Source organism: Kitasatospora sp. Root107, assembly GCF_001424875.1.
In the GTDB taxonomy this organism is placed as follows: domain Bacteria; phylum Actinomycetota; class Actinomycetes; order Streptomycetales; family Streptomycetaceae; genus Kitasatospora.
In genome coordinates, this window is the sequence record NZ_LMCT01000005.1 from 1 (window position 1) to 57,487 (window position 57,487).

The window sequence follows — 57,487 nt, forward strand, 5'->3', positions numbered from 1 at the left end:
CTGGCGTTGACTTTTGGCACGCTGTTGAGTTCTCAAGGAACGGACACTTCCTTCGAGCCGCTTATCAGGCGGACCCTCCGGGCGCTTCGTTCTTTCGTGTTCCGAGCTTATCAGACGTTTTCCGCTCCGTTTTCCGGAGTTTCATTCAGCCGACTCGCTTTTCTTCGCCCCTCTCGGTGCGACTCCGGAACTGTACGGGCATCGCCGCCCCACAAGCAAATCGCCTCCGTCCGGCGTACCGGACGGAGGCGATCGGCCGACGATCCTGCAGGTGTCAGCGGAGTTCGGTGATCTCCGGACCACGTGCGAACGGGTCCAGCGAGGTCTCCGCGAAGCGGGAGCTGCCGGCGTCGACGACGCTGGCGCCGCCGTCGGCGACCATCTGGGCGTCCTCGGGGAGCTTGAGCACGATCGGGTCGCGCGGAGCCATCGGGGTCTCACCGCGGACCACGACGGTCTGCTGGAAGACCTGCTCCAGGATGCCGGCCATCTCGGGCTGGACCGCGGCCTGGCCGGAGATCACGCCACGGAGGAACCAGCGCGGTCCGTCGCACCCGACGAAGCGCACCAGCTGGACACCCTGGGTGCCGTCCGGCAGCTGTACGGGGACCTGGGCCCGGAGGTGCCAGCCCAGCGGGCCCTCCTCCTCCTCGACCAAGCCGCCCTGCTGGGTGATGCCCGAGGCGATCTCCTCGCGGACCTCGCCCCAGATGCCCTCGGACTTGGGGGCCGCAAAGGCCTGGAGCTGGATGGCGCTGTTGCCGAGGACCAGGGTGGCGGCCACGATCGCGTCGCCGGCCACCTCGACCCGCAGTTCCATGCCCTCGACACCAGGGATCAGGAGGCCACCGAGGTCGACTCGGCCCTCCTCGGGGTTCTCCAGTTCGGAGATGTCCCACGGGCCGTCCGGTCGCGGGGCCGGCGGCAGGCCGACCCGGTCCGCGGGGTCGGTGTCGGCGGCGTTCTCGTTCTCGGAGTCGGCGAAGCCTTCGGCGTCATCGGCCGTCTCGTCGGCGCTGGTGGCGTCGTCGGCGAGCTGCTCGACAGCGTCCTCGCTCTTCTGGCGGCGACGGAACACGGTCACTGTCCTTCCCGGTCCAAGACCGATGCGAATACCTGCTCGGCTACTGCGCTGGCGCGGGCATGGTAACCCTGTCGTGACCTCCGGTCGACCCGAACCCGCCTTCGGCACGTGCCGATCCGGGAAGTTCGGCCACCTCGTGGAAACTCGCCTTCTCGACCTGCTGGATCACCAGCTGGGCGATTCGGTCCCCACGGCGGAAGCTGACTCCCTCGCGCGGGTCGAGGTTTACCAGAATCACCTTGATCTCACCACGGTACCCGGCATCGACCGTCCCCGGGGCGTTCACCAGTGCAACTCCGCACCGGGCCGCGAGGCCGGAACGCGGGTGCACGAAGGCGGCGTAGCCGTCCGGCAGGGCGATCCCGACACCGGTCGGCAGCACGGCGCGCTCACCGGGGGCGAGCTCGGCGTCGATGGTGGTGCGCAGGTCGGCTCCGGCGTCGCCGGGGTGCTCGTACGACGGCAGCGGCAGTTCCGGATCGAAACGGGTGATCAGGATGTCGACCGGCGGGCGGGCGGTGGTACTCACGGGTTCACCTCGAAGGCTCGGGCACGCTTGAACAGATCCGGGTCGTCCAGGGCTTTCTTGATGTCCTCGGGACGCCCGTGCGTGGTGAAGTGTTCCAGTTTCACCTGGATGAAGAGTGCCTGCGCCCGGATCGCGACCGGCCCGTCGGGTCCGCCGATCCGGCCCTCGGCCGCGCTGTAGATCTTGCGGCCCTTCACGCCGGTGACCCAGGCGTGGATGTGCAGCGTGGAGTCGACCGGGACCGGGCGGACGAAGTCGCTCTCCAATCGGCCGGTCACAGCGGCCATGTGCAGCAGCCAGTTGAGCGTTCCCAGGGTCTCGTCCATGGCCGTCATCAGCACGCCACCGTGGGCCAGGCCGGGGCCGCCCTGGTGGCCGGGGCGGACGGTGAACTCGGCGGTGACGTTCAGGCCTTCGCCCGCCACGGCGGTCAGCTGGAGGCCCTGCGGGTGCTGTGGGCCGCAGCCGAAGCAGTGGTCGTAGTGCGAGCCGAGCAGGGTGCCGGGGGCGGGTGCCTCGGGCGCCCGGGGCGGCAGTACGGCGTCGGCCGGGGGCGTGGTCGGCGGCAGGGCGGTGGCGCGGGCGACGGGCTCTTCGGAGCCCTGCTGCGCAGGCGGGGAGGCGGCGGGTCCGTTCACAGCGGCGACCTTACCCGCGGGTAGTACGGGCCGCACCGGCTGTCCGCCAGGGAGGCGGGGCCGAAGGCCGGCGGCGGCACACACAATGGGGGCATGTACGACGAACGCCTCACCGTCCCCCGCAGCTGGTGGCTGCTTCCCGTTGCACTCGGCTTCTCGCTGGCGTTGATCATGCTGCGGTTCAGCGCGATCGGTGCCCTGGTCGGCCTGGTCGTCGGCATCGTCGCCGGAGCCGCCGCGCTGAGCAGCTACGGCTCCGCCCGGATCCGCGTGGTGCAGGGCTCCCTGGTGGCCGGCCAGGCCCGGATCCCGGCCGACGTGCTCGGCGCCGCCCACGTGCTGAACCCGGCCGAGACGGTGGCCTGGCGGTCCGTGAAGGCGGACCCGCGCGCCTTCATGCTGCTGCGCAGCTACGTGCCGACCGCCCTCCGGGTCGAGATCACCGACCCGGCCGACCCGACCCCGTACGTCTATCTGTCGACCCGCTCGCCGCAGCGGCTGGCCGACGCGCTGGCCGAGGCCCGCCGGGGCCGGATCAGCTGACCTCGCCCCGCCCGGAAACGGCGGAGGGACGGCTCCGCGCATGTGCACGCGGGACCGTCCCTGTGTTCCGTACTGCGACGCGATCGGCGGGACCGATCGCGCGGTGGAGCGGGCGCGGCCGCCGGGGTGACCGCAGTTGCTGCCTCCGGCCTTGCTGCCCAAGGCCGGGCGGGGCGGTGTGCCGGACCGACGGGGATCCGCCGGGCCGGGCCTTCCCGCCCGGTGCTCAGGCGCCGCAGTCCTGGCAGATGGGCTGCCCGTTCTTCTCGCCGAACAGCTGGCTCCGGTGGTGTACCAGGAAGCAGCTCATGCAGGTGAACTCATCGGCCTGGCGCGGAAGCACCCGGACCGAGAGTTCCTCGTTGGAAAGGTCAGCGCCGGGAAGCTCCAGGCCTTCGGCAGCGTCGAACTCGTCGACGTCGACAGAGCTGGTGCTCTTCTCGTTCCGACGAGCCTTGAGCTCCTCGATGCTGTCCTCGTTGACATCGTCGTCAGTCTTGCGCGGGGTGTCGTAGTCCGTTGCCATTGTTCGCTCTCCCCCTCTGGGTGTGTGCGGTATCTCCAGCGCACGTAACGCATGGGGGGCCGGTCTTGTGCCCGACCCGAGGCGGAGATTTTGCCTTACTTCAAGCCCTGTTACTCAATCGACATCCTCGAACGGCCTCTTCAGGGCCATCCCGGGCGGTCCGAACGGCCTCACGGAGAGCTTCCTCCGGGAGGCCGACCGACCGTTCGGGCCATCACACTCAGTGGTCGAGGTCCGCGCGATCATCGGCCAACTCAGCTGCGCTGACGGCGACTTGATGATGTGTCGACAAATCTCTCCGGCCGAACGACCGTCACCCTCGGCGATCGGATCACCCGAACCGGTGATCACCCTGAGAGATCATCCGAACGTGTGGGGCGACTTCCTGTGAGCTTCCTCACAGTCTGAACTTTTCGGGCAAATCCTGGAAATCCACCCACCCGAAGGCTACTTCTTCGCGGCGTTCGCAGCCCGCCTGGCGAGCAGTGCGGCCTGCCGCTCGTCGAACTTGGTGGCCTGCGCGTCGAGGGCGCCGAGGAAGACACCGAGCTCCTGCTGGGCCTGCAGACCGGCCGGGCCGAGGCCGCCGATCTCCATCACCTTCAGGTGGCGCAGCACCGGCTGCAGCACGTCGTCGTGGTGGATCCGGAGGTTGTAGACCCCGCCGATGGCGAGCTGGGCCGCAGAGCGCTCGAAGCCGGGCATGCCGTGGCCGGGCATCCGGAAGTCGATCACCACGTCCGCGACGGCCCGCATGGCCTGGTCCGGGGCGATCTCCAGGGCGGCCTTGAGCAGGTTCCGGTAGAAGACCATGTGCAGGTTCTCGTCGTTGGCGATCTTCGCGAGCAGCTGGTCGCAGACCGGGTCGCCCGAGAAGTGGCCGGTGTTGCGGTGCGAGATCCGGGTGGCCAGCTCCTGGAAGGCCACGTACGCGACCGAGTGCAGCATGCTGTGCGAGTTGTCCGACTCGAAGCCCTCGGCCATGTGCGTCATCCGGGCCCGCTCCAGCTCCACCGGGTCGACGGCCCGGGTGGCCAGCAGGTAGTCGCGAATGGCTATCCCGTGCCGGCCCTCCTCGGCCGTCCAGCGGTGCACCCAGGTGCCCCAGGCGCCCTCGCGGCCGAACATGGTGGCGATCTCGTGGTGGTAGCTGGGCAGGTTGTCCTCGGTGAGCAGGTTGACCACCAGCGCGATCCGGCCGAGCGGCGTCACCTTGGACTGGTCCAGCGCCCAGGCCTCGCCGCCGAGCACGCCGTCGAAGTCACGGCCCAGGCTCCAGGGCACGTACTCGTGCGGCATCCACTCCTTGGCGACCTTGAGGTGCCGGTTCAGCTCGACCTCCACGACCTCCTCGAGCGCCATGATCAGTCGCGCGTCGGTCCAACCCGCAGTGCTGAGCGAGGCGGCGGAAGGGGCGGCGGCGGTGCGCTGCTCGGGTGCGATGGTCACGGCGGTGCTCCTGAAAGGGCGGGGCAGGGACGACGGGGTCGCGTCTGGCCGGGTGGCTACGACCAACCTTACGGCTCCGTAGGTTACGACACCGTAAGTTGTCCCGACCAAAAATGACAAGCCGCCCCCGCCAGGGCATTTGTCATGGCGACTGGCCTGGCGGGGGCGGCGATCGGGCCCGGGCGGGATGCTCCGCGCACGGAACGAAATCCGGCCTTGAAGGATGCTGGGGTGCCTGCGGCGACCCCTAGGGGCAGTAGGGGCGTCAGGCTCCCGGGATCCGGACCCGGATGGTGAGGCCACCTCCGGTGCGCGGGGTGGCCTCGATCGCCCCGCCGTGCGCGCGGACCACCGAGCGGACGATCGAGAGGCCGAGCCCGACCCCCTTGTCGCTCCGGGTCCGGTCGGCCCCCTTCACCCGCCGGAACGGTTCGAAGATGTGCTCCAGCTCGTAGCCAGGCACCACAGGCCCGGTGTTGCTCACCACCAGTTCCCCGGCACCGCCCGGCGCCGGGGAGGTGGTGATCTCCACCCAGCCACCGGGGGTGTTGTACCGGGTCGCGTTCTGCAGCAGGTTGAGCGCGATCCGCTCCAGCAGCACCCCGTTCCCGCTCACCTGGACCGGCTCCAGCACCGACCGCAGCTCCACCTCCCGGCCGGCCGCCTCCGGGCGGATCTGCTCCAGTGCCCGCACCGCCACCTCGGAGAGCTCGACCGGGCGGCGGTCGGTCAGCTCGTTGTCGCTGCGGGCCAGCAGCAGCAGACCTTCCACCAGCTGTTCGCTGCGCTCGTTGGTGGCCAGCAGGGTCTTGCCGAGCTGCTGCAGGTCGGCCGAGGCCTCCGGGTCGGAGAGCTGGACCTCCAGCAGGGTGCGGTTGATCGCCAGCGGGGTGCGCAGCTCGTGCGAGGCGTTGGCGACGAACCGGCGCTGCGAGTCGAAGGCCCGGTGCAGCCGTTCCAGCATCTCGTCGAAGGTGTCGGCCAGCTCCTTGAGCTCGTCGTCGGGACCGTCCATGTCGATCCGCCGGTGCAGGTCGGAACCGGCCACCTCGCGCGCGGTCCTGGTGATCCGGTTGAGCGGGCGCAGCACCCGGCCGGCCAGGGCGTACCCAAGGATGAAGGCGATCACCGCGAGGCAGACCAGCACGGTGAGCGACTTGCGCAGCAGCGTGGTCAGCGCGGCCTCGGCCTGCACGCTCTGGAAGTGCCGCAGCCACTGCTCGAAGTTGGCGGCCGTGATCACGGTGCCGTCCTCGGTCTGGATCTGCACCCCGGAGCCCAGCCGCAGCGGTGGCAGCGAGGCGTCGTAGAAGGCCTGCCGGACGAAGAAGTACATCAGCATCAGCAGCACCACCCCGGCCATCAGGAACATCCCGCCGTACAGCAGGGTGAGCCTGATCCGGATGGTCGGGCGCAGCGGCAACCAGCTGAACAGGCCCTCGCCGTGCACCACTTGGGGCGTCGGCTGGGCCGTCGCGACGGTCGGGGGCTGGTGCGGGCGCGGCGGCACCGGGGCGCCGCCGGGCGCGCCGGAGGCCCCGCCGGTGGGGGGCGGGGTGGTCATGGCTGTCCTCTCGGGTGCGGTCCGGGTACGGGTGGGGGGCTCGGTTCAGATCCGGTAGCCGGAGCCCGGCACGGTGACGATCACGGCGGGGTCGCCGAGCTTGCGGCGCAGGGTCATCACGGTGACCCGGACCACGTTGGTGAACGGGTCGGTGTGCTCGTCCCAGGCCTTCTCCAGCAGCTGCTCGGCCGAGACCACCGCGCCACCGGCCCGCATCAGGACCTCCAGCACGGCGAACTCCTTGGGCGCGAGCTGGACCGGCTTCTCGTCCCGGAGCACCTCGCGGCGGCCCGGGTCCAGCGAGATCCCGGCCCGCTCCAGCACCGGCGGCAGCGGTACGGTCGCGCGGCGGCCGAGCGCCCGGACCCGGGCGACCAGCTCGCTGAACGCGAAGGGCTTGGGCAGGTAGTCGTCGGCGCCGATCTCCAGGCCCTCGACCCGGTCACTGATGTCGCCGGAGGCGGTCAGCATGATCACCCGGGTCGCCAGGCTCTGCTCCACGATGCTGCGGCAGACGTCGTCGCCGTGCACCAGTGGGAGGTCGCGGTCCAGCACCACCACGTCGTAGTCGTTGACCGAGATCCGCTGCAGCGCGGCCTCGCCGTCGTAGACCACGTCGACGGCCATCGCCTCGCGGCGCAGCCCGGTGGCAACGGCTTCGGCGAGCAGCTGCTCGTCCTCCACAACGAGAACCCGCACGGTGGTTGTCCCTTCTGCAGCAGTGGCCGAGGTCGGGCACCCCAGTCCGACGGTGGTTACATCCTGCCTGGTGGACCGGTAAAGCACCGGTAAGCGGTGGGTCGAGGGGGTTCGGTTCCGCGAACGGACTGTGACGCGGGCAACTTTCTCGGTTAGTCAGGTTTCCCGCCGCCGGGGGCGGGGAGGACAGGTTCACACCGGCGATCGGGCCGAAGCGCCGATCGCAGTCACCACCCGCCGTGCGTTCATCCGCACCGGCCCGGGTCTCGGAGTCCATCGGACGGTCTCAGGCCGTCACCGCACCAGCTGGGGAGAGCACCACCGGCTGGGGTATTTCCGTTGGCACCGAAGCCCGTCCCGGGGAACGCCGGACCGCCCGTCCGACACAGCAAGGGGGCCAGAATGGACGCCTTCACCGCCGGCATCATTCAGCGCATAAGGAACGCCGAAGCAGATCTGCACCGCGCTCTCGAGTCCGGTGACGAGTTCCTCGCCGAGGTCGAACAGTCCGAACTGGACGATCTCCGTAGGCTCGCCGCCGAACACGGCATCGACCCCGTGCGCGAGATGCACCGCGCCGCCGCCTGATCCTGCAGCACGCACCACCAAGCCCTGGCACCCCCGTGCCAGGGCTTCTGCGTGGGCAGGTCCGGAGACGAAAGTGCCTGACCGCCTACGCACGGATCACCTTTTACGAGGCTGGCGTCGCAGTTCCCCGAGCCCCTGGTGGCTGATGCCCGGAGGGGCCTAGGCGCCGAGGGCCGTGAGACGGGTCAGGAGGTGTTCGAAGGTGCCCGGCGGGGCGGTGCAGGTCATGCCGTCGGTGCCGCCGGTGCGGGCGCCGGCCTCGGCGGCGATCAGGGCGCCGGCTGCGCGGTCCCAGGGCTGGAGGCCGCGTTCGTAGAAGGCGTCCAGGCGGCCGGCCGCGACGTCGCAGAGGTCGACCGCGGCGGCGCCGGCCCGGCGGATGTCGCGGACCTCGTGCATCAGGGCGAGCAGCACCTCCGCCTGGCGGACCCGCACGGACTGCACGTAGTTGAAGCCGGTGCCGACCAGTGCCTGGCCCCAGGGCGGGGCCGGGCGGCAGCGGATCGGCGCCCCGTCCAGGTAGGCCCCGCGGCCGAGCACCGCATGGAAGAGTTCGCCCATGGCCGGGACGGCGACCACGCCGACCACGGCCCGGCCGTCCAGTTCGGCGGCCACGCTGACGCCCCAGGAGGGCAGCCCGTACAGGTAGTTGACGGTGCCGTCGAGCGGGTCCACCACCCAGCGGACGCCGCTGCTGCCGGAGTGGTCGGCGCCCTCCTCGCCGAGGTAGCCGTCCTCGGGGCGGCGGGTGGTGATCAGCTCCAGGATCAGCTTCTCGGAGGCGAGGTCCATCTCGGTGACCACGTCGACCGGGCTGCTCTTGGTGGCGGCCACGCCGAGGTCAGCAGGGCGGCCGTCGCGGAGCAGGGTGCCGGCCTGGCCGGCGGCCTCCAGGGCGACGTCGAGGAGTTCGTCCAGCAGTGCGTCGGGCGGGGCGAGGTCGGGCACAGGGGTTTCCTTCCGGCGGGCGAGCGGATGGTGACGGAGTGTCAGAGCTGGGCGGCGGCGGGACGGGGTGCGCGCGGGTTGGGGCAGCAGGCCACCGCGCACACGTCGTGGCTCGGGCCGAGTGCCCCCAGCGCGCAGCGCTCGACGGACGCCCCTCGCTCGGTCGCCGCCCGCTCCAGCACCAGCTCGCGGACCGCCGCGGTGAACCGGGGGTCCGCGCCGACGGTGGCGGCCCGGCTGACCGGCAGACCGAGTTCGGCCGCCTTGGCGGTGGCCTCGGTGTCGAGGTCGTACTTGACCTCCATGTGGTCGGAGACGAAGCCGATCGGCACCATCACCGCGGCCTGCGCCCCGGCCTCCTTCAGCGACTCCAGGTGGTCGCAGATGTCCGGCTCCAGCCACGGGATGTGCGGGGCACCGCTGCGGCTCTGGAAGACCAGCTCCCAGGGCCGGTCGGCCACCCCGGTGGCGGCGGCGACGGCCTCCGCGACCAGCCGGGCCACCTCCAGGTGCTGGGCGACGTACGCGCCGCCGGGAGTACCCCGGGCCGGATCGTCGGGGGCGCCGGAGGTCTCGGCCATCGCGTCCGGGATGGAGTGGGTGGTGAAGGCGAGCTGCGCGCCGTCGCGTACCCCGGCGGGCAGTTCGGCGAGCGCCGCCAGAGTGGCGTCGATCATCGGGCCGACGAAGCCGGGGTGGTTGTAGAAGTGCCGGAGCTTGGCGACCTCCAGGGTCGGCAGCCCCTCCTCGGCCAGCGTGGCCAGCGCGTCGGCCAGGTTCTCCCGGTACTGCCGGCAGCCGGAGTACCCCGCGTACGCGCTGGTGGCCAGCACCAGCACCCGGCGGTGGCCGTCGGTGGCGATCTCGCGCAGGGTGTCGGTCAGGTACGGCGCCCAGTTCCGGTTGCCCCAGTAGACCGGCAGGTCGAGGCCGTGCCCGGCGAAGTCCTTGCGCAGCGCGGCGAGCAGTTCACGGTTCTGCTCGTTGATCGGGCTGACCCCGCCGAACAGGAAGTAGTGCTTGCCGACCTCGGCCAGCCGTTCCTTCGGGATGCCCCGGCCCCGGGTGACGTTCTCCAGGAACGGCACCACGTCCTCGGGGGCCTCGGGACCACCGAAGGAGAGCAGCAGGAGGGCGTCGAAGGGCGCCGGGTCCGCAGGGGCGGCAGGGTGGGTGAGGGTGTACGAGTCGGACATGGCTCCGATCCTGCCACCAACGGCACCCGACTCCGGGTCAAGTCCGGGAGACGGAAACCCCGTTGCTCGAGTACGTAAGCTGTGTATGCGACCGATGTTCCTTACCTGTACCCAGCGGAGCCCCCTTGCTGTCCAGCTACCGCCAGATCTTCGCCGCCTCCGGCAGCCTGGCCTTCTCGCTCTCCGGCTTCATTGCCCGGATGCCGATCTCGATGACCGGCATCGGCATCGTGACCATGCTGTCCCAGCTCCGGGGCTCGTACGGTCTGGCGGCCTGGGTGTCGGGCACCATGGCGGGCGCGGCGGCGGTGCTCGGCCCGGCGGTCTCCTGGCTGGTGGACCGGCACGGGCAGCGCCGGGTGACGCTGCCCGCGACCGCGATCACCGTGCTGGCGGCGGTCGGGCTGCTGCTCTGCGCCCGGTCCGGCGCACCGACCTGGACGCTGTTCGTCTGCGCCTTCGGGATGGGCGTGATGCCGAGCACCGGTTCGATGGTCCGGGCCCGCTGGGCGTACCTGTACAACTCCTCGCCGCCGAAGCTGCACACCGCGTACTCCTTCGAGGCGGTGGTGGACGAGGTCTGCTTCATCATCGGCCCGATCCTCTCCATCACGCTGGCCACCAGCGTCTTCCCCGAGGCCGGGATCATGCTGGCCGGGGTGTTCCTGACCGTGGGCGTGCTGCTGTTCACCGCCCAGCGGCGGACCGAGCCGCCGGTGCACCCCGCCGAGCACCACACCGGCGGTCCGGCCATCCTGTCGGGCGGCCTGCAGGTGCTGGTGGTGACCTTCGTGGCGACCGGCGCGGTGTTCGGCTCGGTCGAGGTGGTCACCCTGGCGTTCGCCGAGGAGCAGGGGCACAAGAGCTGGACCGGTCTGGTCCTGGCGGTCTACGCGCTCGGCTCCTGCCTGGCCGGGGTGATCTTCGGGACGCTCAAGCTCAAGGGCTCGATGGCGACCCGGTTCCCGGTCGGGGCGGCGGTGATGGCGGCCAGCATGGTGCCGCTGCTGCTGGTCGGCGAACTGGTGCACGGCGTCGGCGGGCTGCTCGCGATCAGTGCGGCGCTGTTCGTCGCCGGGTTCTCCATCTCGCCGACCCTGATCACCGCGATGGCGCTGGTCGAGCGGCTGATCCCGGCCGCGAAGCTCACCGAGGGGATGACCTGGACCACCACCGGGCTGGCCCTCGGGGTGGCGCTCGGCTCGTCGGCGGCGGGGCTGGTGGTGGATGCGCAGGGGGCTCCGGCTGGGTACTGGGTGCCGCTCTCCGCAGCGGCGTTCGGGATGGTGGTGGCGTTCGCGGGGCTGCCGCGTCTGCGGAGTGGTCTGGCGACGGCCGAGGCTGAGCTGGTTCGTACCTGAGGGTGCCTGCCCGAGCCGGTGGACCGTAGACCTGTGGGGATCGAGTGGCTACGCTCCCCCTACTCACCGGTACATACGGGTGCCGTCGGCCCCGGAGCAGGAGGCACCCCCATGCCCCAGGGCACATCGGTCGACTGGCGGAACTGGGCCGGCAACCAGAGCGCCCGGCCCAGCCGGACGGTTGCGCCGGCCTCGGCCGAGCAGCTCGGCGAGGTGCTCAGGCAGGCGGCCGAGCAGGGGCGGACGGTGAAGGCGGTCGGCTCCGGGCACTCGTTCACCTCGATCGCGTCCGCCGGTGACGGGGTGCTGGTCCGGCCCGACGGGCTGACCGCCGTCCGGGAGCTGGACCGCGAGGGCGGCACGGTGACGGTGGAGTCCGGGCTGCCGCTGTGGAAGCTGAACCGGCTGCTGGAGGCGGCCGGGCTGTCGCTGACCAACATGGGCGACATCGAGGTGCAGACCGTCGCCGGGGCCACCAGCACCGGTACGCACGGCACCGGCCGGGACTCCGGCTCGCTGGCCGCGCAGATCCGGGCGGTCGAGATCGTGCTCGCCGACGGCAGTGTCAGGCGCTGCTCCCCCACCGAGAACCCCGAGCTGTTCCAGGGCGCCCGGCTCGGGCTCGGTGCGCTCGGCGTGGTCACCGCGCTGACCTTCGGGGTGGAGCCCGCCTTCCTGCTGACGGCGCATGAGCGGCCGATGGGCTTCGGGGAGGTGCTGTCCGCCTTCGACGACCTGGCGGCGGTGAACGAGCACTTCGAGTTCTACTGGTTCCCGCACACCGACCGCTGCTCGGTGAAGCGGAACAACCGGAGCCAGGGCCCGGCCGCGCCGCTGCCGAGGTTCAAGTCCTGGCTGGACGACGACTTCCTCTCCAACACGGTCTGGGAGGGTGCCTGCCAGGTCGGCCGGCGGTTCCCGGCCGCCATTCCGACGATCGCTCAGCTGGCCAGCCGGGCCTGGTCGGAGCGGACGTTCACCGACACCGCGTACAAGGTGTTCACCAGCCCGCGCAAGGTGCGCTTCATCGAGATGGAGTACGCCGTGCCGCGCGCGGCGGCCACCACCGTGCTGCGTGAGCTCAAGGCGCTGGTGGAGCGATCGAACTGGCGGATCAGCTTCCCGGTGGAGGTCAGGCTGGCGCCGGCCGACGACCTCTGGCTCTCCACCGCGAGCGGCCGGGACAGCGTCTACATCGCCGTGCACCTCTACCGGGGCACCGCCGAGCAGGGCTACTTCACCGAGGTGGAGAAGCTGATGACCGCTCACCAGGGCCGCCCGCACTGGGGGAAGCTGCACACCAGGGACGCGGAGTACCTGGCCTCGGTCTACCCGCACTTCGAGGACTTCACCGCGCTGCGCGACAAGGTGGACCCGGGCCGGCTGTTCGCCAACGACTACCTGCGCCGGGTGCTCGGCGACTGACCGGCCGTCAGGGCGACGGCGTACCGCTGGGCGTCGCCGCGGCGCCGGCACCCGAGGTCGTGGCCGAGTCGGTCGGCGTGCTCGACGGCGTGGAGGACGGTGAACCCGAAGGCGTACCGGAGGGGGTCGAGGACGGCGATCCCGAAGGTGAACCCAGTGGCGTCCCGGACGGCGTGGAGCTCGGCGTGCTGCCGGACGGGGTCGAACTCGACGGGCCCGAAGAGCCCAGCGAGGACGGCGGCGGCGCGGCCGGCTTCTGCTCCACCGATCCGCCCAGCGAGGTCCCCGAGCCGCTGTCCCCCTTCACGGTGGCGGACACCGGCTGACCCGTCATCAGCTCGAAGGCCAGGATCGGCCCCATCGCCAGCGCGAAGACCAGCCCGGAGACGGCCAGGCAGGTCTTCCAGGTCCACCGCCGCTTGGCCCGGACGGTCTGTGGCGCGTTCCATTCGGAGGAGAGTTCGGTGTTCTCCGGCGGTTGCGGCTTCCTGTCGGTGCGGTCGACCGCCTGCCGGAGTTGCTCGCCACCACGCCGGAACAGGTGCTGGAGGACCGCACTGCCGGTGGTGGCGCCGATACTGACCACCGCCGCGCCGATGATCGTGCCGTAGACGCCGAGTTCGGAGGCGAGCAGCGCGCCGACAATGGTTGCCAGGGCACTCGCCGCCACCTGAGCCACACTCAGGTCGATCCGCTTCCGCTCGCTCTCGGACCGCTCGGCGACATCCTGCGGTGCGCGCTGCTGGGGCATCAACATCCCTCGGTCGGTACGGCTCGGAGTGGGAAAAGTCCCTCCATCTTGCACAAAGAAGGACACAACGGGCGAAAATCTGGTTCTTGGCGGTCGATATATGTGAAGATGATCACCGCGCACTGATCGACGGTCGGCCATTGGAGTGCCCACCCTTGAGATTCCCGTGAATCGCGGGAGACTTGAGCGGCGAGCCGCCCCTGTGGATGCCACGAATGGAGTACTGTTCGTGAAGCCTGAGCCTTCGGTCATCAGTGCCGACTGTCCATCAGACGGCGGCCGGGGCATCCCGGGCGCAGCGTCGACCGACGACGTGGCAAACAGGCAACCGTGCCACAACGGCAGGGCCGGGCGAAAGCCCGACACGCCGAGTAACTCTGCAAGGTTGTGGCCAGTCGTGAGTGGGCAGGCCACACTCAGTACGGGAGCAGCGACGCAGGTGACGTCGGCAGGCACCACCCGGGAGGTAACCGTGCCCGAACTGCGCGTCGTGGCCGTCAGCAACGACGGCACACGGCTGGTGCTCAAAGCTGCCGACAGCACGGAGTACACCCTTCCCATCGACGAGCGCCTGCGCGCCGCGATCCGGGGTGACCGTCCGCGCCTCGGACAGATCGAGATCGAGGTGGAGAGCCACCTCCGCCCCCGCGACATCCAGGCTCGGATACGAGCCGGTGCCTCCGCTGAGGAGGTCGCGCAGGCGGCGGGTATCTCGGTGGACCGGGTCCGTCGGTTCGAGGGTCCGGTGCTGGCCGAGCGGGCCTTCATGGCCGAGCGGGCGCGGAAGACCGCGATCCGCCGGCACGGCGAGTCCACCGGCCCCCAGCTCGGCGAGGCGGTCGCGGAGCGGCTGGCCCTGCGGGGTGCCGAGAAGGACGCCGAGAACTGGGACTCCTGGCGCCGGGACGACGGCACCTGGGAGATCTTCCTCTCCTACCGCGCGGACGGCGAGAACCGCACCGCGACGTGGACGTACGACCCGCCCCGCCGCCTGGTCCAGCCGAACGACGACGAGGCCCGCGCGCTGATCGGCGAGAACGTCGAGCGCGAGGAGGAGCAGGTCTTCCCGTTCATCCCGCGGATCGCCCGGCTCCCCCAGGACCGGCCGGCCCGCCCGATGATCGAGCGGCCCGCCCTGCCCGACCGGATCATGGCGCGCGAGGCCAGGGAGGCACGCGAGGTCAGGGAGGTCCGGGAGGCCACGGCCGAGAACCGGGACTCGCTCACCAGCCTGCTCGACGTGGTGCCCGCCTACCGCGGCGACCTCTCCGTCCCCGTGGCGGAGCCGGTGGTCGCCGAGGAGCCGGTGGAGCCCGAGGAGCAGGCCGCCCCGGCGGCCAGCGTCGGCGCCGGCTCGGCGTACGCGGACATCCTGATGCCCCGTGCGGTCTCGCCGCACCGGGAGCGGCTGGTCGGCACCACCGACCGGCAGGCCGAGGCGGACGGTGTCCGGCCCGGCCGGCGCGCCACGGTGCCCAGCTGGGACGAGATCGTCTTCGGCAGCCGCCGCAAGAAGCAGGAGTGAACGGGCGGGTCAGGCAGTGCCTGACCCGCCGTCACCAGTTTTAGGCGTAGGTCAGGCGCCGGTCGCCACCGGGTTCGCCGGGTCGGCGGACCACTCGCTCCACGAGCCCGGGTAGAGCGTCAGGCCCGGGTGCCCCGCGACGGTCAGGGCCAGCAGCTGGTGCGCCGCCGTCACCCCGGAGCCGCAGTACACCGCGACCTCCGACGCCTCGTCCACCCCCAGCGCACGGAACCGCTCGGCCAGTACGGCCGGCGCCAGGAAGCGCCCGTCGGCGGCCAGGTTCGCGATGGTGGGGGCGCTCACCGCGCCGGGGATGTGCCCGGCCCTCGGGTCCACCGGCTCGACCTCGCCCCGGTAGCGCTCGCCCGCCCGGGCGTCCAACAGCAGCCCGGTGCGGGCCAGTTCGGCTGCTCCGGCGGCGTCCACCGTGGGCAGTGCGCCGGGCTGCGGCTTGAAGTCCCCCGGCTCGGCTGCCGGTTGCGCGACCGACTCGGGCTGCCCGGCCGCCCGCCAGGCCGCCAGACCCCCGTCCAGCACCCGGACATCGGTGTGCCCGGCCCAGCGCAGCAGCCACCAGGCCCGGGCCGCCGAGGTGGCCGGGCCCGCGTCGTACACCACCACGGCGCGGTCGGCCCGGACGCCCGCGCGGCGCAGCGCGGCGCCGAGCACCTCGACGTCCGGCAGCGGGTGCCGCCCGGCGGCGCCGGGCGGTGCGGCCAACTCCCGGTCCAGGTCCAGGTAGTGAGCACCCGGCAGGTGGCCGGCCGCGTACTCCTCGACGCCGGGCGGGCCGCCCAGCTGCCAGCGGATGTCCAGCAGGACCGGCGGTCGGTCGGCGGCGAGTTCGGTTGCCAACTCGGCAACCGTGATCAGGGGAGTGGTCATACCCCTATTCTTCCCGCGCATCTCCGCTCTTTGTCTGGTCTTTGCCCGGCTCGCCGGTGTATGTCAGGAAGGCACGGCGTCGGCGGTGGAACCATTCCTCTGCGACGCGCTCCCAAGGAGGTCCGCCATGACCGCGGTGAAGGCCCGAGTGGCCCAGGGCACGCCCTGCTGGGTGAGCCTGATGACGGATGACCTGGAGGGTGCGAAGACGTTCTACCGCGCCCTGCTGGGCTGGGAGTTCGGGCCGGGTCCGAGCCAGCTCGGGGTCTACGTCCGGGCCACCCTGAACGGGGCGAAGGTGGCCGGTCTGGGCGACCAGCCGCTGGGCACCGGCCACCCGGTCGAGTGGACCACGTACTTCGCGGTGGACCAGGCGGACGACGTGGCGCAGCGGATCCGCGAGTGCGGCGGCACCGTGGCGGTCGGCCCGCTGCAGGCCGCGGACGCCGGACGGCTGGCGATCGCGTCGGACATCTCGGGCGCGGTGTTCGGCCTCTGGCAGGGCGAGCAGCACCACGGCTGGGACGTGATGAACGTGCCGGGCGCACCGGCCTGGGCCGAGCTGCTCACCCCGGACCGCGAGGCCGGCTACTTCTACGACATGGTGTTCGGCACCGGAGTCGAGCGCACTGTCCGCCCGGGTGACCTGCGGGACGGCCCGCCGCGCTGGCGGGTCCACTTCGCCGTCGCCGACCCGGATCTGACGGCGGCTCGGGCCGAGCAGCTGGGCGGCCGGGTGCTGGTGGCCCCGCACGACACCGACCGGGGCCGGGTGGCCCGGCTCGCCGATCCGCAGGGCGGCCGGTTCTCGGTGGTCGGGGTCAGGTAGGACCTAGGACCTGTCGCCGAACGGCAGGACGTCGGGCGAGAGCACCGAGGCGCGCGCGGTGGCGGCGGTCAGCCGGCGGCGGTGGTGGCGGCGGCAGAGCACCTCGTAGCCGACCTCGCCCTCGTTCTTGGCGATGTCGCCGACCACCACCTGGGCGCCCTCGACCACCATCACGCCGCCCACCGTCCGGGCGTTGTGGGTGGCCCGGGCGCCGCACCAGCAGAGGGCCTCGACCTGGAGCACCTCGACCCGGTCGGCCAGCTCCACCAGCCGCTGCGAGCCCGGGAAGAGCTTGGTGCGGAAGTCGGTGGTGATGCCGAAGGTGAAGGCGTCGATGGAGAGTTCGTCGACCACCCGGGCCAGCTGGTCGACCTGCTCGGAGGTGTAGAAGTTGGCTTCGTCGCAGATCAGGTAGTCCACCCGGCCGCCGGACGAGAGCAGCTGCACCACGTGCGCGTGGAAGTCGAAGCCGTCGGTCACCTCGACCGCCTCGGCCTGCAGGCCGAGCCGGCTGGAGATGGTGGAGGCCCCGGCCCGGTCGTGCCGGGAGAAGATGATGCCCCGGCGGCCGCGGGCGGCGTGGTTGTGGTCGAGTTGGAGCGCGAGCGTCGACTTGCCGCAGTCCATCGTGCCCGAGAAGAACACCAGTTCAGCCATGGGTGGAGCAGGGGCCTTTCGGTCGTGGAGCGGGTCGGGCACGGGTCAGGCGCGGACTTCGAGCAGCGGCACGATCTGCTCGACCGAGGTCATCGAGCCGTGCAGCCCGATCATCGAGGACTCACCGGGCTCACTGCGGGAGGCGATCACCGCGATGTCGTCGCGGGCGGCCGCGACCACGTCGCCGATCCGCTGGTACACCCGCTCGTCCACCGTCGGGCCGAACCAGCCCGCGGCTATCGCCTGGTCCCGGGTGGCCACCCACATCCGGTCCCCGAGCACCTCGCTCCAGACCGTGAAGACGTCCGAGGCCGCCCCGGGCACCGCGTACACGTGCCGGGCCCGGCCCTCACCGCCGAGCAGGGCGACGCCCGCGCTCAGCTCCCAGTCCTCGTCGAAGTCGATCCGGTCCTCGGGGGTGATGTCGATCATGCCGTGGTCGGCGGTGACGTACAGCACCGAGCGCGGCGGCAGCTGCTCGGCGAGCCGCTTGGCCAGCCGGTCCACCTTGTCCAGCATCATCCGCCACTCGTCCGAGTCGACCCCGAACCGGTGGCCGGCGCCGTCGAGTTCACTGATGTACGTGTAGACCAGCGCCCGGTCGTGCTCGGCCAGCCACTGGGCCGCCAGGTCCATCCGCTCCTCGCCGGTGGTCCGGCCGAGGAAGGTGCCGCCGGAGAGCGCGACCTGGGTCAGCGGGGTCTGCGCGAACAGCGGGGAGGAGACCTGCGCGGTGGCCACCCCGGCCGCGTGCACCTGCTGGAACACCGTCGGGTACGGCTGCCAGGTCTTCGGCTTCACCGGCGGCTGCCAGCGCAGCTGGTTCATCAGCTGATTGGCCCCCGGCACCTTCACCGTGTACCCGGCCAGGCCGTGCAGGCCCGGCGGCAGGCCGGTGCCGACCGAGGCCAGCGAGGTCGCGGTGGTGGACGGGAAACCGGCCGTGATGGAGCGACCGCCGCCGTTGATCAACGAGTTGAGGAACGGGGCGTACTCGGGGTGACGCTTGATCAGCTCCCAGCCGAGACCGTCCACCAGGAAGACGCAGACCCGGTCGGCCGGGGCCAGCGGCAGCCCGCTCTCGAAACCGGGCACGCCGAGCCCGGCCGCCACGGCGGGCAGCAGGTCGGCCAGCGAGCCGGTGCCGTACAGCGGGGCGGGCGCGTCGGAGGGGTCGAGGATCTCGAAGGCCTCGTACCCGAGATGCGTGGTCATGGGCGCCCGTCAGCCGCGGTTGGCGATGGTCGCCTCGGACAGCGCCCGGGCGAACACCAGCGACTGGGCCACCGTCTCCGGACCGTCGCCCGCCTCGCTGACCCGCAGCGACAGGTCGTCCGCGGTGGCCGAACCGGTGTAGCCGTGGTCGGCCTCGCAGTTCGGGTCCGAGCAGCCGGCCGGCTCCAGGTCGATCCGCTGCACCGCACCCCACCCGATCGTGAGCACCACCTCGCGCGGCAGCGTGCCGGGGGTGTACGTCTCCGGGTTGGCCACCATCCGGCTGAGCACCACGGAACCGATCCGGTCCAGCCGGACACACTCGGTCGAGGTGGTCGCGTACGGCACCGGGGTCGCGGCGTCGCCGTTCTGCTCGTCGGTGTGGCTGACCACGAACCGGGTGGAGGTCAGCACCAGCACGGTGACGTGCCGCCGGACCTCGTTGGCGTCGAAGGTGGTCTCCTGGTGGACCAGGTAGGAGACGATCGGCTCGGAGCCCACCGCGGACTCCACGGCCTCGGAGACCAGCGCCGGGTAGTAGCCACTGCGCTCGATCGCCGAGCGCAGGTCCTGCGTGGTCGTGGTACCGGTCTTCGCCATAGCTCCATCCTGGCATGTCCCGCGGACGAAGCGGGCGGCACTGCGCCGAGCTTCTGACCGAGGGCGTCCGCTGTCGGACGCAACCAAGGAAGGTTACAGGGTGCTCATGGCGCGCGGCCCCAGATCACTTCGTACCGGGAGTGGTGCGATCCGCACCCGGGCGGCCAGCACCGCAAGCCCGTTCGGGGCCACCACCACCGGTTCCAGGTCCACCGAGGCGACCTCCGGCAGGTCGTCGACCAGCCGGGAGACCCGGAGCAGCAGCTCCTCCAGGGCGGCGGTGTCGACCGGCTCGGCGCCGCGCCAGCCGAACAGCAGCGGGGCCGCCCGGACCTCCCGGATCAGGGCGGCCACGTCCTGGTCGGTGGCCGGGATCAGCCGGTGCGCGACATCGCCGAGCAGCTCGGCCGGGGCACCGGCCAGGCCGAAGGAGAGGATCGCGCCGACCGCCGGGTCCACGGTGGCGCCGATCACGGTGTCCACCCCGCGCGGGGCGAGCCGCTGCACCACCAGGGCGGCCTTCGCCGCGCCGCCCAGCAGGGCGTCCAGCTCCCGGAAGGCGCGCCGCAACCCGGGCTCGCCGGTCAGGTCGAGCCGGACGCTGCCCAGGTCAGGGCGGTGCCGCAGGTGCTCGGCGGTGGCCTTGAGGACGACGGGGTAGCCGAGCGTGGCGGCGGCCCGCAGCGCGCTCTCCTCGTCGGGGGCGGGCAGCGCGGGGTGCACGTCGATGCCGTAGTGGCCGAGCAGCGCGGCGGTCACCGTGTCGGGCAGCGTGATCCGTGCTCCGCCGGACTGGGTCCTGGCCGCAACGGCGGTCCTGGTCTGCAGGGCGGCCTCCACCAGGGCGCGGGCCTCGGTCTCGGCGATCCGGCTCAGCTCGGGCACCCGGGCGGTCTGCTCCGCCTCGGCGGTCCGGCGGCGCCAGTCGGCGTACCTGACCGCCTGGGCCAGCGCGTGCACGGCCCGCTCGGGGGCCGGGTAGGCGGGGATGCCACCGGCCCGCAGCCGCTCCGGCAGCTCGGTCAGCGCCAGGTGGGCGAGCAGCAGCGGTTTGCCCAAGTCCCTTGCCCGGCCGGAGGCTTCGAGCAGGGCGTCGGCGAACTCGGGCTCGTCCGCACCCAGGTCGGGGGTCGGGCCCTGAGCCGCGATCGGCGGGATGGCCACCGCGATCACCGCGTCGATCAAAGGGTCGGTGAGCGCGGTGTCCAGGGCGATCCGGAAGTTCTCGCCGGTGGCGCCGGTAGTCAGGTCGACCGGGGAGCGCGGGTGCAGCCCGGCGCTGAGCAGCGCGTCGTGGGTGAGCAGCCCGAGCGAGTCGGAGTTGCCGACCACGGCCACCCGGTCACCGGCCGGCAGCGGTTGGTGGGCCAGCAGCTCGCCGACGTCGTACAGCTCGGTGATGGTGCCCACCCGCAGCACGCCGGCCTGCTGGAACAGCGCGTCCACGGTGGCATCGCGCAGCCGGCTGGCGGCGGGCTGGACGGCGTGGCCGGGCGGCAGGCTGCCGGTGTGCCTGGCCCCCTTGATCACCACCACCGGCTTGTTCGCGGCCAGCCGGCGGGCGATCCGGGTGAACTTGCGCGGGTTGCCGAAGGACTCCAGGTAGAGCAGCACCACGTCGGTGGCCGGGTCCTCCTCCCAGTACTGCAGCCAGTCGTTGCCGGAGACGTCCGCCCGGTTGCCGACCGAGGCGAACGAGGAGATGCCCAGGCCCCGGCGGTGCGCGGCCTCCAGCAGCGCGACGCCGATCGCACCGGACTGGCAGAACAGGCCGAACGGGCCGCGCGCGGGCAGCACCGGGGCGAGCGAGGCGTTCAGCGGGTGCTCGGGGTCGGTGTTCAGCAGGCCGAACGCGTTCGGGCCGATCACCCGCATCCCGGCCGCGCGGGCCTGCCGGACCAGCGCGCGCTGGCGGTCCCGCCCCTCCGGGCCGGTCTCGGCGTACCCGGCGGTGACCACCACCAGGCCCTGCACGCCGTGTGCGCCGCAGTCCGCGACGGTCCCCGGCACGGCGGTGGCGGGCACCGCGATCACCGCCAGGTCGACCGGACCTGGGATCTCCAGCACCGAGCGGTAGGTGGGGACGCCGTCGATCTCGGTGCCGGGCGGGGCGTTGCGGTTCACCGCGTACACGTTGCCGTCGAAGCCCTGGAGGTTGCGCAGCAGCGCCCGGCCGACCGACTGCGGACTGCGGGACACCCCGATCACCGCGACCGAGCGGGGCGTCAGCAGCCGCTGCACGCTTCGGGCCTCGGCGCGGTGCTCGCGGGCCCGCATGACGGCCAGTGAGGAGTCGGTCGGCTCCAGGTCGAACTCCAGGTGCACCACGCCGTCGGCGAAGGACCGCTTCTGGGTGTAGCCCGCGTCGGTGAAGACCTTCACCATCTTGCGATTCTCCGGCAGCACCTCGGCGGTGAACCGGCGGATGCCGCGTTCCTGGGCGACGGCGGCGATGTGCTCCAGCAGTGCGGAGGCCACCCCCCGGCCCTGGTGCGCGTCCTGCACCAGGAAGGCCACCTCGGCATCGGTGCCGGTGACGGACGGGCGGCCGTCCGGGTCGATCCGGTCGTACCGGACGGTGGCGATGAACCTGTCCCGGACCACCACGGCCAGGCCGACCCGGTTCACGTAGTCGTGGTGGGTGAAGCGGCGGACGTCCTTGTCGGAGAGCCGGGGGTAGGGCGCGAAGAACCGGAAGTACTTCGACTGGTCGGAGACCCGTTCGTAGAACTCCACCAGCCGCTCGGCGTCGGCCTCGGTGATCGGCCGGATCCGGGCCGTGCCGCCGTCGCGCAGCAGGACGTCGGCCTCCCAGTGCTGGGGGTAGCTGTGCTCGTCGCGGTGCGGCGCGGGGTGTTCCACAGCGTCAGGTTAGACGTTCGAACGCCGGGTGGACCCGGTCGCGCGGGTGCGTCTTGCGAAGTCGTTGCCCTGCTGGTCGGCGGCGAGCCGCGTGGCACGGGGCCGGGCGGCGGGGCAGGGTGGGACCTTGGCCACCAAAGCGTCCCGCGGCGGCGCGACCTCACGGTTTGCGTGCCACAATGGTCTAGACAACATGGCTCCACCAGCACCACCTGAAAGGCACGTCTCATGGCTGAGCGCCGCGTCACCATCGGTTGGCCCGAGGGCCTGCACGCCCGTCCCGCCTCGGTCTTCGTCCGCGCGGCGACCGCCGTCGGCGTGCCGGTCACGATCGCCAAGGAGGGCGGCAAGCCGGTCAACGCCGCCTCCATGCTCGCCCTGCTCGGCCTGGGCGCCGAGGGCGGCGACCCGGTGATCCTGGCCTCCGAGGCCGAGGGCGCCGACGCGGCGCTGGACCGCCTGGCGAAGCTGGTCCAGGAGGGCCTGGACGAGCTCCCCGCCGCCTGACAGCCCGCCGGGAAGGGGCGCACCGGAAGTCTCGGTGCGCCCCTTCCGCATGCCCTGGTCCTCGACCGTCGGCCTAGAACACCGACCAGCCGGTCGCGGTGGTCAGTGCGTCCAGCGCCGCTACGCCCAGCACCGAGTTCCCCGCCTGGTCGAGACCCGGGCTCCACACGCAGACCGCGCCCCGCCCCGGCAGTACGGCCAGGATCCCGCCGCCCACCCCGCTCTTGCCCGGCAGCCCGACCCGGAACGCGAACTCGCCCGCCGCGTCGTACGTCCCGCAGGTGAGCAGCACCGCGTTCACCCGCTTCGCCTCGCTGCGGGTGAGCAGCCGCGAGCCGTCCGCCCGTACCCCGTGCGAGGCCAGAAACCGGCCCACCAGTGCCAGGTCCCGGCAGCTGGTGGCGATCGCGCAGTGCGCGTAGTAGTGCGCCAGCACGCTGTCCACCGGGTTGCGCAGGTTCCCGTAGCTGGCGATGAAGTGGGCCAGCGCCGCGTTCCGGTGGCCGTGCCGCGCCTCGGAGGAGGCCACCGCGTCGTCCACCTCGATGCGGTCGTTGCCCGCCTCCGCCCGCAGGAAGTCCCGCACCGCCCCCACCGCGTCCCCCGTCAGCTCCAGCAGACGGTCCGTCACCACCAACGCCCCCGCGTTGATGAACGGATTACGCGGAATCCCGTGCTCGGTCTCCAACTGCACCAGCGAGTTGAACGGATTCCCGGACGGCTCCCGCCCGACCCGCTTCCACAGCTCGTCCCCACCCTCGGCGAGCGCCAACGCCAGGGTGAACAGCTTCGACACGCTCTGCACCGAGAACGGCGTATCCCAGTCCCCCGCCCCGTACACGTCCCCGTCCACCGTCGCGATCGCCATCCCGAACGCGGTCGGGTCGACGGCGGCGAGCGCCGGGATGTAGTCGGCGGGCCGGCCGCGCTCGGGCGCGCGCAGGGCGGTGTCCATCACGTCGTGCAGAAGCTGCTGGTAGTCCACGTGCGCCATTCTGAACGCGAAAGGGCCGGGGTGCTCTCGCACCCCGGCCCTGAGCGACGGTCAGCCCTTCACGCAGACGACCTGCTTGAGCTGGGCGACCACCTCGACCAGGTCACGCTGCTGCTCCATGACCTTCTCGATCGACTTGTACGCGCCCGGGATCTCGTCCACGACGCCGCTGTCCTTACGGCACTCGACGCCCTTGGTCTGCTCCGCCAGGTCCTGCGTGGTGAACGTCTTCTTCGCTGCGGTACGGCTCATCTTCCGGCCCGCGCCGTGCGAGGCCGAGTTGAACGCCGCCTCGTTGCCCAGACCGCGGACGATGTACGAACCCGTGCCCATCGAGCCCGGGATGATGCCGTACTCGCCCGAGCCGGCCCGGATCGCGCCCTTCCGGGTGACCAGCAGGTCGACACCGTCGTAGCGCTCCTCGGAGACGTAGTTGTGGTGGCAGCTGATCACCTGGTCGTAAGCGACCTTCGCCTTCGGGAACTCGCGCCGGACGATGTCCTGGAACAGCGCCATCATCACTGCACGGTTGTTCTTGGCGTACTCCTGTGCCCAGAAGAGGTCACTCCGGTAGGCCGCCATCTGCGGGGTGTCCGCGATGAAGACCGCGAGGTCGCGGTCGACCAGGCCCTGGTTGTGCGACAGCGAACGGGCGACGCCCATGTGGTGCTCCGCCAGCTCCTTGCCGATGTTCCGCGATCCGGAGTGCAGCATCAGCCATACCGAATCGGACTTGTCTACACATACCTCAACGAAGTGATTCCCCCCGCCGAGCGATCCCATCTGCTGGGCGGCCCGCTCACGCTTCCACTTCACCTCGCCGGCGATGCCGTCGAAGCGGCTCCAGAAGTCGTCCCACCCCGCCGTCGCGAAGCCGTGCAGCTTCTTCGGGTCGACCGGGTCGGTGTGCAGACCACGGCCGACCGGGATGACCTGCTCGATCTTCGAGCGCAGCCGCGACAGGTCGTCGGGAAGATCCTTCGCGGTCAGCGAGGTCTTCACCGCGCTCATGCCGCAGCCGATGTCGACGCCGACCGCCGCCGGGCAGACCGCGCCCTTCATGGCGATGACGGAGCCGACGGTGGCGCCCTTGCCCAGGTGGACGTCGGGCATCACGGCGAGGCCGTGCAGCCACGGGAGCGAGCTGATGTTGCGCAGCTGCTGCATGGCCTGGCCCTCGACCGTCGAGGGGTTGGTCCACATCCGGATCGGGACCCGGATGCCGGGGACTTCGGTGTACGACATGGTGAACGACCTCCAGGGGTCGGCTGGTTCCAAGCTTAGTGAAGGGGGTGCCGCGCGAAGCTTCCGGCGTGGCTCGGGGAGGTCGAGAGCGCTCAGCGAGCGGTACAGGGGAAGTACGGTCGCCTGAGGGAGCTGGTTCGCTCGACCCGCATGGTGACCGCCTCCTCTCCTGTGTGTGGCCGCCCGACCGGGCGACGGGTGCTATCTAGCCACAGGGGGCAATGCCCCGGCAACGGAATAAACGGCGACGGCCCGACGGAGCTGATGCTCCGTCGGGCCGCTGCGACAAGACACGTCAGCTGATGACGGTGACCTCGCCGATGCCCAACTCCCGTACCTGGTCCGCGATCACGGAGGCATCGCCGACCAGCACGGTGACCAGCCGGTCCGGCGGGAAGGCGGCGACCACGGCTGCGGTGGCGGCGGCGGTGTCGAGGGCGGCGAGCTGCCGGTAGATCTCGGCCTGGTAGTCGTCCGGCAGGTACTGCTCGACCTGGTCGGCCAGGGTGGCGGCGACCGAGCCGGCCGTCTCGTACTTGAGCGGGGCGACCCCGACCAGGAACTGGACGGCCTCGTCGCGCTCGTCGTCGGTGAGGCCCTTGGCGGCCAGCGTGCGCAGGATGGTCCAGGTGTCCGCCAAGGCGGGGGCAGTGGAGGCGGTGTCCACCGAGCCGCTGATGGCGATCAGCGCGCGGCCGGAGCCCTCGGCGTTGGAGCGCAGCGGCTGGGCGAAGGCCCGGACGCCGTAGGTGTAGCCCTTCTCCTCGCGCAGCACGCGGTCGAGCCGGGAGGTGAGGGTGCCGCCGAGGCAGTAGGTGCCCAGGATCTGGGCGGCCCAGAGCGGGTCGTGGCGGTCGGGGCCGATCCGGCCGATCAGCAGCTGGGTCTGGACGGAGCCGGGGCGGTCGACGATGACGACCCGTCCGGCGTCGTCGGCGCTGACCGGAGCGTGCGTGCCGGCGGCGGTGGGGGCGGCGGTCCAACCGCCGAGGGTGGCTTCGAGCAGCGCGTCGAGGTCGATGCCGGTCAGGTCGCCGACCACCACGGCGGTGGCGGTGGCGGGCCGGACGTGGTCGGCGTAGAAGGACTGGACGGCGGCCCGGGTGATGTTCTTGACGGTGTCGGCGGTGCCGCTGCGCGGGCGGGAGAGCCGGTCGGCCTCCTCGAAGAGGGTTGCGTAGAGCGCCTTGGCGGCGCGGCGGGCCGGGTTGGCCTGCTCGTGCACGATCTCGTCGAGGCGGTTGGCGACCAGCCGCTCGATCTCGTCCTCGGGGAGGGCGGGGGCGCGCAGGGCGTCGGCGAGCAGGGTGAGGCCGCGCTCCAGGCGGGAGGCCGGGACCTCCAGGGAGACCCGGATGCCGGGGTGGTCGGCGTGCGCGTCCAGGGTGGCACCGGCCCGCTCCAGCTCGCCGGCGTACTCCTCGGCGGTGAGGGTGTCGGTGCCCTCGCTGAGGGCGCGGGAGAGGATGTTGGCGATGCCGTCCAGGCCGTCCGGTTCGGCGGCCAGCGGGGCGTCCAACTGGATTTCCACGGCGACGAGTTGCTGGCCGGGGCGGTGGCAGTGCAGCACCGTGAGGCCGTTGGCCAGGGTGGTGCGCTCGGGGGCCGGGAAGGCCCAGGGGGCGGGGGTGCCCGCGGTCGGCTGCGGGTGGAAGGTCATGGTGGGGGTGGGGTCGGTCATGCCGCCGCCTCCTCGTCCTCGGTCTCGGCAGCGTCGTCGGTGGTGGTGGGCTCGTAGACCAGGACCGCGCGGTTGTCGGGGCGCAGCCGGGCGGCGGCCACCGCCTTGACCTCGTCGGCGGTGACGTCGAGGACCTTGCCGAGCGCGTCGTTGAGCAGCTTGGGGTCGCCGAACAGGACGGCGTAGCGGCAGAGTTCGTCGGCGCGGCCGGCCACGGTGGTGAGCCGGTCGAGCCACTCGCGCTCGATCTGGGCCTGGGCGCGCTCGAGTTCCTCGGCGCTGGGGCCCTCGGCGGCGAACCGGGCGAGCTCCTCGTCGACGGCGGTCTCGATCTGCTCGATGGTGGCGTCGCCGGAGGTCTTGACGTCGAGCCAGCCGAGCGAGGGGGCGCCGGACAGCCGGAGCAGGCCGAAGCCGGCGGTGACGGCGGTGCGGTCGCGGCGGACCAGGCGGCTGTAGAGGCGGCTGGACTCGCCGGAGCCGAGGATGGTGAGCGCCAGGTCGGCTGCGTCGGCCTCGCGGGTGCCGTCGTGCGGCAGGCGGTAGGCGGCCATCAACGCCCGGGAGGGGACGTCCTCCTGGACGAGTTCGCGGATCTCCTGGCCGATCACCTCGGGCAGGGCGCCGTCGCGCGGCGGCTGCTTGCCGTCGTGGGCGGGGATGGTGCCGAAGTACTTCTCGACCCAGGCGATGGTCTGCTCGGGGTCGAGGTCGCCGACGATGGAGAGCACGGCGTTGTTGGGCGCGTAGTTCGTCCGGAAGAACTCCCGGGCGTCCTCCAGGGTGGCCGCGTCCAGGTCGGCCATCGAGCCGATCGGGGTGTGGTGGTACGGGTGGCCGTCCGGGAAGGAGAGTGCGGTGAGCTTCTCGAAGGCGGTGCCGTACGGGACGTTGTCGTAGCGCTGGCGGCGCTCGTTCTTGACGACGTCGCGCTGGTTCTCCATCGAGGCGTCGTCGAGGGCGGCCAGCAGGGAGCCCATCCGGTCGGCCTCCAGCCAGAGCGCGAGCTCCAGTTGGTGGGCCGGCATGGTCTCGAAGTAGTTGGTGCGCTCGAAGCTGGTGGTGCCGTTGAGGGAGCCGCCGGCGCCCTGGACCAGTTCGAAGTGGCCGTTGTTGGACACGTTGGCCGAGCCCTGGAACATCAGGTGCTCGAAGAGGTGGGCCAGGCCGGTGCGCCCCTTCACCTCGTGGCGGGAACCGACGTCGTACCAGAGGCAGACGGCGGTCACCGGGGTGAGGTGGTCCTCGGAGAGCACCACGCGCAGGCCGTTGGCCAGGCGGTGCTCGGTGATGGCGAGGCCTCGGGTGGAGGCGGGGGCCGGGTTGGCCATGCTGGGTCCTTCCCGTCTTCGAGTCGTCGGTCCGGGCGGCTGGATTGCCGTTCCCTCATTGTGGTGCAACGCGTGAGGCGCTTGGATGTGCCCGCGCCAGCAGGGCGTTCGCCACGGGCGGAAGTGGGCTCGTGGAGAGGGGGTTGACCGAGGCTGTCGGTGCGAGGGTCCACAATGGGGGGCGCCGTACCCCAGCAGCCCCCCGGACAGTTACCGAAGTACCCGTCAGAGACGTAAGGGAGCCCCGCCGCGATGGCCCGCCGCAGTTCGCCCACCCCGCCGCCCGGAGACTTCGAGGAGCGCATCCTCGACGTGGACGTGGTGGACGAGATGCAGGGCTCCTTCCTGGAGTACGCCTACTCGGTCATCTACTCCCGTGCTCTGCCCGACGCCCGGGACGGCCTCAAGCCGGTGCACCGGCGCATCCTCTACCAGGCCAACGAGATGGGCCTGCGCCCGGATCGTGCGCACGTGAAGTGTGCGCGGGTGGTCGGCGAGGTGATGGGCCGTCTGCACCCGCACGGTGACGCCTCGATCTACGACTCCGTGGTCCGGATGGCGCAGCCGTTCTCGATGCGGCTGCCGCTGATCGACGGCCACGGGAACTTCGGTTCGCTCGGCAACGACGACCCGCCGGCCGCGATGCGGTACACCGAGTCGCGGCTGACGGCCGCCTCGATGGCGCTGGTGGAGTCGATCCACGAGGACACCGTCGATTTCGGGCCGAACTACGATGGCAGCGAGCAGGAACCCACCGTGCTCCCCGCCGCCTTCCCGAATCTGCTGGTGAACGGCGCGACCGGGATCGCGGTCGGTATGGCGACCAACATGCCGCCGCACAACCTGGCCGAGGTGGTGGCCGCCGCCCGGCATCTGATCAAGCATCCGACGGCCGACCTCGACACCCTGATGCGCTTCGTACCTGGCCCGGACCTGCCGACGGGTGGCCGGATCGTCGGGCTGTCCGGCATCCGGGACGCGTACGAGAACGGCCGTGGCACCTTCAAGATCCGGGCGACGGTGTCGATCGAGGCGGTGACCGCGCGCCGCAAGGGCATCGTGGTCACCGAGCTGCCGTTCACGGTCGGCCCGGAGAAGGTGATCGCCAAGATCAAGGACCTGGTCGGGTCGAAGAAGCTCCAGGGCATCGCCGACGTCAAGGACCTGACGGACCGTTCGCACGGTCTGCGCCTGGTGATCGAGGTGAAGAACGGCTTCGTCCCGGAGGCCCTGCTGGAGCAGCTCTACAAGCTGACGCCGATGGAGGAGACCTTCGGCATCAACAACGTGGCGCTGGTCGACGGCCAGCCGCTGACGCTGGGTCTGAAGGAGCTGCTGGAGGTCTATGTCGACCACCGCTTCACGGTGGTGCGTCGGCGCAGCGACTTCCGCCGGCGCAAGCGCCAGGAGCGGCTGCACCTGGTCGAGGGTCTGCTGGTCGCGCTGGTCGACATCGACGAGGTGATCGCGATCATCCGCGCGAGCGAGAACGCGACGCAGGCCAAGGAGCGCCTGATGGAGCGTTTCTCCCTGTCGGAGACGCAGACCTCGTACATCCTGGACACTCCGCTGCGTCGGCTCACCCGGTTCGACCGGGTGGAGCTGGAGGCGGAGCAGGCCAAGCTGCTCTCGGAGATCGCGGATCTGACCGAGATCCTGGACTCGGACAGCAAGCTGCGCAGCGTGGTGTCGAACGAACTCGGCGCGGTGTCCAAGCAGTTCGGCACCGAGCGGCGGACGGTGCTGCTGGAGGCCGGTGCGGTGCCGACCACCACGCTGTCGGTGCCGCTGGAGGTCGCGGACGACCCGTGCCGGGTGCTGCTCTCCTCGACGGGCCTGCTGGCTCGGCTGGCGGACGGCGAGCCGGTGGAGCTGTCGGAGTCGCGGGCCAAGCACGACGTGGTGGTGTCGGCGGTGTCGGCCACGGCCCGGGGTGACGTGGGTGTGGTGACCTCGGCCGGGCGGGCGTTGCGGCTGCCGGTGATCGACCTGCCCGCGCTGCCGCCGTCGCCGACGCTGTCGCTGGCGGGCGGGGCTGCGGTGAGCGAGTTCCTCCGCCTGGAGGACGGCGAGCGGGTGATCGGGCTGACCACGCTGGACGAGTCCTCGCCGGGGTTGGCGCTGGGCACGGTGCAGGGTGTGGTGAAGCGGGTGGTGCCGGAGTGGCCGGCCAACAAGGACGAGTTCGAGGTGATCGCCCTCAAGGAGGGTGACGCCGTGATCGGCGCGGTCGAACTGCGCACGGGCGAGGAGGACTTGGTCTTCATCACGTCCGATGCCCAGTTGCTGCGGTACCCGGCGGGGCAGGTCCGTCCGCAGGGCCGCCCGGCGGGCGGTATGGCGGGTGTGAAGCTGGCGGACGGCGCACGGGTGCTGTCGTTCACGGCGGTGGACCCGGCGGTGGACGCGGTGGTGGTCTCGGTCGCGGCCGCCTCGGCGACGTTGACGGGTGGTGAGCACACCAGCTGGAAGGTCACGCCGTTCGAGCAGTACCCGCGGAAGGGGCGGGCCACGGGTGGGGTGCGGTGCCAACGCTTCCTGCGCGGTGAGGACGCCCTCGCGTTCGCCTGGGCGGGCCCGGCGCCGGCCCGTGCGGCCACGGCGGCGGGGGCTCCGGTCGAGCTGCCGGAGCGCGACCCTCGCCGGGACGGCTCGGGCATCCCGGTGACGGGCACCATCGCGGTGGTGGCGGGGCCGGCCTCCTAGGCATACGGTCAACCATTTACGGTCCAGGGGCTCGGGGAACTGCGAGGAGGTCTGGCGCGCGGGTCACACTGCAAAGTGCCTGACCACCTACGCAACGGTGACCTTTTCCGAGGTCGGCGTCGCAGTTCCCCGAGCCCCTGGTGGCTGATGCCCGGAGCGCAGGTGCCCGAGCCCCTGGCCGGGCCGAGGGTAGCCTGGCCTTTGTGAGCACCTGTGCAACGTTGTCGCGCGAACTGACCGAGCCGTTGGCTGCCACCGCGGCGACGGCGGCGACCTGGCTGTTGGTGGAGCAGGCCGGGCCGTGGGGCGCGAAGGCGCTGACCGAGAGCCACTTGGAGGCCGAGGTCGGGCGGGCGCTGGACGCTGCGGCGGCGGGCACGGGGGTGCGGATCGCGCTGATCCGGCGTCCGGGGCGGCATGCGGACTGCCTGCCGACCGCCCGGCACGAGGTGATCGTGGCGCACACGGCGCCGGGCAACTCCTGGGTGCGGCGCACTGCGGTGGCCGATCCGGCCGAGCTGCTGACGCTGGACTTCGCCGCGCTGGGCGCGGGCGTGCACGGCGGTTTCGGTACCGAGCACCGCGGTGACCCGCTGGCGCTGGTGTGCACCAACGGCCGGCGGGACCGCTGCTGTGCGCTGCTGGGGCGGCCGTTGGCGGCCGAGCTGGCGGCCGCCGGGCACGCCGAGGTCTGGGAGGTCACTCACCTGGGCGGGCACCGGTTCTCCCCCACCATGCTGGTGCTGCCGTTCGGCTACGCGTACGGGCGGCTGACGCCGACGGGTGCCAAGGAGGTGCTGGCGGCGACCGCCGCCGGGCACACCGTGCCCGAGTTCTCGCGCGGACGCTCGTACTGGGACCGCCCGGGCCAGGCGGCTGAGCAGGCCGTCCGGGAACTGACCGGTGAGACGGCAGCGGACGCGCTGACGCTGATTCAGCAGCCGGACGGGCTGGTCGAGGTGCGGCACACGGACGGTCGCGGCTGGCGGGTCGAGGTGGTGCAGGCCGTCAGCGAACCGCCGCGCGCGGAGAGTTGCGGCAAGAGCCCGGCCACCCCGGTCCGGATGGACGTCAGCTCACTGTGCGAACTGACCGCTCGTCAGATCTGAGGCGGTCGGCCAGCGCGCAGACCAGCGTCATCACCACGAGCAGGGCGAGCATCGCCCGCAGCAGAGCGCTCTCGTAGTAGACGTCGATGACCAGCCACACCGTCAGGTACGCGGCGGCCAGTCCGACCGCCCCGCCCAGGGCGAGCGGGAGCAGTGCGTCGCGGACCGGCCGGTGCCACAGGGCGAGCGCGCCGACCAACAGGGCCCCGCCCGCCGCGAGCAGCAGGGTGCCGAAGTCGGCGCTGTAGCGGATCGCCAGTGCCGGCACCAGGAAGAGCACCAGCGACCGGCGCAGCACCGCGTCCAGGGCGGCCACGCTCGGGCCCCCGGCCGGGCGGGCCGGCTGCCACCGGGCGGTGACCGTGAGCACCGCCAGAGCGAGCAGCAGTTCGGGCCAACGGGCGCCCAGGTGGCCGAGGTTGTAGAGCAGTGCGGTGTCGTAGACCACCATGACCAGCTGGCCAATGGCCCAGAGAGAGGCGCCGAAGAGCAGCAGGCCGCCCGCCCCGGGCTGCCGGTCGGCGCCGCGCTCGCGCCGGGCGAGGGTGGTGAGCAGAGGTGCGGTGAGGAGGGCAGAGACGGCCCGGATCACCAGGTCCTGGTTGGTCCAGGGGTTGGGCAGGCCCCACTCAACCGCCCCGAAGACCACCGTGTAGGAGAGCACGGCCGACCACACCAGCGGGCCGGAGCCGAGCACCGTGCGGTAGAGCGCTGGGCTGAGCCGGCGCAGCACGGTGCCGTACGCGAGCAGCACGAACGGCAGTTCCAGGAAAGCCTGCACCCGGAGCACGGTGGGCCCGAACAGCGTCGGAGCGGGCAGCTGGTCGGCGACCAGCCGGACCAGCGGGTTGCCGTCCGGCTGGGCGAACCAGCCCGGCGGCAGGTAGCGGGTGACGAACGAGACGTCCCCGCCGTGCACGCGCAGCAGGTAGGCGGAGCAGAGCAGTTGGTTGAGATAGACCAGGGCGATCACGCCCACCAGCAGGACCTCCGGGGCGACGGTGCGCCCGGCCTCGGGCGGTGCCGGGCGGCGCAGCAGCCGGGGGCCGAGCAGCAGCCCGGCGAGCACGGAGGCGGCCACGGTGGCGTCGACCAGGGCGGCGGTGATCGTCATAACGCAGAACGATAATCCGTCTGGACGCGCCGACGGCCCCTCACCTGCTGTCCAGGAAGATGAGGGGCCGTCAGCGAGTCGGCGTCAGCCCGCCTTGGTGACGAACTCGCTGGTGTAGGTCTTCGAGAGGTCGATCGAGGCTTCCTTGCCCTTGACGTCCGGGTGGAAGGCGGCCAGGACGGCCAGCACGGTCTTCGGGCCCTCGGGCGGCATCACGCCGTCGGTGGTGAACATCGGCAGGGTGGCCTTGATCGCCTCGGCGTACTGCTCGGCGCCGCCCTGGGCGTAGTCGGCCGGCATCTGGGCGGCGATCTCGGCGGGGGTGTGGGTGGACATCCACTTGAGGGTCTTCACGAAGGCGTTCGCCAACTTCTGGGCGGTGTCCTTGTTCTTCTCGACCCAGTCGGTGTTCATGTAGAGCGAGGAGGACGGGTAGAGCCCGCCGAGCGCGGCCTTGGAGCCCTCGGGGGTGCGCATGTCGTAGAGCACCGTGCCGATGTTCTTGGCCAGGATGTTGGCCACCGTCGGGTCGGTGGTCATCCCGGCGTCGATGCTGCCCTGCTGCATGGCGGCGATGAAGGTCTGCCCGGCGCCGACCGCGATCGGGCTGAACTCGCTGACCGCGACGCCGTTCTTGACGGCGAGGTACTTGGTGAGGAAGTCGGTGGAGGAGCCGATGCTGGTGACGCCGAGCTTCTTGCCCTTGAAGTCCGCGCCGGACTTGATCGCGTCGGCCTGCTTGGCGGAGACCACCTCGACCTCGCCGGGTGCCTGCGAGAACTGGACCACCGACTCGACGTTCTTGCCCTTGGCCTGCAGGTCGATGGTGTGGTCGTAGAAGCCGACCGCTCCCTGGACGTCCCCGGCGAGCAGGGCGGTGGTGGCGTTGACGCCGGCCGGTTCGCTCAGCAGCTCGACGTTGACGCCGGCCTGGGCGAAGTGGCCGAGCCGCTGGGTGAGCATCGCGGGCAGGTAGATGACCTTGTCCAGGCCACCGACCATGATCTTGACCTTGGGTCCTTCGACCTTCTGCCCGGCCTCGGCGTGGGTGGAGGAGGCGGCGTCGTTGGCACAGGCGGTGAGGGAGAGGAGCAGCGCGGCGGCGACGGCTGCGGCGGCGGTTCTGCGCATGGGGGATCTGCCTATCTCTGCGGGTGGGGTGAGGGAGCGTCAGCGGCCGTCGCCGGAGTCGGCCGGCTTCCAGCGGAAGAGCCGCTTCTCGGCGAAGGTGAGCAGGCCCTCGGTGAACAGGGCGACCACCGCGAGGATGGTCATCGCGGCGTACACACCCGCGGCGTTGAAGGTGCCCTGGGCAGCCGCGACCAGCAGGCCGAGGCCCTTGGTGGCGCCGATGTACTCGCCGACGATGGCGCCGATCAGGGCGAAGCCGAAGCTGACGTGCAGGCTGGTGAAGATCCAGGTGGTGGCGGCGGGGATGACCACCTGGAGAGTGAGCTTGCGGTTGTCGGCGCCCAGGATGCGGGCGTTGGCGATCAGGTTGCGGTCCACCTCACGCGCCCCCTGGAAGGCGTTGAAGAAGACCGGGAAGAAGACCAGCACCACCGCGGAGGCGACCTTGGAGGCCGGGCCGAGGCCGAACCAGATCAGGAAGATCGGGGCCAGCACGATCCGCGGGATGGCGTTCAGGACCTTGATGTACGGGCCGAACACGTCGGCCAGGAAGCGGATCCGGCCGAGCGCGATGCCCAGCAGGACACCGCAGGTCACACCGATCACCCAGCCGGTGAGGGCTTCGTAGAGGGTGTAGCCGATCTGCTCGCCGAGCGATCCCTGGGCGGTGCCGTGGGTGATCCACTGCCAGATCTGGGCCCAGATCCTGGACGGCTGGGAGAAGTTGAACGGGTCGATGACTCCGCTCCGGGCGGACAGTTCCCAGAGACCGAGGAAGGCGACCAGGACGCCCGCCCGGGCCCCGTACACGGTGAACTTCCGGTTCCTGGCGGCCCGTTCGCGGGCGGCGGTGCGGGTGACGACGGGTGCGGCGGCCGGTGCGGCGACGGGGGTCTCAAGCGGCATTGCCCGCTCCTCTCTCACGGGTGATGCGGACCTCTTCGCCCAGCGACGCCCAGATCTCGCGGTAGAGCTCGACGAAACGCGGCTCCAGCCGGACCGCCTCCACGGTGCGCGGCCGGGGCAGGTCCACGGTGAAGATCTGCTTGACGGTGGCGGGGCCCGCCGTCATGACCACCACCCGGTCGGCGAGCGCGATCGCCTCGTCCAGGTCGTGGGTGACGAAGACCACCGAGGAGCCGGTACCGGCCCAGAGTTCGAGCAGCTGGTCGGACATCAGGGCCCGGGTCTGCACGTCCAGGGCCGAGAAGGGCTCGTCCATCAGCAGGATCTTCGGGTCGTTGACGAAGGTCTGGGCGAGCGCGACGCGCTTGCGCATACCGCCGGAGAGCTGGTGCGGGTAGCGGTCCTCGAAGGCGGCCAGGCCGACCCTGGAGAGCCAGTCGCGGGCCCGCTCACGGGCCTCGGCCACCGGGACGCCGCGGAACCGCGGGCCCGCCATCACGTTGGAGAGCACCGTCCGCCAGGGGAAGACCGCGTCCTGCTGGAAGACGAAGCCGACCTGGCTGTTGATCCCCTCGACGTGCTCGCCGTGGACCTTCACCTCGCCCTCGGTCGGCTCCTCCAGGCCGCTGACCAGGGTCAGCGTGGTGGACTTCCCGCAGCCGGTCGGGCCGACCACCGCGACGAACTCGCCCGGGGCCACCGTCAGATCGAGGTCCCGTACGGCGGTGTGCAGGGTGCCCGAGGGGGTCCTGAACCGCTTGGTCGCACCGGTCAACTCGATCGCCGGGGCTGTGGTTGTCAGCCCGCTCATATCCACCTCCGTGGTCCCGGCGCCATCGCCGGGGTCTGTGTCTGCCCCGGAGGTTAGGAGTGGCGCGGGTCACGGCGGCACCCTTGCGGGCGTACTGCGACTTCCTGGCGTTGAGGGCTGTTCTGCTCCTTTTGCTTCCGCTACAACAGCGGAGCGGGGGCTGACAGAAACACCGAGGAAACATATGGTGTCGATCCCACCCGAACCGCCCGGAAGGAGACCCGCGTGAGACGTCCGCACTGGCCCCGCCGGGTCTTCGCCCAGCTGCTGCTGAGCCAGACCGTGGTCACGGTCGGGGTCACCGCCGTGACGGCCGGCCTGTTCCTGGCCCCGGTGAGCCGGGAGCTGGACCACGACGCCAAGCAGCGTGCGCTGTCGATCGCCCAGTCCACGGCGGCCGACGAGGCGATCGCCCGGGCCGCGGCGGACCAGGACGCGGTGGCCGCCCAGCGCGACGCCGAGCAGATCCGGCTGGCCACCGGAGCGAGCTTCGTGGTGATCACCGACCTGGACGGCATCCGGCTCTCGCACACCGACCCGTCCAAGATCGGCTTCCGGGTCAGCACCGACCCGGAGCCCGCGCTGCGCGGGGAGAGCGTGACCGCGATCCAGCAGGGCACGCTGGGCCGGACGGCCCGGGGCAAGGTGCCGCTCCGGCTGGCGGACGGCCGGATCGTCGGCGAGGTCTCGGTCGGGATCAGCGACCTGTCGATCCGGCGGCGGCTGCTCAGCATGGTCGCGGGCATCCTGCTCTGCGCGGGCGCGGGCCTGGCGGCCGGGCTGGTGGCCACCCTGGTGCTGGCCAGGCGGCTGAAGCGGCGCACGCACAACATCGCGATCGCCGACATCTCCGCGCTGCTGGTCGAGCGGGAGGCGATGCTGCACTCCATCCGGGAGGGCATGGTCGCGCTCGACCGGCGGGGCCGGGTCCGGCTGGCCAACGACGAGGCGGTGCGGTTGCTCGCGCTGCCCGAGGACTGCACCGGGCGGGCGATCGACGAGCTGCTGCCACCCGGTCGGCTGGCCGAGGTGCTCACCGGCCGGATCGAGGGCACCGACCTGCCCGCCGTCCGGGACGACCGGGTGCTGGTGGTGAACCGGATGGCCACCGAGCACGACGGCGCCGTGATCACCCTCCGGGACCGGACCGAACTGGAGTCCCTGGTCCGGGAGTTGGACACCACCCGAAGCCTGACCGAGGCGCTCCGGGCGCAGGACCACGAGCACGCCAACCGGATGCACACGCTGCTCGGTCTGCTGGAGCTCGGGCGGCACGAGCAGGCCGCCGAGTTCATCTCCGAGCAGTCGGGCTCGCACGCCGCGGTCGCCGCCCGGATCGCCGAACAGGTCCAGGACCCGCACGTGGCCGCCCTGTTGGCGGGCAAGGCGGCGGTCGCGGCCGAGCGCGGCGTCCGACTGGAGATCACCGCGGACAGCCACCTGCCGGACGCGGCGGTCGACCCGCGCGCGCTGGTCACGGTGCTCGGCAACCTGGTCGACAACGCGCTGGACGTGCTCTCCGGCGGGGTGCGCTCCGACGGGGTGGTGGCGGTCGGCCTGCGGGTCTGCGGAGACGCCCTGCTGATCGAGGTCGCCGACAGCGGTCCCGGCGTCCCGGCCGAGCTGCGGGAGCGGATCTTCGAGGAGGGCTGGACCGACAAGACCGCCCCCGCGCACCGCCCGCGCGGTCTGGGCCTGGCGATGGTCCGGCGGCTGGTGGAGCGGTCCGGCGGGCAGGTGGTGGTCGATCAGGGACCGCTCGGCGGGGCCCGCTTCAGCGTCGAACTCCCCGAAGCCCTGCACCCGGTGGTGATCGCGTGATCGACGTACTCGTGGTGGACGACGACTTCCGGGTGGCCGACGTGCACGCCGCCTACGTGGCCAAGGTGCCCGGCTTCCGGGTGACCGGCCGGGCGCACAGCGCCGGGGAGGCGCTGGCCGCGCTGGAACGCACCCCGGTCGACCTGGTGCTGCTGGACCACCATCTGCCGGACGAGACCGGCCTGGTGCTGGTCCGCCGGATGCGCGAGGCCGGGATCGGCTGCGACGTGATGATGGTGACGGCCGCCCGGGACGTCTCCACCGTGCACGCCGCGATGCAGCACGGCGCCCTGCAGTACCTGGTGAAACCGTTCAGCTTCGCCGGGCTGCGCGAGAAGCTGGTCAGTTACGCGGAGCTGCGGCACGCGCTGGCCGGGCCGGCCGCCCGGGAGGCCTGCCAGGACGAGGTGGACCGGATGTACGCCACGATGCGCACTGCCGCCTCCCCGCTGGCCACCCTGCCCAAGGGCCACTCGGCGCCCACCACCGACCTGGTGCTGGGCGTGCTCCGGGAGGCCGGCCGCCCGCTCTCCGCCCAGGAGGTGGCCGACCGGACCGGGTTGAGCCGCTCCACCGCGCAGCGCTACCTCAAGCAGCTGGAGCGCGACAGCCGCCTGCGGCTGAGCCTGCGCTACGGCGACACCGGCCGCCCGGAGCACCGGTACGTACTGCCCAAGGCCGACCGTCGGTTGGGGGGTGGGTGAAGGAGCGGTGGTGGGGTGCGTGGCTCGGCGGTGCCGAGGAGGGAGTCCATGCGGAGCATCGGCGACCGACGAGAAGCCGTCGAGGTGCGTGCCCCGGCGCCGCGACGCCACCCCCCAACCGACGGTCGGCCTCAAGCAGCTCCCGCCCCGGTGAGTGAACGGACCTCCAGCTCCGCGTACTTGTCCGGGTCGGCGACCTCCCGCGAGGTGACGGTGCCGAGCCAGCCGGACAGGAAGCCGGCCGGGATGGAGACCAGGCCCGGGTTCTCCAGCGGGAACCAGTGGAAGTCCAGGCCGGGAAAGACCGCTGTCGGCGAGCCTGAGACCACCGGGGAGAACAGCACCAGCAACACGGCAGGGACCAGCCCCCCGTACACCGCCCAGACCGCGCCCCGGGTGGTGAAACGGCGCCAGAACAGCGAGTAGAGCAGGGTCGGCAGATTGGCCGAGGCGGCCACCGCGAAGGCCAGGCCGACCAGGAAGGCGACGTTCAGCCGCTGGGCGTACAGGCTCAAGCCGATCGCCAGCGCCCCGATCAGCACGGCCGCGATCCTGGCCACCGCGACCTCCTGACGCTCCGTCACCTGCCGTTCGTCCTCCCGGCGCCAGGCCCGGGCGAACAGGTCGTGGGCGAAGGCGGCCGAGGAGGCCAGCGTCAGCCCGGCGACCACCGCCAGGATGGTGGCGAAGGCGATCGCCGAGATCAGCGCGAACAGCAGCACCCCGCCGGTGCTGCCCGCTCCCCCGCCGAGCACCTGGGCCAGCAGCGGAACCGCCGTGTTCCCGGCCGGGTTGGCGGCCCGGACGGCGGCGCTGCCGACCAGCGCGGCGGCGCCCAGACCGAGCACGATGGCCATCAGGTAGAAACCGCCGATCAGCCCGATCGCCCACACCGTGGAGCGGCGGGCGGCCCGGGCGGTGGGCACGGTGTAGAACCGGGACAGGATGTGCGGCAGCCCGGCGGTACCGAGCACCAGGGCAACACCGAGCGAGAAGAAGTCCAGCCGGCTGACCCGGCTCGTCCCGTACTTGAGGCCGGGCTGGAGGAACGCCTCGCCCGCGCCGCTGCCCCGGGCCGCGGCCCGCATCAGCTCGGCCAGGTCGCCGTGGAAGCGCACCAGCACCAGCAGGGTGAGCAGCACCGAACCGGCCACCAGCAGCACGGCTTTGACGATCTGGATCCAGGTGGTGGCCTTCATCCCGCCCACCGTGACGTAGACGATCATCAGCGCGCCGACTCCGACGATCGCCCAGGTCTTCGCCGAGCCGTTGCCGCCACCGGTACCGAGCAGCAGCGCCACCAGGCTGCCCGCGCCGACCATCTGCGCGACCAGGTAGAGCAGGGTGACCACCACGCTGGCGCTGCCGACCGCCGCCCGGACCGGCCGCTGGCGCATCCGCAGCGCCAGCACGTCGGCCAGGGTGTAGCGGCCCGCGTTCCTGACCAGCTCGGCGACCAGCATCAGCACCACCAGCCAGGCCACCAGGAAGCCGATGCTGTACAGCACGCCGTCGTAGCCGTAGAGCGCGATCAGGCCGGTGACGCCGAGGAAGGAGGCGGCCGAGAGGTAGTCGCCGGAGAGCGCCAGGCCGTTCTGCAACGGGCTGAACTCCCGGCCGCCGGTGTAGAACTCCTCGGCGGCCTGCCCCCGGCGCCCGGCCCAGAGCGTGATGCCCAGGGTGACCAGCACGATGACGGCGAACAGGACCACGGCCAGGCCGTGTTGGGCGCTGTTCACCGCAGCTGGTCCTGGGTGTCCCAGCGCAGCTCCAGGGCGGCGGCGTCCCGGCCGGTCCGGGCGTTCCTGGCGTAGAGCCAGGTGAGCACGAAGGTGGAGGAGAACTGCAGCAGGCCGAGCACCCAGGCCACGTTCAGCGGACCGGCCACCTGCTGTCGCATCAGGCCGGGGGCGGCGGTCTGGGCCACCAGGTAGAGCAGGTACCAGCCGAGGAAGCCGGCGGTGGCCGGGAAGACGAACCCCCGGTAGCCGCGCCGGATCTGCTGGAACGCCTCGCTCTCCTGCACCGTCCGGTACACCTCGGCCCGGCCCACGCTCTGCTGCGGTGTGATCTCCTGTTGGGCCACGGCTGCTCCTCGGTATCGGCACCGGAGGGCGAGCCTCCGGTCACCTGGACCGCTCCAGCATGGAACCCTCGCGGAACCGTTCGCGGCGGCTTTGCAGATACGTTCACTCAAACAGGTGAGCCCCCGTCTGCTGACGGGGGCTCACCTGTTACCGCAGGACTCAGGCGTCGATCCGTGAACGGTCCATGGTGGCCGCCGAGTCGACGATGAACTCCTTGCGCGGCGCCACGTCGTTGCCCATCAGCAGGTCGAAGACCCGCTCGGCCTGCTCCAGGTCACCCAGGTTGATCCGGCGCAGGGTGCGGTGGCGCGGGTCCATGGTGGTCTCGGCCAGCTGGTCGGCGTCCATCTCACCGAGACCCTTGTACCGCTGCACCGGCTCCTTCCAGCGCATCCCCTTGCGCTGGAACTCCAGCAGGGTGGAGCGCAGTTCGGCGTCGGAGTAGGTGTAGTGGTACTTCTCCTGGCCGCGCTTGGGGCTGGTCAGCTCGGTGCGGTGCAGCGGCGGGACGGCGGCGAACACCCGGCCCTGCTCCACCATCGGCCGCATGTAGCGCTGGAACAGCGTCAGCAGCAGGCAGCGGATGTGCGAACCGTCCACGTCGGCGTCGGCCATGAAGATGACCCGGCCGTAGCGGGCCTGGTCGATGTCGAAGGTCCGGCCGGAACCGGCTCCTATCACCTGGATGATCGAGGCGCACTCGGCGTTCTTGAGCATGTCGGCGACGGACGCCTTCTGCACGTTCAGGATCTTGCCGCGGATCGGCAGCAGCGCCTGGAACTCGGAGTTGCGGGCCAGCTTGGCGGTGCCGAGCGCCGAGTCGCCCTCCACGATGAAGAGTTCGCTGCGCTCGACGTCGTCGCTGCGGCAGTCGGCCAGCTTGGCCGGCAGCGAGGAGGTCTCCAGCGCGGTCTTCCGGCGCTGCGCCTCCTTGTGCTGACGGGCCGCCACCCGGGTACGGGCGGCCGCCACCACCTTCTCCAGCACGGCGCGGGCCTGGAGCTTCTCGTCCTTCTTGGCCGAGGTGAGGAAGGCCTTCAACTCCTTGGCCACCACCGCCGCGACGATCCGGTTGGCGGCCGAGGTGCCGAGCACCTCCTTGGTCTGGCCCTCGAACTGCGGCTCGGCGAGCCGGACGGTGACCACGGCGGTCAGGCCCTCGGTCGCGTCGTCCTTGGTGATGTCGTCCTCGGCGACCCGGAGCAGCTTGCCCGCCCGCAGCGCCTCGTTGACGGTCTTGGCCAGCGAGCGCTCGAAGCCGGTGACGTGGGTGCCGCCCTTGGGGGTGGCGATGATGTTCACGAAGGAGCGCAGCGTGGTGTCGTAACCGGCGCCCCAGCGCAGCGCGATGTCCACCCCGAGCTCGCGGGTGACCTCGGTCGGGGTCATGTGACCGAGCTCGTCCAGCACCGGGACGGTCTCCTTGAAGCTGCCCTCGCCGTGCAGCCGGAGCACGTCGCAGACCGGCTTGTCCGGGGCCAGGAACTCGCAGAACTCGCTGATCCCGCCGTCGAAACGGAAGGTGTCCTGCTGGACCTTCTCACTCTCCGTCAGACGCTCGTCACGCACGATGATGGTGAGACCGGGGACCAGGAAGGCGGTCTGCCGGGCCCGGGCGTGCAGGTTCTCCAGCGAGAGCTTGGCCTCCTTGAGGAAGATCTGCCGGTCGGCCCAGTAGCGGACCCTGGTCCCGGTCTTCCCCTTCGCGACCTTGCCCTTCCTGGCCATCCCGCTGCCCGCCTCGAAGGGGGCGTCCGGGCTGAGTTCGGTGAAGATGCCCGGGGTCCCGCGCCGGAAGCTGATCGCGTGGACGTACCCGTTCCGGTCCACCTCGACGTCCAGCCGCGCGGAGAGCGCGTTGACCACCGAGGCACCGACACCGTGCAGACCGCCGGAGGCGGCGTACGAGCCACCGCCGAACTTGCCGCCGGCGTGCAGCTTGGTCATCACGACCTCGACCCCGGAGAGCCCGGTCTTCGGCTCCACGTCGACCGGGATGCCACGGCCGTTGTCCTTGACCTCGACCGAGCCGTCCTCGTAGAGGACCACCTCGATCCGGTCGCAGTGGCCGCCGAGCGCCTCGTCCACCGCGTTGTCGATGATCTCCCAGACGCAGTGCATCAGACCACGACTGTCGGTGGAACCGATGTACATGCCGGGGCGCTTGCGGACCGCCTCCAGCCCCTCCAGGACGAGCAGGTGCCGAGCGGTGTAGTTGGAGCCGTCGTCTCCGGCCAGCAGGGCGGACGACGCGTTCGGATCGGCGCTCACTCGGTGTGCACTCCTCAATGACGTTCTGACTCGTCTGACTTCGGCCCGGTGCTTCCCGGCCGGACCCCACAGTGTTCCCAATGCCTGAGACACATCGGAGACGGCCTGCGCAGCTTGTACGCGCTGCGCGAACAAGACCTCGGCCGGATCCGGCGGCACCGGAGCGCCATCTCCTCCTGCCACCACGGGTCCTGAAGGACCGTCGCCCGGAGAGCAGGCGGTGGAGCAGGCGATATGCAGGCTACCCGGTGTCGGGGACGGGGCTTATGCTCCAACCCAGCAGAGGATTATGCTACGCGGACCTCGACACCCGACCGATCGGGAGTTCGAGCCAAATGGCGAGTCCTGGGATTCGGCAGGCATGAACCGCCGGCGCCCTGGGCACGTCCTCAGCAACAACACAGCAGAATCCTCAGAGAAGAAAAGCCACGAGCGGGAACGTTTTCGGCCTGGTTGGATGTTGACCCTGGTACGACAGCTCGTCGAGCTAGAGAAGAGGCGACGTGACTACTGTTCTGACCCCTGCGAGCCCGCTCACCGCGGCTGACCGCTGCGACCGCTGCGGCGCCCAGGCCTACCTGCGCGTCGTACTCGCGAGCGGCGGAGAGCTGCTCTTCTGCGCCCACCACGGGCGGAAGTTCGAGCCCGAGCTCAAGAAGATCGCGGTCGAGATACACAACGAGAGCGGCCGCCTCACGGAGCCGAGCACCAACGCCTCGGAGGACGAACGCTGAGTTCGCCGCTCGCACAGGCGAGCGCGCAGAGCTGACCGACGGAGCCGGTCGGCCGCCCCACCCGGGCGAGCCGTCCGGCTCCGTCGCGTGTCCGACACGCTGTCACCTGACGGTATGTCGGAGCGTGCCCGTCAGAGCACGGAGCGTACTGCGTCGGAGACCGCCGCCACCCTGGTGTAGACCCCGGGGTACCTGGCGTCCGCGCAGCCGGTGCCCCAGGAGACCAGCCCGACCAGCCTGCCGTGCACCACCAGCGGGCCGCCGCTGTCGCCCTGGCAGGCGTCCTTGCCGCCCTTCTCCGCACCGGCGCAGACCATCACGCGCGCGTCGTAGGCGCCGACGTCACCGTGCGAGTACGCCTGGCCACAGATCTCGTCCGAGACCATCGGCACCTCCACCCCGCGCAGCCGCTGTGAGTAACTGCCGTTGCCCTTGGTGTCACCCCAGCCGTAGACCGTCGCCGCGGTGCCCGGCGCGTACGGCTCGTTGTCGTCCTGCCCGAGCAGCTCGATCACCGGGCGGCTGCCCTGCGACTCGGCCAGCGTGAGCACCGCCACATCGTTCAGGTTCCGGGAGAAGTCGTACTGCGGGTGCACCCAGATCTCACGCACCTCGACCTCGCGGCCGGCCCGGCCGCCCAGGTCGTCCCGCCCGATCACCGCCCGCAGGCCGGGCCGCTTCACCTGCTGCCCCGAGGACTCGTCGAAGAAGCAGTGCGCGGCGGTGACCACCTTGGTCGGCGAGATCAGCGCGGCTCCGCAGAACTGGCCGGAGCGGGCGTTGCCGAACTGCTGACGGCTCGCCAGCGCCACCATCCACGGCAGCTGTTGGGTGCTGACCTCCTGGCCGCCGACGATCCTGCGCTGCGCCTGGGCCGGCGTGGCCGTACCGAGCGCGAGTAGCGAGGTCGGCAGCGTGGCGAGCAACGCCAGGGCGACCCCCCGGCGGTGGCGCCGGGCGGTCGGCGGGGTCGGGCGGGCGTCCAGGATGGGCGGCACCGGATTCTCCAAGCTGGGTCGGCGGCAGCAACCGCCACAGCGTAGTGGAGTGATCACGCACCGTGCGGTTGCCCACGCCGTGAGCACTCGGACGGGGGACCCGGCGGGGACCGGGCTGACGAACTGCCGGGCCCGGACAGCCCGAAGGGCCCGGAGCGGGTGTGCTCCGGGCCCTTCGGGGCAGCTCTGGATCGGTCGAGATCAGTCCAGGTAGTCGCGCAGCACCTGCGAGCGCGACGGGTGACGCAGCTTCGACATGGTCTTGGACTCGATCTGGCGGATCCGCTCGCGGGTCACGCCGTAGACCTTGCCGATCTCGTCCAGGGTCTTCGGCTGACCGTCCGTCGAGGACGGAGTGCAGCTGCTCCTGGAGCAGGGTGAAGGAGACCGCGTCGGCCGGGACGACCGCCTCGGAGTCCTCGATCAGGTCACCGAACTCGCTGTCGCCSTCSTCRCCGAGGGGGGTGTGCAGGGAGATCGGCTCGCGGCCGTACTTCTGGACCTCGAYSACCTTCTCGGGSGTCATGTCSAGYTCYYTGSCCAGCTCCTCCGGGGTGGGCTCGCGGCCCAGGTCCTGGAGCATCTGGCGCTGSACSCGGGCCAGCTTGTTGATGACCTCGACCATGTGCACCGGGATCCGGATGGTGCGGGCCTGGTCGGCCATCGCSCGGGTGATSGCCTGCCGGATCCACCAGGTSGCGTASGTSGAGAACTTGWAGCCCTTGGTGTAGTCGAACTTCTCGACCGCACGRATCAGMCCGASGTTGCCCTCCTGGATCAGGTCCAGGAAGAGCATGCCGCGGCCGGTGTAGCGCTTGGCCAGCGAGACCACCAGGCGGAGGTTGGCCTCCAGCAGGTGGTTCTTGGCCCGGCGGCCGTCCTCGGCGAACAGGCCGGCCTCGATCCGCTTGGCGAGCTCGACCTCCTGCTCGGCGTTGAGCAGCGGGACCTTGCCGATCTGCTTCAGGTAGTCCTTGACCGGGTCGGCGGTGGCACCGGCGACCGCGACCTGCTGAGCGGGCGCGTCGTCCTCGTCGTCGTCGGAGAGCACAAAGCCCTTCGACTCCTCCTCGGGCTCCGCCTCGGCCTTGTCGGCGGGCAGCGCGTCGTCCTCGAGCTCTTCCTCGGGGCCGGACTCGTCGCTGCCGGACTTGGCGGTGGTCTTCTTGGCGGCGGTCTTCTTCGCCGGGGCGGCCTTCTTCGCCACCGCCTTCTTGGCGGGCGCGGCCGCCTTCTTGGCGGTGACGACCTTGACCTCGCCGGTCACGGCGTCCGTCTCCAGGCTCTCCACCACCCGGACCTCGGCCACGACCGGGGCCGCGACGGGGTTCGCGGACGGTGCGATCCGCACCGGCGGCTTGGTGGGAGCGGACGGGCGGGTGGTGACCGCCTTGGCCGCCGTGCGCTTGGCAGTGCTCTTGGCCGCGACGCTCTTGCGCTTGGCGACAGTGGGCTCCGCCGCGCTGACCATGAGGTCCACACCCTCCTCAATCAGAACCTGATTGAGGCTGCGCATGACGTTCTTCCACTTGGTGACCGGGATCTGGTCCGCCTCGAAAGCCTGACGCACGTCGTCACCGGCGATCTGCCCCTGGGCCTTGCCCCGCTCGATGAGCGCCAGCAGAGCCGCGGACTCGGCGATCTCGGGGGGGAGCGAACGGGATGTGCTGGCCGACACGAACAACCTCTCGGACGATGAGACAAACTCGACACCAGTACCTGCCGCCGAGCCGACAGGAGCGGCCACGCGCGATCCGCGCGGGCCCGGTTCCGACCGGCTCGGGCTTGAGGACTGGGGTGTGCAGGACGGCAGCGGCGCCGCAGACCAACACAGCATTCTGACACGGTGGCGGTATTCCGGAGTTGCTTCCGCTCCGTACACATCGCCGCTGCTCCTCAAGTGTTACGCATGGCCTTGGTGGCGCCGGTCACACCGACGGGCCCCGGACCGCCCCGATCACGGTCGAAAGACGGCCATGGCCCTTCAGCCGCAGGTGAAGACGGCTGAAGGGCCATTGGGTACCGACGCGTATCCGTACTCGGATCGTTGCCTTTCGGGCTTGTGATCGACGCTTCGTTCGACCGCCCGGGCGGTGTTCGGCCTGGCAGGGTGCCCGGATCAGGGCTCGCGGCCAGGTTCGCGATCAGTGCTTGCGGTCAGTGCTCGCGGGGGGCCGGGACGGAGTGCTCGACCTCGGGGTGCACGGTGAGCAGGGCACGGACGGCGGCGTCGGCGGCGGTGCCGTCGCCGGTGCCGAGCGCGTCGACCAGGCGGATGTGCAGGCTGACCGCCGCGTCGGACGGACGCTCGCAGGAGGTGGCCGGACCGCCGGAGACCTGGAGCGAGCAGGAGACGATGGTGGAGAGGTGCTCCAGCATCCGGTTCCCGGCCATCTGCAGGATCAGCGCGTGCAGTTCGAGGTCGGCTCGGCCGTAGCCGACCAGGTCGCCCTGGGTGGCGGCGAGGCCCATCAGCTCGGCCAGCTCGGTCAGCCGCTGCTGGACGTCCTCCCGGCCGTGGCCGGCCGCCAGCCGGGCGGCCAGCGGCTCGATCGCCCAGCGGAGCTCGAACAGCTCGCGACGCTGCTCGTCGCGCTGCGGGCCGAAGGCGCGCCACTCGATGATGTCGGGGTCGAGCAGGTTCCAGTCGCTGACCGGACGGACCCGGGTGCCGACGTTCGGCCGGGCACTGACCAGGCCCTTGGCCTCCAGGACCCGGAGGGACTCGCGGACGACGGTGCGGGAGACCTCGAACCGCTGGCCGATCTCCTCCGGCACCAGCGGGCGGTCGGCGCCCAGGTCGCCGGAGACGATCATCTGACCGAGCTGCTGGACCAGCTGGCCGTGCAGGCCGCGGCCCCGGCTGCTGGTGGTCTTCCGGCCGATCCGCAGCTCGGACTCGGCACCCTCCCAGCGGGGGGCGGGCGGGGTGGGCCGTTCGGCGTAGGAGAAGCGGTCCAGCTCGGCGGGACCGACTGCGTCGGACGGGCGAGCCGTGTTCATGGTGGGGTGCGCAAGGGTACTCACAGGTCCTTTGTCGGCGATCGGCGGGCCCGGCTTGAGAATTCTCGTGAAAAGCACACGAAAGGGTGATCGCCCGTGACCGGATAATTGACTTCTTATCAGCCAGAAGCCACCATTTCGCCCCGGGGTCGACGACCTTGGTGACAGGACGTCACCTGGCTTGTGGCGCAGGCGGATCCACGCGCGCGGGGTGACGCGGGATGAGCGGCGGAGGGGCCTGCGTCCGAGTGCGACGGTGGGTCAGAGCGCGCGGCGCCGGATCTGGGCCAGCAGGCCGGCCAGCAGCAACAGCACCGCCGGAACCGAGACGGCGGCCAGCAGCGTGCCGTCCAGTGCCGCGGAGACCTCCAGCTGCTGGGCATCGGCGCCCCGCACCAGGTCCAACCCGTACTGGAACGGCAGCAGTTCGCGGAGCTGGGCCGGCCAGACCCGGCCGCTCTGCCGGAGCAGCAGCGACAGCACGGGCTCGAGCAGGGCCGGGACGGCGCACAGGATCAGCAGACCGGCCGCGGCGCTGCGCACCAGCGAGGTGACCAGCAGTCCGGCCCAGCCCGCCAACGCGGTCAGGCCGACGAAGAAGACCAACGGCCGGAGCACTTCGGCGAATCCGGCCGAGGCCGGGTCGAACAGCGCGGCGACCCGCGCGCCCGGCGCGTGCAGCAGCCGCAGCACCGCCGCGTCCAGCAGCACGGTGGCGGCCGCGAGCAGCACCGCCAGCACCCCGGTCGCGGCCAGCTTGGCGACCAGCAGCCCGAGGCGGCGGCGGTAGGACACCCGGCCGGCCGGCAGGCCCGGGTACCGGACCTCGTGGCCGTACGACAGGGCGCCGAGCGCGCCCGCACCGAGGGCGGCGATCGGGAGCGGCAGCAGCGGGACGACGGCCGTCACGCAGCGGACGGCGGCGGCCGTGCCGAGCTGGCCGGCCGGCAGCTGCCTGGCCAGCACCACCGCCACGGCGGCGTCGGCCAGCAGGACGGCGGCCAGGATCAGCCAGGTGGACCGGAGGCCGCGCAGCCGCCGCACCTCGTATGCCAGTACGCGCACGGTCACTCGCTCCGGTGGTCGGGCCCGGTCACGGGCCGGGAGATGGGGCGGACGGTGGAGCTCTCGGGGACCTCGTCGCGGAACAGCTGATGGCCACTCAGGGAGACGGCGCGCAACGGCCGTTCAGGGGCGGCGGTGGCGGTGGCGATGGTGGCGGCGGTGAGCTGGGCGACCAGGGTCTGCTCCTCCGGGCGCTCAGCGGGCTGCCCGGACTGGTCGGCCTGCTCGGGTAGTCCGGACTGGCCGAACTGGGGCTGCGGTCGGGTGTCGTCCCGGTTCCTGCCCGGGGCGTCCGGCGGGTTCAGCAGAACGTGGCCGGAGCGGCCGGAGGCAGTCGGGAGGGAGGGGTGCGGGACGGGCTGCTCGACCACCCGGTCGGCCAGTTCGTGCAGCAGGATGCCGTGCCGGTAGGCGAGTTCACCGATCTCGGTACGGCCGAGACCGCTCACCGCGAGGCCCACTCCGCCGTCCCGGCGGACCTGGTGGCCCTGCTCGGTCAGCAGGTCCGCCAGCCTGGCCATCTGCGGGCCCCGGACCGACACCTCGGGGTGCAGCCTGGTGCGACGGAACTCGGCGACCGGCTGGTCGGCCACCAGACGGCCCTGGTCGAGCGTGACCACCCGGTCAGCCAGCACTGCGGCCTCCTGCGGCGTGCGGGTGGTGACCAGGACGGTGCCGCCGGAGACCGTGAAGGAGCGCAGGAAGGAGTGGAACCACTCGACGTTGCGCGGCGAAAGGCCCTCGGTCGGGGCGTCCAACAGCAGCGTCCCGGGCGAACCGAGCAGCGCGACCGCCAGGGCCAGCCTGCGGTGCATCCCGGGCGAGAACGAGCGCAGCCGGTGCCCGGCGACCCCCGCCAGCCTGGTCTGCTCCAGCAGTTCGTCGGCCCGGGCAGCCGGGACGCCGACCGCGCCCGCCAGCATCCGCAGGTGCGCGCGGGCCTTCAGGCCCGGGTGACCGCCGCCGGCCGCGGCGTCCCCGCCGGCGGTGGGGAGCAGCACGCCCACCTGCCGTTCGGGGCGGCGGAGCCTGCGGTACGTCCGGCCGTCGAACAGGGTGATGCCCTGGCCACGCTCCAGTTCGACCATCAGCCGCAGGGCGGTGGTCTTCCCCGCGCCCTCCGCACCCAGCAGCGCGGTGACCACACCGGGGCGGGCGTCGAAGGTGAGGTCGAGCAGAGCCGGTGCCCGGCCCCGGCGGTGGACCTTGGTCAGTCCGGTGATCTGGATCATCGCTGCCTGCTCCCATGTCTCGGCCGACCGGGGCCACGGAGCACCGCTGGCCCCGAGCCTGCACAGTAGGGCGAGCAGGCCGAGAAATCGGGCATTACGGACGCGACTGGGACGACGTTCCCGTCCAGCTCACCCGATCAGGGGACAGCGACGGGGCCGGGAGCAGCAGGCAGGGGCGGGGACGGGCGGAACGGGCGGGGTCAGGCCTCGGGGCGGAGCATCGGCGGGTTGAGCACGGTGGCGCCGCCGGCCTTGAACAGCTGTGCGGGGCGGCCGCCCTGACGGGTCGTCGTACCGCCGGTGGGCAGCAGGAAGCCCGGCGTGCCGGTGACCTTCCGGTGGAAGTTGCGCGGGTCGAGGACCACGCCCCAGACCGCCTCGTAGACCTGGCGCAGCTCGCCGACGGTGAACTCGGGCGGGCAGAACGCGGTGGCGAGCGAGGAGTACTCGATCTTGGATCGGGCCCGCTCCACGCCGTCGGCGAGGATCTTGCCGTGGTCGAAGGCCAGCGGGACACCCTCGACCGGGGTGGGGCCGAGCAGGTCGCCGACCGGGGCCCAGCGGGCGCTGCTGGCGTCGCCGCCGGGCTGCGGGGTGGGCAGGTCGGGGGCCAGTACCAGGTGGGCCACGCTGACCACCCGCATCCGGGGGTCGCGCTGCGGGTGACCGTAGGTGGCCAACTGCTCCAGATGGGCGCCGACCGCGCTCGGACCCGGGCCCGGCGCGGAGTGGGCGCGCAGACCGGTCTCCTCGGCCAGCTCTCTGGAGGCCGCCTCGGCGAGGCCCTCGCCGGGGCGGACGAAACCACCGGGCAGCGCCCAGTAGCCCTGGAACGGGGACTCGCCCCGTCGGACCAGCAGTGCGCAGAGCGCGTGCTCACGCACCGTCAGCACCACCAGGTCGACCGTGACAGCGAACGGGGGGAAGGCCGACGGGTCATAACGCGACATGGCGACGATCATAGTCGTCTCTCTGACGATAAGCACAGCCGTCGGCAGACCTCGTCAGATGGCCCGCCCGGCGCGGTGGCCGGCCCTCGCCCGGCGGAGGTCCGCGGGTGTCGGCGGGCTCCGCGGGCTCAGCCCCGGCTCAGCGCGCGCCGAGCTGGAGCTCCGGTGACGCCTCCTCCACGACGGCCACGCCGATCCGGCTGACCCGGACCGAGAACGGCTCGCCCGCCACCCGCAGGCCGCTGAGCTCCAGCTCCCCCAGCGGTGCGGTGCTGGCCGGGCGGACGGTGACCCGACCGGCCGGAACGTCGGGCCGGACGCCCGCCAGGGCCGTCACCAGGTGGACCACGGCGGCCGAGGAAAGCGCAGCCGGGCGGCAGGCCGCCGGGTGCGGCACCGGCGGACACCCCGTCACCCGCTGCTCCCCCGCGTACATCTCGGGCAGTCGGCCCTCGAAGTGCGAGGCGGCGTCCAACAGGCCGTCCAGCAGGACCCGGGCCTCCCGCTCGAACCCGGCCTCGGCCAGGCCCGTGACGGCGAGCACCGTCTCGTGCACCCGGCTGGCGCCGCTGCGGTGGCCGAGCGGGTTGAACCGGGGCGACTTGGCGCTGAGCGTCCGCAGGCCCCAGCCGCAGTCGAACTCCGGGGTCACCAGGCGCTGGGCCAGGATCCTGGTCTGCTCCCGGTCGAGCAGGCCCTCGTGCTGGGCCCCGGCTCCGGCCAGACCGAGATCCAGCAGGTGCACGAAGGAGGAGGCTACGGCGGGCAACGGGCGGCCCGGGGCGACCAGGGCGGCGGCGGGGCGGCCGCCCGACAGGTCGTCGATCCAGAACTGGTCACGGAACCGCTCCCGCAGACCGGCGGCCCAGACCCGCCACTCCGGCGCGCTAGGGCGGCCGAACGCCTCCAGCAGCTCGGCCCCGTGCAGCGCGGCCCGATGGGCCTGGGCCTGCACCTCGCAGCGGGCCGGCACCGGCCGGGCGGCCCGCTCCTCGGCCGAGCGGCCGAGGTCGGTGACGAAGCCGACCGGGCCCTCGGGGGCGTCGGCCGTCGGCCGGTCGTCGACCACCGGCCGGTCGTCGGTGACGTTGGCGCGCAGGGCGGCGAGCGCCCGCTCGGCGGCGGGCAGCAGCTCGGCGACCTCCTGGCGCGGCAGGCCCCAACGCCACGCCTCCGCCAGCACGGTGACGAACAGCAGGGTCGCCTCGGTGGCCGTGCAGGACAGCGGCAGCTCGGGCCCGGCATGCCGGAGCACTCCGGGGATCACCCCGGCCTGCGGGCCCGAGGTCGGCTGCCGACGGGCCAGCGCGCGGAGCGTACCGGCCGCCAGCCGGGTGCCGAGCGGAAGCACCAACCTGGCCGCCCAGAGCGCGTCGGCAGCGGTCAGACCGAACCGCCAGGGCGCCCCGGAGACGGGGTAGAGGTCGGTCGGCCGGTCCGCGTCGGCCACCAGCAGGCTGCCGAGCGCGTCCAGCGAACGCGGCACCAGCAGCTCCACCCGGGAGTCGTCGCACCTGACCTCGGGCTCGGACCAGGGCAGCGGCACCCCCGCGCCACGGCCGGTCGGCGGACGTACTCCCACCGGGGTGGCGCTCTCCAGGGTGGTGCTCAGCTCGACCGACCAGCGGGCACCCGGCTGCACCTCAAGGTCCCAGCGCAGGACGCCGGCACCGGCCAGCACGGCGTGCGGCGAGGGCCGCGAGGTGACGGTGGCGCTGTGCTGCGGGCCGGCCCAGCGCAGCCCGGCCGACTGGACCTGCCCTGGCAAGTCCGCCGACCGCTGACCGGCGGCGATCTCGGCCAGCAGGCCGAGGTCGGTACCGAGCGCGATCTCCAGCGGTATGCGGGCGGGGCGGCTGCCGGTGTTCCGTACCGTCACGGTCTCCACGCCGTTGGCGTGGCGGAGCCGTTCGACCGTCAGGGTCGGGTCCGGATCGGGGTCGCCGGGCAGCCGGACGGCGCCGACGAAGCGGGCCTCGGCCGCCGAGGTGAGGGTGCCCTGGAGCGGCATCGGCTCCATCCCGCCGAGCCGGACCTCCATCCTCGCCAGGGTGCGGATGCCCGCGCGGTAGAAGCCGTGCAGGCCGTGCCCCCGCAGTTGGCCGTCCGGGCCGGAGGCGGCCATCGCCGGGGCGCTGACGCACAGCACGGTGGCGTGCGTGGCGACGGGCTGAGGGCGGGCCTGGACGGGCGGGCGCGGCGGCTGGCCGGGCGCACCCGCCATGGGGGCGGGGTTCGGAGGGAGGCCGGGCCCCTGGTCGGGGCGCGGGATCCCGGCTCTCGACGCCGCGTCAGCGGACGGGCCCGCGCCGGGTGGTGCGTACGGCGGGCGCGCGGGTGCGGACTGGGCTGCGGGGTGAACGGCGGGGTGGGGTACGGAGTGCGGCGGGGCCGGTGGCGCCGACGGGGCGCCGGACCAGGCAGGTACTGGCGGCACGGCGCCGGTGGGGCCGAAGCCGGCGGGACCGGCGCCGGGGGCGGGGTACGGAGCGGGCCCGGCGGGACCTGACGGTGCGGCAGACCCGGTGGGGGGCGGCGTGTCCCGGGGCGGCCTTGGGTCGGTCACCAGGCTCTCCTTCTTCGGCCGGTCGACGGCTGGGTTGCCGGTCGGCCGGGCTCGTGGTCGGTCAGGGGCGGGTACGGCTGGATCGGAGCGGTGGTCGGACCGCTCGTAGAGCATGGGACCGGGCCCACACCCGTGGTGCGGCGCCGGTCGGACGGGCCGGTCGCGTCGTGAGCCGCGCTGCTCCGACGCCCGGACACTCGCCGCCCGGACGTCGTTCGGGCGGCCGGCGCATATGCCCCGCAGGTTGAACGCACCGCACCTCCCCCAGGTCACGCCGATCCGGCTGTCATCGGCAGGCCGATCGCCTGTCGCACCAGTTGTCGCACTGCCTCGAACGGCCCCCGTCAGCGGCGGTCGGCAACGGCTCCCCCGTGTCGTTCGCGGCCGGAGTGCCCCGACCGGATCCCGTCCCGACGGCTGCTTCGCCCGCGCCAGGATACGGTGCGGTGGCGGCGGCGGGCGCACCGGGAACACCGTGGGCGGCCGCCGCTCAGCGCCTGTGACCAGCGTGTACCGAGGAGTTGTATGTCCACCGCCAGCCGGCTGCCCGGGATTGTCACCACCGACCACCTCTTCCACCTGCCGCTCGACCACCAGGCCCCGGAGGGCGAGCAGATCGAGGTGTACGCCCGGGAGGTGGTCGCCTCCGACCGGGAGGGTGACGACCTGCCCTGGCTGCTCTTCCTGCAGGGCGGCCCCGGGGGCAGGGCGAACCGCCCGATCGGTCGGGACGGCTGGCTCGTCCGGGCCCTGGACGACTACCGGGTGCTGCTGCTCGACCAGCGCGGCACCGGCCGGTCCACCCCCGCCACCCGGCAGACCCTGGCCCGTCGGGGCGACCCCCGGCAGCAGGCCGACTACCTGGCGCACTTCCGGGCCGACTCGATCGTCCGGGACGCGGAACTGATCCGCCGTCGGCTGCTCGGGGAAACCGGCCGCTGGAGCCTGCTCGGCCAGAGCTTCGGCGGCTTCTGCATCCTCAGCTACCTCTCGATCGCCCCCGAGGGCGTGCGCGAGGCCTTCGTGACCGGCGGTCTGCCGGGCCTGCGCAGCTCGGCCGAGGACGTCTACCGGGCCGCCTACCCCCGGGTGGCCCGGAAGAACGCGGGCCACTACGCCCGCTACCCGGACGATGTGACGGCTGTTCAGCGGATCGCCGCGCACCTGTTGGAGCGGCCGGCCGAGCTGCCGGACGGCGGCCTGCTGACCGTGCAGGCGTTCCAGGGGCTCGGCATGCTGCTCGGCACCGGGAGCGGCTCGCACGTGCTGCACTACCTGCTGGAGGACGCCTGGGTCGAGGGCCCCGCCGGGCCGGAGCTCTCCGACACCTTCCTGGCCGGGGTGCAGGCCCAACTCTCCTTCGCCCAGGGGCCGCTGTACGCGGTGCTGCACGAATCCATCTACGGCCAGCGGTCGGTGGACCCGGCCGGGACCGAGTGGGCGGCGGAGCGCGTGCGCAAGGACTTCCCCGAGTTCGACGCCGAGGCGGCGGTACGGGAGGGACGGGCGGTGCTGCTCACCGGGGAGATGATCTACCCCGCGCTGTTCGAGAACGACCCTGCGCTGCGGTCGCTGCGGGAGACCGCCCAGCTGCTCGCGGAGCGGACCGACTGGCCGGACCTGTACTCCCCGGAGCGACTGGCGAGCAACCAAGTCCCGGTGCTGGCAGCGGTCTACCACGACGACATGTACGTCGACACCACGGACTCGCTGGCCACCGCGGACGCCGTCCAGGGCATGCGGGTCTGGGTCACCAACGAGTGGGAGCACGACGGGCTGCGGGTCAGCGGCGGTGCCGTCCTCGACCGGCTGATCCGGATGGCGCGCGGCGAGATCTAGGGCCTGTCTGACCGTTGGCGTCGGATCAGGCCCTAGCACTGGCGAGGCCCTGGGGATCTGCCCCGGAGGGCCCGTCATCGGGCCCGCCTGGCCCGGTGGGCCCGGTGCGGACGGTGGGCCCGCCTGGCCACCCGGACGGTGAACGGGCCCGCCTCCTCCGGGAGGTCGTAGGCCGGGCCGCCGCCACCGCCCGCTCTCCGGCCCGAGCGGCGGGCCTTCCGGCGGCTCTGCCGGGACGAGGACGGCCGGCCGGACCGCCCAGGGTCACCGGCCTGGCGGGGCACCCGCGGTCGGCCGGGCTGACCCGACCGGTCGGGCTGGTCGGCCGGACCGGCCGAGCCGCCCGGCGGTGCCGGGGGGTGCTGACGCTGCGTCGGTACGGTCGGGGGCCCGGGCGGGGGCGGCATGGCCGACGGCCCGGGGTCGTCCGGTGGCACCGCCACGTCCGTCGGCCGGAGGTCCGCCAGCTGCTCGCGGGCCCGGCGCTCCTGGCGGACCCGGTCGTGCAGCTCGCTCGGGTGCAGGCCGCCGTTGAGGGACTCGTAGAGCAGTTGGGCCAGCGTGTACCCCTGGTCCAGGTCGAGCACCCGGGACAGCACCACCCGGGCCGTCGCGGTGTCCCCCGCCAGCCAGGACGTCCAGGCCAGCAGGGTGAGCGGGGGTGCCGCGTAGTGCTCGAACGGCGGGACGCACTGCCGGGCGAGGTAGCGCCACAGCCGCTGGGCCGGGATGAGCTCGTCCGGCTCGGCGTACTCGGCCGCGCGGTCGCGGGCCAGCTTGTCCTGCAGGCCGACCAGCAGGCGCGCGGTGCGGACCCGGTCGAGCTCGCAGGCGCCGGTGCCGAACTCGGCCAGCACCTCGGCGAGCAGGACGCCCGTCCGCTCCAGCGTCGCCAGCCGGCCGCCTGGGCCGGAGAGCTCGTGGATCAGCTGCGGCCCGGCCCGGCCGATCGCCTCCCGGACCTGCGCGTCCTCCGGCGGCCCGACCGGGATCAGCCCGGCGGCGATCGCCTTCCGGCTGCCGCGCGGTGCCACCCCGGCGAAAGCGGCGGCCGCGGCGATCGGGCTGGGCAGCCGGACGGAGCGGATCGGCACGCCGGCCGGGTCGCAGCAGCTCTCGCCGCCGCACAGGAAGGACCACCAGCGCCCGTCCGAGACCAGCAGGGACTCCTTCACCAGCACCCCGGCGGCCCGGAACGCCTGGGCCAGCTGCTCCGCCAGCGGCCTGAGCCCGGCCAGCACCCCGGGGCCGTCGACCGGCCCGCCACTGCCGGGCCCACCGCCGGGCCCGCTTCCCGGCCCGCTCCCGGGCTCGCTCCCGACCCCGGCGGCCGGCTCCGCCGCATCCCGGCAGAGGTAGAGCAGCACCTGCTCGGGCGGCCTGTCCCGCTGCCCGGAGAGTGTGACGAGCAGCCGGGCCGTGTCGGCCGCGACCGACGGCCAGTCGGCCGGATCGGTGGGGATGTCGAGCCGGATGACCCCGCCCTGCTGGAGCATCGGCCCCTGCAGACCGACGGCGACCACACTGTCGTCGGGGAAGAAGCCGAGCAGGTAGGGCAGCATCTCGGCCATGTCGGCCGGGCCGCGCATCTGGAGCGGGACCTGCCCGGAGAGCGGGCCGGTGACGGACTGGATCAGGTGTTCCTCGTTGCCGTTCATGTCGAGAAGGGTCCCGCCGCACCGGTGCCCCGCCTGGAGAGCGCCCGGCGCCTGTGGACAACTGAGGGGGTCCAGCATCAGTACACCCGTTCGGAGCAACCGCAATATCGGTACAGATGCTGACAAATGACACCCATTCAGATGATCTAATGACCAACCGGCTGCGCCGTCCCTCGGGCGGAGTTCGCCGTCTGTCGTCCCCAGCCTGTATCCATGAGCCATGACCCAGCCGCTGCACCACCCCGCCCCCACCCCCGACCGCGCCGCCGTCCGGGCGCAGGCCGAGGCCGTGCTCCGTGAGCTGGCCGGCCCGGCCGCCGTGCTGCGGGAGGACCAGTGGCGGGCCATCGAGGCCCTGGTGGTCGACCACCGCCGGGCCCTGGTGGTGCAGCGCACCGGGTGGGGCAAGTCCGCCGTCTACTTCATCTCCACCGCCCTGCTCCGGGCCCGGGGCGCCGGCCCCACGGTGATCGTCTCGCCACTGCTCGCCCTGATGCGCAATCAGGTGGACTCCGCCGCCAAGGCGGGCATCCAGGCCCGCACCATCAACTCGGCCAACCCCGAGGAGTGGGACGAGATCCAGGCCGAGGTGGCAGCCGGCCGGGTGGACGTGCTGCTGGTCAGCCCCGAGCGGCTGAACAACCCCGACTTCCGTGACCAGGTGCTGCCGAAGCTTGCCGCCTCCACCGGTCTGCTGGTGGTCGACGAGGCGCACTGCATCTCCGACTGGGGCCACGACTTCCGCCCCGACTACCGCCGCCTGCGCACCATGCTGGCCGAGCTCTCCCCCGGCGTCCCGGTGCTGGCCACCACCGCGACCGCCAATGCCCGGGTCACCGCCGACGTGGCCGACCAGCTCGGCACCGGTTCCGGATCGGGCGACCACGCTGACAGCAACGCACTGGTCCTGCGCGGCCCGCTGGACCGGGAGAGCCTGAGCCTGAGCGTGCTCCAGCTGCCCGACCCGGCGCAGCGGCTGGCCTGGCTCGCCGACCACCTCGCCGAGCTGCCCGGCTCCGGCATCATCTACACCCTCACGGTGGCCGCCGCCGACGAGGTGACCGCCTTCCTCCGCGAGCGCGGCTACCCGGTCGCGTCCTACTCCGGCCGCACCGAGGACGCCGAGCGCCGCACCGCCGAGGCCGACCTG

46 protein-coding genes and 2 pseudogenes (1 of these 48 cut by a window edge) are annotated in these 57,487 nt (G+C 72.1%); 14 read left to right on the forward strand and 34 right to left on the reverse strand.

Annotated elements, in window-relative coordinates; genetic code table 11:
- Positions 1-274 precede the first annotated feature (274 nt).
- The 3 genes and pseudogenes from ASC99_RS06460 to ASC99_RS06470 all read right to left on the reverse strand — a co-directional run bounded on the left by ASC99_RS06460 (position 275) and on the right by ASC99_RS06470 (position 2,182).
- Entirely contained in the window at positions 275-1,078 is an 804-nt protein-coding gene (locus ASC99_RS06460) for a DUF3710 domain-containing protein (RefSeq protein WP_057229275.1), read from the reverse strand.
- A 2-nt stretch (positions 1,079-1,080) separates the two neighbouring features.
- A pseudogene (gene dut, locus ASC99_RS06465) lies at positions 1,081-1,613 on the reverse strand (dUTP diphosphatase).
- Positions 1,610-2,182 carry a PaaI family thioesterase gene (locus ASC99_RS06470; protein WP_057229481.1) on the reverse strand — a complete coding sequence of 191 codons (573 nt, stop codon included), beginning with the start codon at positions 2,180-2,182 and terminating at the stop codon, positions 1,610-1,612. Before ASC99_RS06470 ends, dut begins: the two are co-directional and overlap by 4 nt.
- Positions 2,183-2,344: 162 nt before the next feature.
- On the opposite strand from ASC99_RS06470, the gene ASC99_RS06475 reads away from it, so the two are divergent.
- On the forward strand, positions 2,345-2,794 hold the full coding sequence (locus ASC99_RS06475; RefSeq protein ID WP_057229279.1) for a DUF3093 domain-containing protein: 450 nt from the start codon (positions 2,345-2,347) through the stop codon (positions 2,792-2,794).
- Positions 2,795-3,020: 226 nt separating this feature from the next.
- Here the strand turns inward: ASC99_RS06475 and ASC99_RS06480 are convergent, their stop codons facing one another.
- The 4 genes from ASC99_RS06480 to ASC99_RS06495 all read right to left on the reverse strand — a co-directional run bounded on the left by ASC99_RS06480 (position 3,021) and on the right by ASC99_RS06495 (position 7,032).
- Complete coding sequence (locus ASC99_RS06480; protein WP_057229281.1) at positions 3,021-3,320, reverse strand: DUF4193 domain-containing protein; 300 nt, start codon at positions 3,318-3,320, stop codon at positions 3,021-3,023.
- A gap of 447 nt (positions 3,321-3,767) precedes the next feature.
- A complete protein-coding gene (locus ASC99_RS06485; RefSeq protein ID WP_369824237.1) occupies positions 3,768-4,769 on the reverse strand; it encodes an acyl-ACP desaturase in 1,002 nt (333 codons plus the stop codon).
- A 265-nt stretch (positions 4,770-5,034) separates the two neighbouring features.
- On the reverse strand, positions 5,035-6,333 hold the full coding sequence (locus tag ASC99_RS06490) for a cell wall metabolism sensor histidine kinase WalK (protein ID WP_057229283.1): 1,299 nt from the start codon (positions 6,331-6,333) through the stop codon (positions 5,035-5,037).
- A gap of 45 nt (positions 6,334-6,378) precedes the next feature.
- Complete coding sequence (locus ASC99_RS06495) at positions 6,379-7,032, reverse strand: response regulator transcription factor (protein WP_057229285.1); 654 nt, start codon at positions 7,030-7,032, stop codon at positions 6,379-6,381.
- 402 nt (positions 7,033-7,434) lie between these two features.
- Between ASC99_RS06495 and ASC99_RS06500 the strand changes: the two genes are divergently transcribed.
- Entirely contained in the window at positions 7,435-7,620 is a 186-nt protein-coding gene (locus ASC99_RS06500; protein ID WP_057229287.1) for a hypothetical protein, read from the forward strand.
- Positions 7,621-7,779: 159 nt separating this feature from the next.
- Here ASC99_RS06500 and ASC99_RS06505 read toward each other — a convergent pair whose 3' ends face one another.
- Positions 7,780-8,568, reverse strand: a complete 789-nt coding sequence (locus tag ASC99_RS06505) for an inositol monophosphatase family protein (protein ID WP_235502660.1) — start codon at positions 8,566-8,568, stop codon at positions 7,780-7,782.
- A gap of 41 nt (positions 8,569-8,609) precedes the next feature.
- Complete coding sequence (locus tag ASC99_RS06510) at positions 8,610-9,764, reverse strand: ferrochelatase (RefSeq protein WP_057229289.1); 1,155 nt, start codon at positions 9,762-9,764, stop codon at positions 8,610-8,612.
- A 125-nt stretch (positions 9,765-9,889) separates the two neighbouring features.
- On the opposite strand from ASC99_RS06510, the gene ASC99_RS06515 reads away from it, so the two are divergent.
- Together ASC99_RS06515 and ASC99_RS06520 are read left to right on the forward strand one after the other, a co-directional pair.
- Positions 9,890-11,125, forward strand: a complete 1,236-nt coding sequence (locus tag ASC99_RS06515) for an MFS transporter (protein ID WP_057229291.1) — start codon at positions 9,890-9,892, stop codon at positions 11,123-11,125.
- Between the two features lie 111 nt (positions 11,126-11,236).
- Positions 11,237-12,550, forward strand: a complete 1,314-nt coding sequence (locus tag ASC99_RS06520; RefSeq protein ID WP_057229293.1) for a D-arabinono-1,4-lactone oxidase — start codon at positions 11,237-11,239, stop codon at positions 12,548-12,550.
- A 7-nt stretch (positions 12,551-12,557) separates the two neighbouring features.
- Here the strand turns inward: ASC99_RS06520 and ASC99_RS06525 are convergent, their stop codons facing one another.
- Positions 12,558-13,301, reverse strand: coding sequence for a hypothetical protein (locus ASC99_RS06525; protein WP_057241063.1), 744 nt, complete (start codon positions 13,299-13,301; stop codon positions 12,558-12,560).
- A 439-nt stretch (positions 13,302-13,740) separates the two neighbouring features.
- Between ASC99_RS06525 and sepH the strand changes: the two genes are divergently transcribed.
- Entirely contained in the window at positions 13,741-14,826 is a 1,086-nt protein-coding gene (gene sepH, locus ASC99_RS06530) for a septation protein SepH (RefSeq protein WP_057229297.1), read from the forward strand.
- Between the two features lie 51 nt (positions 14,827-14,877).
- Here sepH and ASC99_RS06535 read toward each other — a convergent pair whose 3' ends face one another.
- Positions 14,878-15,711: a sulfurtransferase gene (locus ASC99_RS06535; protein ID WP_057229299.1), complete on the reverse strand. Its 834-nt coding sequence runs from the start codon at positions 15,709-15,711 to the stop codon at positions 14,878-14,880.
- A gap of 127 nt (positions 15,712-15,838) precedes the next feature.
- Between ASC99_RS06535 and ASC99_RS06540 the strand changes: the two genes are divergently transcribed.
- Positions 15,839-16,540: a VOC family protein gene (locus ASC99_RS06540; RefSeq protein ID WP_057229301.1), complete on the forward strand. Its 702-nt coding sequence runs from the start codon at positions 15,839-15,841 to the stop codon at positions 16,538-16,540.
- 3 nt (positions 16,541-16,543) lie between these two features.
- Here ASC99_RS06540 and ASC99_RS06545 read toward each other — a convergent pair whose 3' ends face one another.
- The 4 genes from ASC99_RS06545 to ASC99_RS06560 all read right to left on the reverse strand — a co-directional run bounded on the left by ASC99_RS06545 (position 16,544) and on the right by ASC99_RS06560 (position 21,874).
- A complete protein-coding gene (locus ASC99_RS06545; RefSeq protein ID WP_057229303.1) occupies positions 16,544-17,197 on the reverse strand; it encodes a thymidine kinase in 654 nt (217 codons plus the stop codon).
- Between the two features lie 45 nt (positions 17,198-17,242).
- A complete protein-coding gene (locus tag ASC99_RS06550) occupies positions 17,243-18,412 on the reverse strand; it encodes an alkaline phosphatase family protein (RefSeq protein ID WP_057229305.1) in 1,170 nt (389 codons plus the stop codon).
- Between the two features lie 9 nt (positions 18,413-18,421).
- Entirely contained in the window at positions 18,422-19,012 is a 591-nt protein-coding gene (locus tag ASC99_RS06555; protein ID WP_057229307.1) for a DUF5998 family protein, read from the reverse strand.
- A gap of 93 nt (positions 19,013-19,105) precedes the next feature.
- Positions 19,106-21,874, reverse strand: coding sequence for a GNAT family N-acetyltransferase (locus ASC99_RS06560; protein WP_057229310.1), 2,769 nt, complete (start codon positions 21,872-21,874; stop codon positions 19,106-19,108).
- A gap of 228 nt (positions 21,875-22,102) precedes the next feature.
- Between ASC99_RS06560 and ASC99_RS06565 the strand changes: the two genes are divergently transcribed.
- A complete protein-coding gene (locus ASC99_RS06565) occupies positions 22,103-22,381 on the forward strand; it encodes an HPr family phosphocarrier protein (protein WP_057229311.1) in 279 nt (92 codons plus the stop codon).
- A 73-nt stretch (positions 22,382-22,454) separates the two neighbouring features.
- Here ASC99_RS06565 and ASC99_RS06570 read toward each other — a convergent pair whose 3' ends face one another.
- From ASC99_RS06570 to ASC99_RS06585, 4 genes are all read right to left on the reverse strand, one after another.
- Entirely contained in the window at positions 22,455-23,375 is a 921-nt protein-coding gene (locus ASC99_RS06570) for a glutaminase (RefSeq protein WP_057229313.1), read from the reverse strand.
- Between the two features lie 51 nt (positions 23,376-23,426).
- Positions 23,427-24,620 carry an RtcB family protein gene (locus ASC99_RS06575; protein ID WP_057229315.1) on the reverse strand — a complete coding sequence of 398 codons (1,194 nt, stop codon included), beginning with the start codon at positions 24,618-24,620 and terminating at the stop codon, positions 23,427-23,429.
- A 295-nt stretch (positions 24,621-24,915) separates the two neighbouring features.
- Positions 24,916-26,301: a pitrilysin family protein gene (locus ASC99_RS06580; protein ID WP_057229317.1), complete on the reverse strand. Its 1,386-nt coding sequence runs from the start codon at positions 26,299-26,301 to the stop codon at positions 24,916-24,918.
- Positions 26,298-27,632 (reverse strand): pitrilysin family protein, encoded by a 1,335-nt coding sequence (locus ASC99_RS06585; protein ID WP_057229319.1) that lies wholly within the window; start codon positions 27,630-27,632, stop codon positions 26,298-26,300. The genes ASC99_RS06580 and ASC99_RS06585 overlap by 4 nt, the downstream gene beginning before the upstream one ends.
- Positions 27,633-27,884: 252 nt before the next feature.
- Between ASC99_RS06585 and ASC99_RS06590 the strand changes: the two genes are divergently transcribed.
- Both ASC99_RS06590 and ASC99_RS06595 read left to right on the forward strand, forming a co-directional pair.
- The gene (locus tag ASC99_RS06590) at positions 27,885-30,338 is read left to right on the forward strand and encodes a DNA topoisomerase (ATP-hydrolyzing) subunit A (protein ID WP_057229321.1); all 2,454 of its coding nucleotides are present in this window, start codon (positions 27,885-27,887) and stop codon (positions 30,336-30,338) included.
- A gap of 203 nt (positions 30,339-30,541) precedes the next feature.
- Entirely contained in the window at positions 30,542-31,447 is a 906-nt protein-coding gene (locus ASC99_RS06595; RefSeq protein WP_057229322.1) for a sucrase ferredoxin, read from the forward strand.
- Here ASC99_RS06595 and ASC99_RS06600 read toward each other — a convergent pair.
- The 4 genes from ASC99_RS06600 to ASC99_RS06615 all read right to left on the reverse strand — a co-directional run bounded on the left by ASC99_RS06600 (position 31,410) and on the right by ASC99_RS06615 (position 35,409).
- Positions 31,410-32,561 carry a hypothetical protein gene (locus ASC99_RS06600; RefSeq protein WP_057229324.1) on the reverse strand — a complete coding sequence of 384 codons (1,152 nt, stop codon included), beginning with the start codon at positions 32,559-32,561 and terminating at the stop codon, positions 31,410-31,412. The genes ASC99_RS06595 and ASC99_RS06600 overlap by 38 nt on opposite strands.
- 84 nt (positions 32,562-32,645) lie before the next feature.
- Complete coding sequence (locus ASC99_RS06605; RefSeq protein ID WP_057229326.1) at positions 32,646-33,692, reverse strand: ABC transporter substrate-binding protein; 1,047 nt, start codon at positions 33,690-33,692, stop codon at positions 32,646-32,648.
- 39 nt (positions 33,693-33,731) lie between these two features.
- Positions 33,732-34,598, reverse strand: coding sequence for an ABC transporter permease (locus ASC99_RS06610; protein WP_057229328.1), 867 nt, complete (start codon positions 34,596-34,598; stop codon positions 33,732-33,734).
- Complete coding sequence (locus ASC99_RS06615; protein WP_057229330.1) at positions 34,588-35,409, reverse strand: ABC transporter ATP-binding protein; 822 nt, start codon at positions 35,407-35,409, stop codon at positions 34,588-34,590. The genes ASC99_RS06610 and ASC99_RS06615 overlap by 11 nt, the downstream gene beginning before the upstream one ends.
- 225 nt (positions 35,410-35,634) lie before the next feature.
- Here ASC99_RS06615 and ASC99_RS06620 point away from each other — a divergent pair, with 225 nt between their 5' ends.
- Both ASC99_RS06620 and ASC99_RS06625 read left to right on the forward strand, forming a co-directional pair.
- Complete coding sequence (locus ASC99_RS06620; RefSeq protein WP_057229333.1) at positions 35,635-37,230, forward strand: sensor histidine kinase; 1,596 nt, start codon at positions 35,635-35,637, stop codon at positions 37,228-37,230.
- Positions 37,227-37,934: a response regulator gene (locus ASC99_RS06625; RefSeq protein WP_057229335.1), complete on the forward strand. Its 708-nt coding sequence runs from the start codon at positions 37,227-37,229 to the stop codon at positions 37,932-37,934. Before ASC99_RS06620 ends, ASC99_RS06625 begins: the two co-directional genes overlap by 4 nt.
- A gap of 131 nt (positions 37,935-38,065) precedes the next feature.
- Here the strand turns inward: ASC99_RS06625 and ASC99_RS06630 are convergent, their stop codons facing one another.
- From ASC99_RS06630 to ASC99_RS06640, 3 genes are all read right to left on the reverse strand, one after another.
- Positions 38,066-39,673 carry a cation acetate symporter gene (locus tag ASC99_RS06630; protein WP_057229337.1) on the reverse strand — a complete coding sequence of 536 codons (1,608 nt, stop codon included), beginning with the start codon at positions 39,671-39,673 and terminating at the stop codon, positions 38,066-38,068.
- Positions 39,670-40,020: a DUF485 domain-containing protein gene (locus tag ASC99_RS06635; protein ID WP_369824238.1), complete on the reverse strand. Its 351-nt coding sequence runs from the start codon at positions 40,018-40,020 to the stop codon at positions 39,670-39,672. Before ASC99_RS06635 ends, ASC99_RS06630 begins: the two co-directional genes overlap by 4 nt.
- 160 nt (positions 40,021-40,180) lie before the next feature.
- Positions 40,181-42,292: a type IIA DNA topoisomerase subunit B gene (locus ASC99_RS06640; RefSeq protein ID WP_057229339.1), complete on the reverse strand. Its 2,112-nt coding sequence runs from the start codon at positions 42,290-42,292 to the stop codon at positions 40,181-40,183.
- A gap of 503 nt (positions 42,293-42,795) precedes the next feature.
- On the opposite strand from ASC99_RS06640, the gene ASC99_RS06645 reads away from it, so the two are divergent.
- Positions 42,796-43,026 carry a hypothetical protein gene (locus ASC99_RS06645; protein ID WP_057229341.1) on the forward strand — a complete coding sequence of 77 codons (231 nt, stop codon included), beginning with the start codon at positions 42,796-42,798 and terminating at the stop codon, positions 43,024-43,026.
- Between the two features lie 131 nt (positions 43,027-43,157).
- Here the strand turns inward: ASC99_RS06645 and ASC99_RS06650 are convergent, their stop codons facing one another.
- The 7 genes and pseudogenes from ASC99_RS06650 to ASC99_RS06680 all read right to left on the reverse strand — a co-directional run bounded on the left by ASC99_RS06650 (position 43,158) and on the right by ASC99_RS06680 (position 52,498).
- On the reverse strand, positions 43,158-43,841 hold the full coding sequence (locus tag ASC99_RS06650; protein ID WP_235583008.1) for a trypsin-like serine protease: 684 nt from the start codon (positions 43,839-43,841) through the stop codon (positions 43,158-43,160).
- A gap of 384 nt (positions 43,842-44,225) precedes the next feature.
- Positions 44,226-45,108: pseudogene (locus ASC99_RS06655) on the reverse strand (RNA polymerase sigma factor); the annotation flags it as partial.
- 1,073 nt (positions 45,109-46,181) lie between these two features.
- Complete coding sequence (locus tag ASC99_RS06660) at positions 46,182-47,051, reverse strand: FadR/GntR family transcriptional regulator (protein WP_057229343.1); 870 nt, start codon at positions 47,049-47,051, stop codon at positions 46,182-46,184.
- Positions 47,052-47,288: 237 nt separating this feature from the next.
- Complete coding sequence (locus tag ASC99_RS06665) at positions 47,289-48,092, reverse strand: hypothetical protein (protein ID WP_057229345.1); 804 nt, start codon at positions 48,090-48,092, stop codon at positions 47,289-47,291.
- Positions 48,093-48,094: 2 nt separating this feature from the next.
- Positions 48,095-49,324: an ABC transporter ATP-binding protein gene (locus ASC99_RS06670; RefSeq protein WP_057229347.1), complete on the reverse strand. Its 1,230-nt coding sequence runs from the start codon at positions 49,322-49,324 to the stop codon at positions 48,095-48,097.
- 200 nt (positions 49,325-49,524) lie between these two features.
- Positions 49,525-50,274, reverse strand: coding sequence for an NUDIX domain-containing protein (locus tag ASC99_RS06675; protein ID WP_057229490.1), 750 nt, complete (start codon positions 50,272-50,274; stop codon positions 49,525-49,527).
- A 139-nt stretch (positions 50,275-50,413) separates the two neighbouring features.
- Complete coding sequence (locus tag ASC99_RS06680) at positions 50,414-52,498, reverse strand: glycogen debranching N-terminal domain-containing protein (protein WP_082598127.1); 2,085 nt, start codon at positions 52,496-52,498, stop codon at positions 50,414-50,416.
- An 867-nt stretch (positions 52,499-53,365) separates the two neighbouring features.
- Here ASC99_RS06680 and ASC99_RS06685 point away from each other — a divergent pair.
- Positions 53,366-54,679 carry an alpha/beta fold hydrolase gene (locus tag ASC99_RS06685; RefSeq protein ID WP_057229350.1) on the forward strand — a complete coding sequence of 438 codons (1,314 nt, stop codon included), beginning with the start codon at positions 53,366-53,368 and terminating at the stop codon, positions 54,677-54,679.
- Between the two features lie 74 nt (positions 54,680-54,753).
- On the opposite strand, the gene ASC99_RS06690 is transcribed toward ASC99_RS06685, so the two are convergent.
- Positions 54,754-56,337, reverse strand: a complete 1,584-nt coding sequence (locus tag ASC99_RS06690) for a DUF4192 domain-containing protein (protein WP_057229353.1) — start codon at positions 56,335-56,337, stop codon at positions 54,754-54,756.
- A 220-nt stretch (positions 56,338-56,557) separates the two neighbouring features.
- Between ASC99_RS06690 and ASC99_RS06695 the strand changes: the two genes are divergently transcribed.
- A protein-coding gene (locus tag ASC99_RS06695) for a DEAD/DEAH box helicase (RefSeq protein ID WP_057229354.1) crosses the window boundary here: on the forward strand, positions 56,558-57,487 show its 5' end (the start). Its footprint extends 1,281 nt past the window's final position; 930 of the gene's 2,211 nt are visible here — the first part of the coding sequence; its start codon is at positions 56,558-56,560; its stop codon lies off the right edge, out of view.

Excerpts from the sequence above, each read along its gene's own strand:
- ASC99_RS06480 (WP_057229281.1), bottom strand. The coding sequence starts at position 3,320 with ATGGCAACGGACTACGACACCCCGCGCAAGACTGACGACGATGTCAAC.
- ASC99_RS06490 (WP_057229283.1), bottom strand. The coding sequence starts at position 6,333 with ATGACCACCCCGCCCCCCACCGGCGGGGCCTCCGGCGCGCCCGGCGGC.
- ASC99_RS06535 (WP_057229299.1), bottom strand. The coding sequence starts at position 15,711 with ATGACCACTCCCCTGATCACGGTTGCCGAGTTGGCAACCGAACTCGCC.
- ASC99_RS06555 (WP_057229307.1), bottom strand. The coding sequence starts at position 19,012 with ATGGCGAAGACCGGTACCACGACCACGCAGGACCTGCGCTCGGCGATC.
- ASC99_RS06510 (WP_057229289.1), bottom strand. The coding sequence starts at position 9,764 with ATGTCCGACTCGTACACCCTCACCCACCCTGCCGCCCCTGCGGACCCG.
- ASC99_RS06680 (WP_082598127.1), bottom strand. The coding sequence starts at position 52,498 with ATGGCGGGTGCGCCCGGCCAGCCGCCGCGCCCGCCCGTCCAGGCCCGC.
- ASC99_RS06500 (WP_057229287.1), top strand. The coding sequence starts at position 7,435 with ATGGACGCCTTCACCGCCGGCATCATTCAGCGCATAAGGAACGCCGAA.
- ASC99_RS06540 (WP_057229301.1), top strand. The coding sequence starts at position 15,839 with ATGACCGCGGTGAAGGCCCGAGTGGCCCAGGGCACGCCCTGCTGGGTG.
- ASC99_RS06605 (WP_057229326.1), bottom strand. The coding sequence starts at position 33,692 with ATGCGCAGAACCGCCGCCGCAGCCGTCGCCGCCGCGCTGCTCCTCTCC.
- ASC99_RS06685 (WP_057229350.1), top strand. The coding sequence starts at position 53,366 with ATGTCCACCGCCAGCCGGCTGCCCGGGATTGTCACCACCGACCACCTC.
- ASC99_RS06650 (WP_235583008.1), bottom strand. The coding sequence starts at position 43,841 with ATGGTGGCGCTGGCGAGCCGTCAGCAGTTCGGCAACGCCCGCTCCGGC.
- ASC99_RS06675 (WP_057229490.1), bottom strand. The coding sequence starts at position 50,274 with ATGTCGCGTTATGACCCGTCGGCCTTCCCCCCGTTCGCTGTCACGGTC.
- ASC99_RS06475 (WP_057229279.1), top strand. The coding sequence starts at position 2,345 with ATGTACGACGAACGCCTCACCGTCCCCCGCAGCTGGTGGCTGCTTCCC.
- ASC99_RS06550 (WP_057229305.1), bottom strand. The coding sequence starts at position 18,412 with ATGACCACGCATCTCGGGTACGAGGCCTTCGAGATCCTCGACCCCTCC.
- ASC99_RS06520 (WP_057229293.1), top strand. The coding sequence starts at position 11,237 with ATGCCCCAGGGCACATCGGTCGACTGGCGGAACTGGGCCGGCAACCAG.
- ASC99_RS06585 (WP_057229319.1), bottom strand. The coding sequence starts at position 27,632 with ATGGCCAACCCGGCCCCCGCCTCCACCCGAGGCCTCGCCATCACCGAG.
- ASC99_RS06565 (WP_057229311.1), top strand. The coding sequence starts at position 22,103 with ATGGCTGAGCGCCGCGTCACCATCGGTTGGCCCGAGGGCCTGCACGCC.
- ASC99_RS06615 (WP_057229330.1), bottom strand. The coding sequence starts at position 35,409 with ATGAGCGGGCTGACAACCACAGCCCCGGCGATCGAGTTGACCGGTGCG.
- ASC99_RS06670 (WP_057229347.1), bottom strand. The coding sequence starts at position 49,324 with ATGATCCAGATCACCGGACTGACCAAGGTCCACCGCCGGGGCCGGGCA.
- ASC99_RS06580 (WP_057229317.1), bottom strand. The coding sequence starts at position 26,301 with ATGACCGACCCCACCCCCACCATGACCTTCCACCCGCAGCCGACCGCG.
- ASC99_RS06690 (WP_057229353.1), bottom strand. The coding sequence starts at position 56,337 with ATGAACGGCAACGAGGAACACCTGATCCAGTCCGTCACCGGCCCGCTC.
- ASC99_RS06600 (WP_057229324.1), bottom strand. The coding sequence starts at position 32,561 with ATGACGATCACCGCCGCCCTGGTCGACGCCACCGTGGCCGCCTCCGTG.
- ASC99_RS06575 (WP_057229315.1), bottom strand. The coding sequence starts at position 24,620 with ATGTCGTACACCGAAGTCCCCGGCATCCGGGTCCCGATCCGGATGTGG.
- ASC99_RS06525 (WP_057241063.1), bottom strand. The coding sequence starts at position 13,301 with ATGCCCCAGCAGCGCGCACCGCAGGATGTCGCCGAGCGGTCCGAGAGC.
- ASC99_RS06570 (WP_057229313.1), bottom strand. The coding sequence starts at position 23,375 with ATGGCGCACGTGGACTACCAGCAGCTTCTGCACGACGTGATGGACACC.
- ASC99_RS06610 (WP_057229328.1), bottom strand. The coding sequence starts at position 34,598 with ATGCCGCTTGAGACCCCCGTCGCCGCACCGGCCGCCGCACCCGTCGTC.
- ASC99_RS06590 (WP_057229321.1), top strand. The coding sequence starts at position 27,885 with ATGGCCCGCCGCAGTTCGCCCACCCCGCCGCCCGGAGACTTCGAGGAG.
- ASC99_RS06545 (WP_057229303.1), bottom strand. The coding sequence starts at position 17,197 with ATGGCTGAACTGGTGTTCTTCTCGGGCACGATGGACTGCGGCAAGTCG.